This is a genomic window from Oceanobacillus luteolus, assembly GCF_042678205.1.
GTDB lineage: Bacteria > Bacillota > Bacilli > Bacillales > Amphibacillaceae > Oceanobacillus > Oceanobacillus luteolus.
This window is the reverse complement of the sequence record NZ_JBHUDE010000005.1, coordinates 115,344-173,014: the sequence shown is the minus strand read 5'-3', so window position 1 is coordinate 173,014 and position 57,671 is coordinate 115,344. Positions and strand designations below refer to the sequence as shown.

Sequence of the window (57,671 nt, the reverse complement as noted above, 5' to 3'; positions counted from 1 at the left end):
TCATCTTCTGTGCTCAACCCTTGTAAACCGATCACTTCAATGTCATGTGTATTGCCAAAATAGCCAAATGCATCATGAGCCGTGACAAGGATACGTTTACTATCAGGAATATCAGATAACTGATTTGCTTCTTCTCTCAACTTCTCCAATTCACTAAAATACGCAAGCTTATTTTCTTCAAAAAAGTCTGCATCCTCTGGAGAATAAGCTTTTAATTCCTCCACGGCGGCATCCAATGCAGCTTCCCAGAGATCAATATCAAACCAGATGTGCGGGTCAATTGCCCCATCCTCATCATTTAAAATTCTTTCTTGAGATATCGCTTCTCCAATTGCAAGAACAGGCTTAGATTTTCCAATCGAATCAAAAACTGGAACCATATTCACTTCCAAATTTAAGCCATTGTAAAAAATAATCTCCGCATCGTCTACTTTTGCAATATCGCTCTGAGTCGGATTATAAAGATGTGGGTCCACCGACGGTCCCATCAAACTCTCCACTTCTAACCGGTCTCCACCAATCACTGATAACGGCTCACCGATCTGAGCGATTGTCGTCAATACTTTGATTTTTTCATCCGATTCCTCTGATGCCGAAGATTCCAATTCCCCACCATCACAACCAGCGAACAAAAGGCCAAACGCAAAAACTGTGACTAGCCATAACTTTTGCCTGAACACTCTCATCTTAGCTCCCTCCTCTTTTGTTTACCTTACGCAACTTTTATAGTTACATACAGAATATTCGCGTTCATGGTTTTTGTCAAGAGGATTTTTAAAAGATATTTCGAATAGTTGAACGTAGAGTTAACAGCAAGTGAATCAGCAATAAGATGTGCCGATCATATTAAAGAAAAAAATCCAATCTTAAGGTTGGATTTCTTAGCTACTACAACATGTAATTATATAAATATAGAAAAAAGAGCCTTTCCACATAGAAAGGCTCTTTTTATTTAATGACTAAACGCTTAAACTTATTGGATATGTTATAAATAAATGATTGCTTTGGTGTTGTCTGATCGCCTAAAACAAGACGTGTCGACTCAGGTTTAGTCATTTCGACTTGATATTCTTTCAGTTTTCCCTTATATATTAAACGGTTATCCGGGAGATTTCGAATATCGTGTGGCGTGATGAAACATGTCGGTTTATCAAATGTGAACCGATCCGATTCTTGAATGACGGTCGCAACGAATTGGGAACAAAATAATGCAGCACGTCGCTCGATTTTAATACGGAGCAGTACACCAAATAGACCGATGAAATTGTAGCGATAATCATCCTGTTTCGCTTCAAACTCATGTATTTTTTTCATCATTTTATTATAATCACACTCACTGATCGCTTGAGAATATATAGCACAGTCAGCATTTGCCATAAAGTCACTCGTAATATCTTCATGGACAAATCCACCGATAAACGGATTTTTCGGACGCTTTCTTCCAAAGCTGTATAAGGTTTGAAAATCCTTCGTAAAGGATATGGATACGTGATTCAATTCCTGCTTGGTGAAAAAGTTAATGAGCTTGGCGAGACTTGTACCCGTATCTGTAAACAGGAAATAAATCTCTCTTTCTTCCATAATGATTCCCCCTTTCCCCCGCCACTCAAAATTATTGAGCTTCATCTACTATTACACAAAAATCGCATTTCGCCAAGTACTTTTTAATTCAGTCAGGAAATTTACATAAAGTCTTGTATCATCTATGTTTATATGCGATTTTTGATTGACGAATCCACTTAAATAACGTAAGCTTACTGTGATAGTTAGATTACAAATGTAAAGGTTACTCGCGCCATTTGCGGGCGGCCTAGATTTTTTATTTGGAGGATATAATATAATGATTACCGTTACAAATGTAGGCTTACGATATGGCGATAAAAAATTGTTTGAAGATGTCAACCTAAAGTTTACTCCTGGTAACTGTTATGGAGTAATTGGTGCAAATGGTGCAGGAAAGTCAACTTTCCTAAAAATATTATCTGGTGAAATCGAGCCCCAAACAGGTAACGTTTCTTTGACGCCGGGTGAGCGGATTGCGGTACTTAAGCAGGACCACTTCGCCTATGAAGAATACCCTGTCATTGAAGTTGTACTGATGGGTCATAGTAAATTATACGAAGTTATGAAGGAAAAGGATTCAATTTATTTGAAAGAAGATTTTACTGAAGAAGATGGAATCCGTGCTGCCGAGCTGGAAGGCGAGTTCGCTGAGATGAATGGCTGGGAAGCAGAATCTGATGCCGCCATCCTTCTTAAAGGCTTAGGAATCGGTGAAGAGCTTCATAGTAAATTGATGTCTGAGCTTGCAGAAGACGAAAAGGTTAAAGTGTTATTGGCACAAAGTTTATTTGGTAATCCCGATATCCTTTTACTGGATGAGCCGACAAACGGACTTGATATTCAAGCAATACATTGGCTTGAGGAATTCCTGATCAACTTTGAAAATACAGTAATTGTCGTATCCCACGACCGTCACTTCTTGAATAAAGTTTGTACCCATATTGCTGATGTGGACTTTGGTAAAATCCAAATTACAGTAGGAAACTACGATTTCTGGTATGAATCAAGCCAATTAGCTGCAAAAATGGCTCAAGAATCCAACAAGAAAAAAGAAGAAAAAATTAAAGAGTTGCAAGCCTTTATTGCGCGTTTCAGTGCTAACGCATCGAAATCCAAGCAAGCAACATCAAGGAAAAAAATGCTTGATAATATCACACTTGATGATATTCAGCCTTCTTCGAGAAAATATCCTTATATCTCTTTCACACCGGAACGCGAGATCGGGAATGATTTGCTTCGTGTCGAAGGATTGACGAAAAAAATCGGTGATACGGTTGTACTGGATAATGTGAGCTTTACGATGAACAAGGATGATAAAATCGCTCTTGTCGGCCGTGATGATATCGCAAAAACAACACTGTTCAAAATCCTTATGGGTGAAATGGAACCAGATGCCGGTACATTCAAATGGGGAGTAACTACTTCCCAATCATATTTCCCTAAGGATAACTCGGAATTCTTCGAGGGGAATGAGATGACTTTAGTAGACTGGTTACGTCAATTCTCTCCGGAAGATCAAACGGAAACTTTCCTCAGAGGCTTCCTTGGAAGAATGCTGTTTTCCGGTGAGCAAGCTCTAAAGAAAGCAAATGTATTGTCCGGTGGAGAAAAAGTTCGTTGTATGCTATCTAAAATGATGCTATCCAATGCGAACGTACTTCTTTTGGATGAGCCGACAAACCATTTGGACTTAGAGTCGATCACTGCACTGAATAATGGTTTGATTAAATTCAAAGGTTCGATCCTATTCGCGTCCCATGACCATCAATTTGTCAACAGTATCGCGAATCGCTTAATCGAGATTACACCACAAGGAATCATCGATAAAGAAATGAGCTATGATGAATATGTGCGCGATCAAGCACTTCAAAAAGAAATCAACAAAATGTATGCATAAGAAGATGCCTCTCTCAGGAGAGGCATCTTTTTGTTTATATCTTTTACCTAACTCGATATGTGACTATTTTCATGCAAGCAAACTAATCAACTAACGCATTCCTATTCTGTAACTTCACCACGAGCTTATTCAGCATATCTTTTGTCATTTTATCTAAATTATATTCATACTTATAATCCCATTCTTCCCTAGCCGCACTGGCATCCAATCGATTGGGCCAACTGTCGGCGATACGCTGACGAACAGGATCCACATCATATGTCATTGTAAATTCCGGTATATGTTTTTGAATCGCTGCCGCGAAATCTTCTGGAGCTGCTGAAATGGCAGTGATGTTAAATGCATTACGATGAATAAGTTTATTTGAATCCGCTTCCATTAAATCGATGATTGCATGAAGGGCATCCGGGAGATACATCATATCCAAGTATGTCCCTTGTTCGAGGTAACAGGTGTAGCATTTATTTTTTAATGCCTCATAGTAAATTTCTACCGCATAATCTGTCGTTCCTCCACCTGGCAACGTTTTGGAGGAAATGAGGCCTGGATAACGAACTCCCCTTGTATCCACCCCGTACCGCTCGTAATAATAATCACAAAGCAATTCTCCCGCTACTTTATTAATTCCATACATCGTTGTCGGACGCTGCAATGTGTCTTGAGGTGTGTCATCCTTAGGCGTTTCCGGACCAAAGGCCCCAATGGAACTTGGGGTGAAGAATTGCAAATCCAACTCTCGAGCAACTTCCAATGCATTCAGTAGTCCACCCATATTTAACTTCCAAGCAAATATCGGCTCCATTTCAGCTTTATAAGAAAGCACTGCAGCTAAATGCATGATGGTATCCACATTATGATATTTCGCAGTTTCATAGAGTTTATTTGCATCCATGACATCGACTATTTCAAATAAGGAATCGCCGCGTTCTCCTTGTGGCTCCTTAATATCTGTAGCAATAACATTGGTTTCTCCATAAATATCTCGTAGTTTCATGACCAGCTCGGAACCGATTTGTCCACTCGCTCCAGTTACGAGAATTTTTTTCATAGCAAAAATCCTTTCCTTCTATTGTCTCTAAATTCAGTTCAACGAATACTTAGAGAAGAAAAAGAAAGCTCCCCCCACTCTAATACTCCTATGTCATTGTATTCAAATCATGCCCATTTCCTTACCAATTTTCTCATAAGTTGCAATGGCTTGATCAAGCATCTCTTTCGTATGTGCTGCTGTCGGCATATTACGAACACGTCCTGTACCTCTTGGGACTGTCGGAAATACAATCGATTTCGCATATACACCAGATTCAAACAAACGTTTACTGAATTTCTGTGTCAGTTGTTCATCACCAATGATTACTGGAGTAATCGGCGTTTCACTATTTCCAATATCAAAACCTTTATCTTTCAAACCTGCTTTCAGATAATCTGCATTCTCCCAAAGCAATTGGACGAGCTCGTTACTTTCCATCAGCATATCGATCGCTTTCGCACTAGCTGCTGCATCGGCTGGAGTTACTGCGGTTGAGAATAGGAATGGACGGGAAGCAACTTTCAGCCAATCAATGAGATTCTTCTTCCCTGCCACATATCCTCCAACAACACCAATCGCCTTTGATAGGGTACCGATTTGGAAATCCACTTTATCCTGCAAACCAAAATGTTTCACTGTTCCTGCACCATTACCAAGCACACCCGAACCATGAGCGTCATCCACATAGGTGATTAAATCAAACTCCTCAGCAATTTCTACAATCTCCGGTAATTTAGCGATATCCCCATCCATCGAAAACACACCATCTGTAATGACCATCACTTTATTATACTGACCTGATTCCACCGCTTCTTTCGCTTTCTTACGAAGATCATCCATATCCGAATGATTGACACGAATAATTTTCGCCTTGGAAAGCCGGCAACCATCAATAATCGATGCATGATTCAATTCATCTGATAAAATTGCATCGTTCCTATCCATGACAGCAGAAATGGCTGCCATGTTACAATTAAAACCAGATTGATAGGATATCGCTGCTTCCGTACCTTTAAATGCAGCAATCTTTCTCTCCAGTTCCTTGTGTAAATCCAACGTACCATTTATAGTACGCACAGCACCTGCTCCAACTCCATGTGATGCGACAGCTTCATTTGCCACTTGCTTCAACGTATTATTTGTGGCAAGGCCCAGATAGTTATTGGAAGAAAGATTAATAAGTTCCCTACCTCCAATCTGGATCGTTGGCCCGTTAGCTCCCTCAACTATATCTATCTCATTGTATAATCCTCTACTCTTCAAATCTTCTATATTCTCATCTAAAAACTGCTCCAACGCCTTACTCGACATAAAAAAACCTCCTTCACCCGTAATGATTGCGCTTACATTACTTTTATAGTTTAACATATGTATGCCCCTTTGTTAAAATCAGGACGATAATCCGAACAATATTTGAACTCCCTGTTTTTACCTATCGCATTATCTCTAAAAGTCTATTATACTAGTGAAGGAAATTATTTTGGAGGCATGAAGATGCGAATCATTCTGTTGGCTGTCTTTGTTACATTTATTGTTGTTATTGGCTTATTCGGTTTATTTCAAGACGACCGTCCCGTGGTTGAGATAGAACAACCCGGAGAAATGCATATTATAGAAAATTAAAAGGAAAGCAATCCATTATTAATGGATGCTTTCCTTTTGGTTTTTTACCTGTGATTCTGTTGTTATTCAACAATCGTTACATCAACTGTGCGAACGCCCCAATTGACGGCCTCACTCTTTGATGGAACATGAAGATCAATTTTATTGCCTTTAATTGCACTGCCAATGTCAGCTGCAATTGCGTAGCCATAACCCTCTACATAAACTTCAGAACCTAATGGGATTACATTTGGATCTACTGCAATAACTTTTGCATTAGGGTTTTTATTTAAGTCAACTCCAGTATACGTGACACCTGAACAACCTTCACAGTCTGCTGTATAAGCTGTTGCAGATACTGAGATAGTATTACCTTGTGGTTTTTCCTCTGCCGCTGCCGTTTTAGAAGCTGGTTTTGCTTCTTGCTTAGCAAGTGTCTCGGCTTTTTCTTTCTTAGCAGGTGCTTCTGTTGTTTGTGCTTGAGGTATCACACGATCCTCTTTATCTACTTTTTTACCTTTGATTTGGAGTTCTTGTCCAATAACGATAAGTGAAGTTTTCAAGTCATTCCATTTCTTCAAATCGTTTACGGATACATCGTACTCCTTACCTATACTAATTAATGTATCTCCACGTTGTACAACGTAAGTATCATGTATATTCAAAATTTGTTTTGGCTGAATTACTGTCGTCTTTAAATCATTGATGTGCACTAACTCGTCAATAGAAGTATCATACTCCTTTGCGATATCCCATAGGTTCTCCCCTGGTTGAACTTCATGTTCTTGTGCTGAAGCGGTAGTTACAGCTGCACCTGATAGGATTATTCCTGTCATTAATGCTGCTACTATTTTCTTCAAGTCAATTCCTCCTTTTTGCTGACTGTGATTATACTAACACAGGAAAAAGGAGAAAACAGTTACAGGGGAATTAAGAGTGGATGACATCAATTACAGTTCATCTACATTTACCGCCTTCTGTAATGAAAATGCAATAAATGACGCTAAACCGCAATTTAGTATGACAATATTACGGCGATACTACATCTTCCGCCATGTCTATGCAAGCTCTTTTCCATAAAAATAGAGCCTTTTCCATTGGAAAAGACTCCATCAATCTAAGAACTAATTGAACAATCCTCTAAATAAATTTCCTATACCTTCAAATAAATCTGCGAAAAAGTTAGCGACCTTTTCCCAAAATCCTTGATCAAGGCCAAGTTCTTCTGCCTTTTGCGTTACACTATCCGCAATATTCTTCAATTGATCACGAACACCACTGAAATCGATATCGAGTTCTCGCATCCGGTCGAATAAATCAATAAGCATTTGGCGATCCTGCTCGCTAAGATTGATTTCCAGCTTGTTTAATTGTTCACTGACGATTTGTTCCACTTCTTCACGTGTTACCGGATTTTGTTCAGCAATCATTTGTTTTATCTCCGTAAGCAATTGGGAAACATTTTCCTCACTGACGCCTTCCCTTTCAGCTAAATCGGTAGCAACGACAAGTTCATCATTCGCAAGTTCCATCCGTTCCTTGTCGAGCTCAACACCTTCCACATCATATGCCTTATAAATACCCGTTAGTGCAGAATGACCAGTTACAGCAATTGGAGAAACGACATCGACCGTCACGTTTTCCGCTCCTGCAGTAAGTAAAGCATTCTCATACATCTCACTTGTTACCTTGGTGATGTTTTCAGGCGTCAATATATTAACAACAAGACCTTCACCATTATTTTCTAATTTGATTAACGCTGAAGAGTACATATTCGCATTAGGATTTCCATTAATATAGTTCGCATAGTCCTGACCAGTGACATCATGTTCCTCAACCGCTTCATTCTCACCAAGGCCTAGCGCTTCACGGACGTCCTGCCTTTGCGATTCCGAAAGTTGTTCTCCGTAAATGAGGATACTTTCTGAAACAGCAGCTACAGGTGCAGCTAATCCAATAGAGAAAATTGCTACAAACAATAATGTCAGCATCGTTTTGGTCATCTTTTTCATGATTCAACACCCCTTTAAAGAAGTCAAGAACATCTAACTTCAATTATCCCTTTTATATAATTTGAGAGGGACTTGCAATTATTATACCTTTTTCATTAAAAAAAGAACACTTTAAGTTCGAATTTGACCCGTCTGTACACATGAGCAGATTCCTTTAAAAATACTTCGGGATACGTTATATTTAGAGTAACGAAATATTCGTGGGAAAGAAGGGTATTACAAATTAGTTATCAAGAAACCATCAATCGAAACTTAGTCATCATGTGGTTTGCCAACTTTTTTGTCAGCGGAAGTATGACAATGGTAATTCCATTCATTTCTTTGTATATCGATTCTATGGGTAACTTTTCTGACGCATATGTGCAAACATGGTCTGGTATTATATTCGCAGTAACTTTTATCTCTGCCTTTATATTCTCACCGATCTGGGGGAAAATTGGTGATCGATATGGCAGGAAAAATATTTTAATTATGTCCGCATTTGGAATAGGAATATCTGTTTTATTAATGGGGTTTGCCACAACCGTTTGGCAACTTTTTTTATTGAGATTCCTGATGGGGATTGTGACAGGTTTCATCCCCATGTCTCAAGCATTAATCTCTGTGCAGACACCGGAGAAATCAGCGGGCAAAGTGCTTGGAACGCTTCAAACCGGAAGTATTACAGGCGCATTAATGGGGCCAATGCTTGGTGGAGCTCTAGCAGACTCCTTTGGTTATGCAAGCACATTTAAATGGGTATCCGTAACACTTTTCTTATCAGCGATACTCGTATTCTTCATTAAAGAAGTACAGTTAAAGGTCTCAAAAGATGACCGTGACTCTAAATCTTATACAAGTAAAGAAGTCATTCAGCATATCGTAGGTAATCCAGTCCTATTTGTCGTCATTCTTCTATCGATGTTGATTCAAATTGCACACTTCAGTATCCAGCCAATCTTGTCCTTGTTCGTGGAGGAGATTCATGGTCCAGTAAACATCGCATTTTTCGCAGGAATGGCATTTTCAGCGGCGGGTCTCGGAACATTATTATTCTCACGAAGACTCGGGAAACTTGGTGACAAAATAGGATATATCAAAATTTTGATCGTCTTGCTATTCGCAGCAGGACTCATCTACTTGCCAGGAGCATTTGTAACAAACATCTGGCAGCTTGTTGTATTACGTTTCTTGCTTGGTGTAGCGATTGGAGGAATTGTACCATTAAGGGTTGCATATATCCGGAAAGCCGCTCCCCTATCGATGCAAGGTGAAGTGCTCGGCTATAATACGAGCCTACGCTTTCTAGGGAACGTAATTGGACCGGCACTTGGCGGATTGATTGCTGCGTCATTCGGATTTTCCGCAGTTTTCTATATCACTAGTGCATTACTTCTGATAAGTGGAGTCATTATGCTCTATACTTGGTATACAAGTGAATATGAAGGTAAAGAGTCAAAGCTCTTTTCGATATTAAAGCAATAAAATAAAGCTTGGGAAGCCACTACTTCTCAAGCTTTTCCTATGCTGAAAAATTGCTTTTTCCTCATATATAGGATTATACTAACAACATCATGATCATATAGCGAATACAGTAGTTTCACAGCCTGTGAACAGAAGATAAACATTTCAACATAGAAAGTGTGATAGATATGGGCATTGTCGTCGTCGAAATTTGTGACGGAAATACGATAACGATGGTTGATGTGGAAGAGATTTTAGAATCGGAATTCCCTGAAGTAGCCGTCATCATGAATACATGCCTAAACTTTTGTGGACTCTGTGCGGTCCGTCCCTATGCACTAGTAAACAATAAACGGGTCTTTGGAAAAACACCGGAAGAATGTTTGGATAAGATTCGGGTAGCAATAAAGGAAGAACTTGCTCAATACTCATGAGCGAGTTCTTCCTTTTTTCAACATTTCCCGGGAAATACTTATTATTTTGTCGAAACCTTATATCTATAAGCTGGCTTGTAATATAGCCAAAGAGTCTTCTCTGTCCAACTTCTTGAATACACCATATTGCTCTCGTACTGCTACTGCTTTATCTGCCATCAATTCGAGGCTATCTTCACCAATATCATAATCTGACAATCTGCTTGGAGCGCCTATCCGGTTCCAAAACGCACGCAGCTCTTCAATTCCTGCTAAAGCTACTTCTTTATCAGCTTTACCAGTCGGATCCACATTAAATACTCGAATCGCCAACTGTTTGAAGCGATCAACGTTTTCTTCATCGAGCACATGTTTCATCCAATTTGGGAATAAGATAGCAAGCCCTCCACCATGCGGGATATCATGCACTGCGGAAACGGCATGTTCCAAGTTATGCGTAGCCCAATCGCCTCTTAAACCTACACTAACCATTCCATTTAAAGCATACGTGCCGCTTAGCATCATTACTTCACGATACTCGTAATTCTCCGGCTCCTCCAAAAGTTTAGGTGCTGTTTCTATTACTGTCTGTAAAATCGATTCACAGAAACGGTCCTGCATTGGTGTATTTGAAGTCAAATGGAAATAATGCTCAAATACATGGGACATGATATCAACAATCCCATATATCGTCTGGTCTTTCGGTACTGAGAATGTATACGTCGGATCTAAGATAGAAAACTTCGGATAGACGAGTGGAGAACCCCAACCATGTTTTTCCTTTATTTCCCAATTTGTAATGACAGACCCGGCATTCATTTCTGAACCGGTTGCTGCCAATGTTAAAATGGTACCAAGAGGAAGCGCATCGGAAGCTGATTCTTTTTTCATAATGATATCCCAAACATCTATATCCGTCTTAGCTCCAATAGCTATAGCTTTCGTACAGTCAATAGTACTCCCTCCCCCGACTGCAAGGAGGAAGTCGATACCTTCACGTTTACAAATCTCAATCCCTTTTTGGACCGTAGATAATCTTGGATTTGGTTCTACCCCTGGAAGTTCGAATACATCTGCATCAATTTCAGCTAATTTTTCCATGACTTGGTCATAGATTCCGTTTCGTTTAATACTGCCTCCACCATAAACGAGCAATATTTTCTTGCCATAGCGGGAGACTTCCTTTGGCAATAAATCAATTTGACCTTTTCCGAATAACAGCTTCGTAGGATTACTGAAAATGAAGTTATCCATACATCAACCTCCTCAGATTACTCTACATGTGCAATACAATCGATTTCCACCAATACATCTTTTGGTAAACGGCTTACCTCTATCGTTGCTCTTGCAGGATAAGGTTCAATTAAATAATTTCCATAGATTTCATTTACAGTCGCAAAATCTTCCATGGAATTTAAATAGATTGTAAATTTCACTGCCTGTGAAAAATCAGTCCCGGCTTCTTTAAGGACAGCCTTCAAGTTTTCCATGACTTGTTCTGTTTGTTTTTCTATTCCCTCTACAATTTCCCCTGTTTCAGGATCTACCGGAATTTGTCCAGAAACAAAAAGAAATTCACCTGCTTGAATCGCTTGAGAGTATGGACCAATTGCTGCTGGAGCATTTTCTGTGTTAATTGCTTTAACCATGACTATTCCTCCTTTTTAAATCTAACTTTATTCTACCATTATGCTAATTATCTTTCTATTTGAATAGATCTTTTTCACGAAATTTACCGTAACGGAAATAGAGAAAAGCAATGACACTGCTAATTAAGAAGCTGACGCCCATCCCCATTGCAATTCCTTGCTCGCCGAATAGTTCAGAAAACAACCAAGTTAATGGATAACGCAGGATCCAAAATGAAATGATATTCAGAATAAGGACCTGGTACATCGCACCAGCTGCCCTAACAATCCCATTCAGAATAAAGTTAATTCCTAAAAATGGATAACAGAGTGCAATAATCGCTAAATACGTCCGACCAAACTCTACGGATGCTTCATCACGGATAAATAGCTTGATGGCATATTCTCCAAACAGGATGATGAGGATTCCAATGCCTACCATGATTGCGAAGTTGAATAACACACCATACTTGGCTATCTGATTCACTCGCTTCCAGTTCTTAATCCCAATGTTTTGTCCTGCCATACTCGTCACTGCAGTACTTAGAGCATGGGCAGGAAGCATAATAAGACTATCGAGACGTTGAGCTGCGGTAAATCCAGCAACGACTGCGCCGCCAAATGAAGTGACAACACTCATGATCGCTGCAGATCCGGCTGATATAACAGCCATTTGCAGACCTGAGGGTATTCCAAGGTTGAAAATCAGTCGAACTTCCTGCCAAGAAGGAATGGTAGGTCTAGTAAAAGGGGCAAGCTTATGTCGTTTCAAATGAATAAAACCATAGATGAAAGCCAGACCTTGTGAAACTACCGTTGCATACCCAGCTCCATGAATCCCCCAATTAAACACAGAGATAAATAAAGGATCAAGTACAATATTAGCGACAACGGCAACAGTCACAAATTTTAACGGCGTGTTACTGTCCCCAAGTGCACGCATGACCGTACTCATGAAATTGTATCCGAATAAGAATAGAATCCCAAGGAAATTAATCTGCAAATACACTTTAGCACCCTGAACCATCGAAGCAGGAGTACCTAAAAGATGAAGCAACTGTTCTGCGAAGAAAAAACCAACGGCACCTAACCCAACCGCAATCAATGTCATCAAGACGACGAATGCATTCAAATAGCGAATAAGTCCATCTTCATTTCCTTTTCCCTGTTGTTGAGAAAGAATGGTTAGTGCTGCATTATTCAATCCAATGATAAAAGCAAGCACGGTAAACAAAATGGTGCTGGAAATTCCAATCGAACCTAATGCCGTAGCTCCTAATAAATTCCCAACCCACAAACTGTCAATAAACTGATAGGAAGTTTGCAATAAATTCGCGAGCAGTATCGGCCAAGAAAAGGAGATTAAATGTTTTAATATGTTTCCTTCCGTAAAATCATGTTGCTTTCTCATTATCAAACCAGCCTTTATCATTTTATCTAATCTTTATCATACTCGAAAGAATGAGATAAGCAAAAAGAGAGGTCCTTGTTTTACAGGACCTCTCCTATCATATTAATGCATAGCCTTTACTATTAAGCTCCGGCTGGCTCTTTTTTGTCGTTGCCCTTATTTCTGCTCATAAATTGAGTAGCGAGCATGACAACAAAAATAACCGCTCCAATTAAATCTGTGTTTCCTTCTGGGTACATTAACAGAATACCTGCGGCAAAAGCAACTAATCGTTCCGCCCAGTGCAACTTACGGTACCAGAAACCAATGAGTCCAGCACCAATCGCAATCATTCCTGTAATGGCAGTGATGATGATCCATGTCAAACCAAAGAACGTGACATCGATCATTAATAACTGTGGCTCAAATATGAACATATACGGAATGATAAAGGCTGCTATAGCAAGTTTGGATGCATTAACCCCAGTACGTATCGGCTCTCCCCCGGAGATACCGGTTGCCGCAAATGCTGCCAGCGCAACAGGAGGAGTCACATCCGCCAGAATTCCGTAGAAGAATACGAACATATGAGCAGCGAGCACGTGAATTCCTAGCTCATATTGATCACTTAAAGCCATAATTGCAGGTAATGCAATCGTTGACGTAATAATATAGTTAGCTGTAGTCGGTGAACCCATTCCAATGATAAGGGATGTGATCATAGTAAATACTAGAGTTAACAAGATTAATCCCATCTCATTGGATGTAATGGCAGCCGCTAAACCAACTAGACCGTTACCTAACTTCAGACCTAAACCTGTCTTCGTTACAACACCAACGATAATACCAGCAGAAGCTGTTGCGGCAGCTACACCTAATGCAGTCCGCGCACCATCTGTCAACGCAGAAAAGAACTTACCAAGAGTAAATTTACCATTTTCATCTAAGAACATGTTCGTTTCTTTACTGAACAGACTGACGACAATCGCTGAAAGAATACCATAAATTGCTGTACGTTCTATACTCACTCCAGCAAATAAGAAGTAAACAATAGCTAGAATTGGTAATAGTAAATAAATCTTTTTAAAGACTTTTTTCTTATCTGGCAATTCCTCTTTTGGAAGACCAAGCAACCCAAGACGTTTTGCCTCAAAGTGAGTCATTACCCAAATACCGGTAAAGTACAGAAGCGCTGGGATCACAGCAGCTTTTGCAATGTCCCAATACGGAACTCCTGCAAATTCAATCATTAGAAAAGCAGCTGCCCCCATAATAGGTGGCATAATTTGTCCACCAGTTGATGAAGCCGCTTCAACCGCTCCGGCAAAGTTCGGTTTATATCCCAACCGTTTCATCATCGGGATTGTATAGGAACCAGTAGTTACCGTATTTGCTACAGAGCTTCCGGATATCGTACCGTTTAACGCACTTCCGAAAATAGCCACCTTCGCAGGTCCTCCAACACGGCGACCAGCAATAGCTAATGCTAGATCATTAAAATAGTTACCTACACCTGTTTGAACTAGAAAAGCACCAAATAATAGGAATAGGAAAATATAAGTAGAAGACACTTGTAATGGTGTTCCTAGTATTCCTTCTGTTGTAAAGAACATCGAATTGACCAACTGTTGTAGAGACAAGCCACGGTGCATCAACATACCTGGCATGTATGGACCAAACAACGCATACAAGAGGAATACTACCGCTATAATAACTATTGGTAATCCCACAGCACGTCTAGCAGCTTCTAAAACTAGTAAAACCGCTATTCCACCAATCAGCAGTTGCGTGTTATCAATACCTCCGACTTTCACCACTAACGTATCATAGAATAATGGCCAGTAGGCACACACAACGATGGATAATACTACTAATATCCAATCATACCAAGCCACACTTGTCTTCTTCATTCCTCGTTTCGCTGGAAACAGCATGAAAATAAGTGACAAAGCAAAACCTAAGTGAATCGTACGTTGGATATATGCTGTGTATGCACCAAAGATCCCTGTATAAAGGTGGAATAAAGAAAATGCAACTAACACAATAAAGACAACCCAGCCAAGGATTCCGGTCAGCTTTCTCGTATTCGATTCGATATCATATTTTTCCATTAACTTCTGTTGTTCTTCCAGAGATAATTCTTGCTCGTTCGAATTCGTATTCTCAGTATCTGTTAATTTATTTTTGTTGTTTTTATTTTGATCGCTCATCAATCTTCACTCCTTTCAGATAACTCCATAGGGGCAACTTGTCTACTTTCACCGTATACCAAGCCCCCGGTTCAAAGTAATCGTTGAACCAAACCATTTTTTCTTCCATATGATTCTTCCATCGCAAACGATGCTTAGAAACTGTCTTTCCGTTTCGTATTTTCATGGATTCAAATACATTATTTAAGTTGCCTAAATGATATCTTCCATCTTTGTATTCAAATGTCTGCCCCTCCTCTACAGTAGAAGGCATGCCAATACCAAAGGATTCGAAAATGATCTCATCCTGTATAATCGTTAAGTTTTCTGTAACATGGTATTTCTCAACAACATCTGTCAAATGAATGGAATGAGTAAATATAATGTCAAACTGGTCACCTGCATCTATTGGTAAATAGGCTGCAAGTTCATCAGTATTTTCTTTATAAAAGACCAACGCACTCTTAAAAGGGATAAACAATAGAGTAATGAGCAGAAGTGGGATAGAAACGAAAATAATTGTTTTAAATTTCATGGATAAATCACCGCACATGTGGTATCTGTCAAATGCATCACAGTAGAGCTATGTAAATATAAAACCATAAAACAGCCGGCTCTCAAAACAATCTACCGTCTTGACTGCCGGCTGAATATGGTTATTCTATTTATTACTTATTCCAGTACTCCAGCTTCTTTAAAATACTTTTCTGCTCCTGGGTGGAAATCGATACCGATTCCTTCTACACCTGCTTCAGGAGAAATGAATTCACCTTTAGCGTGTGTGATAGATTCTGCATTATCATAAATAGCTTTTGTAATTTCATATACCGTATCTTCAGATAAACTTTCCGTAACTGCAAGCATCGCTCCAACAGCTACAGTGGCAATGTCTTGTTCTTGCCCAGCATAAGTTCCAGCTGCAATAGTGTCTTGTGCATAGTAAGGATATTCTTCAATTAAAGCATCGATTTTATCTTGCTCGATCGCTACGATTTTAATATCTGCTGTAGCTCCCAATCCTTCTACTGCACCAGTTGGTGTACCAGCAGTAATAAATGCCGCATCGATATTTCCATCTTGGATACCACCTGTAGACTCACCAAAGTCCAAGTGTTGTGCGTCAATATCATCCATTGTCATACCATGGACTTCCAATAGTTGTTCAGCGTTAACATACGTACCTGATCCTGGAGCACCTACTGATACTGTTTTACCAGCTAAATCTTCGACAGATTCAATTCCAGAATCTTGTGTTGTTACAATTTGAATCGTTTCCGGATAGAGGGAACCAATAGCCAAAACATTGTCAACTGGATTTCCATCAAATGCGTTGATCCCTTGCTCTGCAAACGCTACCACATCTGTTTGTACGAATGCAAGCTCTGCTTCTTCATTTTGTAAAGATATGACATTATCAGCAGAAGCATTGGATGATAATGCGTCAGTTTGAATACCTGTTTCATCTGAAATAATCTTTGCCATTTCTCCGCCTAGTGGATAATATGTACCACTTGTTCCACCTGTCAACATACTAATCGCTGATGGTGAGTCCCCACCTTCATTTGAATCCCCATCTGCTCCATCATTTCCACCACATGCTGCTAGGAATAAAGCCATAGCCGTCAAGAGAATGGAAAATAGAAATAATTTACTCTTTTTCATTTGAACTCCCCTTTCGTTTATACGTAAGATTCTAACAAATTGCTTAACTTTGTCAATAACTATAATTTGGCAGTACTCAATTAATTGAAGAATTACAATAGATAGAAATTTAGTGATATTGGATTCCAGTATGTAGGACTTTCCTCTTATTCGGCTGGCTGATAAACAACAATGAAGGTACAGATAGAAGCGCAGATTTTTCTTAAGATACACTTTACCGACTTTTTTGTAAAAAATCAACTAAAATTATTTTCTTTTACGTTTTTTATGCAAATGTATCCGTTTTCAATATATTTCTTGACAATATTACGAAAATTCAGCTACGATGATAGAAATATAATTTGTCGTTTGATTGGAGGGGGAAGATTATGATAAAAATGGCAGTCTTCGGTACGCAAAACACGATCCGTCGTATTCAAGAAATTATATCAGATGTTGAAGAAGTGGAAATGTTACCATTCATCTATTCTGAAGCTGAAGAAACTACCAATCTACTGGACACGGTTTTTAATTGTGACATCTATGTATTTACAGAATACCTATCTTATTTATACGTTAAAGACACGATCGAAAAAAAGCGGCTCCCAGCACTCCGAGTGGAAATGGACCCTTACATGATGGCCGCAAATCTGTATCGGCTGGAAACAAAAATGGATCATCCTCCAAGTCGAGTCGCGCTTGATGCATTTAACGAAACCTTTTTGGACGAGGTCACCCAAGAACTTGGACTAGATGATGATATCCACAGTTTCCTTCACGACGAATGGACCAAGCCTGATATCAATCGATTAGTATCCTACTATATAACTCTATGGACAGAAGATAAAGTGGACTATATCTTACCAAGTTCAGAGGAAATTACTGCTAAGTTAACAGCAAAAGGAATCCCTGCACATACGATGGAAATTCCCGAACTGCAACTAAAACAATTGATTGACCAGGCAATCTCTCTCGTACGATTAAGTGAGTCCGAAAACCGGCAGATGGTCACCGGATATGTTTCTGTTAAGGGAATTGATGCTAATACCGAAATAATCGGGCATAGTTTGGACATCTTAAACAAGGTAAGGCGGATTCTCACTAAATTCACTGCCAAGAATGATGCATCTTTTGTTAAAACCTCGGAAAACCATTTTGTCATCTATGGTTCGGAAAAGCTGCTTAAACATTTAAAGGAGCATTACAGGTCCTTCCCGTTGTTACAGGAAATGAAAAGTAATATTAAATTGCCGATCCACCTTGGATTCGGTTTAGGACTGAGTGCTAATGAATCTGCGAAAAATGCCGAAATTGCTCTGGATAGCTGCAAACGAAGCGACCATAGCATTTGCTACATCGTCAATGAAAGAAAAGAAATGATCGGTCCAATCGGTGTGAAAAAGGAGATTGACACGTCTAGCTTGTATCAGGCACTGATTCATGATGCTAGATTAAATAATGAGCTTTCATATAATTTCATTGATTTCATTACCGACCGTAATAATGAACCCTTTTCCACACATGACGTTGCCTTATTCTATAAAGTCACAAAAAGAAGTGCAGAGCGGACGGTGAATAAATTATTAAGCGGTAATGTGATTAAAATTGCCGGTGAAGAACGTCCATACAAAAAAGGAAGGCCAAGAAAACTATTTACACTGAATCAATAATTCCGTCCAACATGAAAAAGAGTCGAACAGGCATCTCCTGTTCGACTCTTTCCTTACAAGCTCAACAGTTCTCGGATATCATCCTCACTGAGACTGCTCAGCATTTGTTCGCCTGGTTGGATGACTTGGCTGATCAGCTCGCGTTTTTTCTGTTGCAATTCATATATCTTTTCTTCAATCGTTCCTTCCGCAATCAATCGGATAACTTGAACGATATTTTTTTGTCCAAAACGATGCGCACGTCCTGTCGCTTGATCTTCCACTGCCGGATTCCACCACAGATCATATAGAATCACCGTATCTGCTCCGGTCAAATTCAAACCTGTTCCGCCAGCTTTCAATGAGATGAGGAAAATATCTTTTTCTCCCTGATTGAAGCGTTCACTCATCATGACCCGCTCTTCGGACTCTGTTTTTCCACTTAAGTAAAAGAAATCAATTCCCTCTTTTTCAAGTTCCTTCATGATGATTTCATGCATGCTCGTAAATTGTGAAAAGATCAGCATGCGCTTGCCATTTTCCAAAGCAGTCCTTACGGTGTCCATCAATTGTTGCAACTTTCCAGAGTCACCTTGGTAGTTTTCGATAAATAAAGATGGGTGGCAACATATCTGACGTAACCGTGTTAAACCTGCTAAAATCTTCATTCGATTTTTATTGAAGCCACTCTCTTTCAACGACTGGGAAGCGTCCTGCTGTACTTGCTGCAAATAACCGAGATAAAGCTCCTTTTGTTCCGTAGTCAATTCCGACAAGCTTACCGATTCTATTTTCTCCGGTAATTCTTTCAACACATCTTGTTTCAATCTCCGCAAAATAAATGGTCGTGTGAGACTGGAGATTTTTTCATTCGTCAATTGCTTGAATTTGCGTAAAGATGGCATTAATCCAGGCAAGATCACTTGGAAAATCGCCCATAGTTCTTCAATTGAATTTTCAATTGGTGTTCCGCTTAAAGCAAAGCGACGAGATGCATTCACTTGTCTGATTGCTTGAGATGTTTTTGTTGCATAGTTCTTTATATATTGCGCTTCATCCAGAATCATCGTCTGGAATTCAAGATTACGATATAACTCTATATCTTGCCGAAGCGTCGAATAAGAAGTGATCCACACATCCACATCTTGTAGATTCTTTACTTTTTCAAGCCGTTCAGCGGGGGTTCCCGTTAAGATGGCAACCTTCAAATCCGGTGTGAATTTCATAAATTCATTTTTCCAATTGTAAACAACAGAAGACGGTGCAACGACCAGATGTAACTTATCACTTGGCTCAGAAGCGATGTAAGCAATCGTTTGAATCGTCTTTCCAAGCCCCATATCATCTGCTAATATTCCGCCTAAGTGATAACGGCTTAATGATTTGAACCATTGATAACCAGTGACCTGATAATTACGGAGTGTCGCATTCAAGTTTTCCGGCAACTCATCAATCTGTTCATCCGGTGTACGTAAATGATGGATTAAAGACCGGAACGCCGGATCATAACTTTTCTTCGTATCAATAAGCTCATCAATTTGCGTGCTTCTGTATAGCGGCATTTGCACGTTACCGCCCTCTACATCCTGTTTTCGAATGTCCAAACTGTCAAAGAACTGATGGATCGAGGAAAATGCATCGTTTTCCAATGACATTAATGCCCCGCTATCCAAACGATAAAAGCGTTTCTTCTCAATCACCGCCTGAAGTATGGACTCCACTTCTTGCTCATTTACACCATCAATATCAAAACTGATTTCCAATAGATTGGAACTCGTGTCTACATTGACATTCGTTGTTGCAGTCGGCTCATGTTCAACAATCATATATTTTAAATCTGAAGTAAGGAAAAGCTCCACTTTATCCGCTAATAATGGCAAGATATCATATAAAAACTCATACAGCTCTTCTTCCTCAGCTGTTTCCAAATAAAGTTCTTTTCCATTGTACCTAAAATTCGCATGCTCAATCAGCCGCATGATTTCCATTTCTTTTTCAACTTCGCGAATGATGATGAGATCACTCTGATCCCTGCCATTAAAAGGATCAACAACATGCTTACCATAATGGTACTCCAGTTTTCCGGTGATCAATTCATCCTCAAGCTCGAGATAGAGCTTTGCTTGAAGTGGTACTTGGATCACTTCTTCAATAATGTTCTCCGCTACTTTCACATCTCCTACGATTTTCAGTGATGGAATGACTTCAGAAAAGAACCGGTCCGCTTGCTGTTTCGAGATGGCGAGCGACAAATCATTAACATTAAACTGAAATAATTTATCAATAATATTCGTTTCTTCAGGAGTCGCAAAATAAAACACTCCATCACTGAACACCATATTGTACTCTTTTAGAATCGACACATCGTTCCCTTCTGCAAGCCGGAGCAAAACATCTTCTTTGCTCTTCTCCAGCATGAATTCAAAAGGTAGCGACCCTTCTCCAATGGATATGTTGGAGTAAGTTCTGTTGGATATTCGAATGGAGGTCTTCCGTTCCACGAGTTTTTCCAGTAGTTCTCTAGCTGCCAGCGGTGGAATAATGATGTAACGATCATCCGTGCCGCTTGTCATTGCATAAATCGTCGAGTGGTAGATGTTCTCGTTTTTTTGGATTGCATGTAACATCCGGAAAATCTCTTCGTCCTGACCCAATATATAATGCTCTTCAGGTCGATATGTAAAATTCTTTGTAAAATAATATTCGTTTCCGGTAAGCACGGCATCGATTAGTTTAAACAATTCTTTTACAACATAGGGACGTTTAACTCCAAATTTCAATTCCACTGATAGATTGCCGGTATAATGGTGATGTAAATGATACTCCACCTGTACCGGTTCCTGTTCGAAAATATGGCCAGGCTTTTTAGGTTCCAATTGCTGAAGTGCACTCAGTTGCTCGATGAACCTATCTGTTTTTACGTAATCGTAGGCAAGTACAGGTTCTTTATTATTCTCTTTCGTTTGAATGCTTAATAAGGTTGCTACAATGTGCTTGCAAGAACCATAGGTATCAAATGCAGCACAGTCACAATATGTATCAATCGTTCCTTTTTCTGCTTCGCGCATATCGATTTCCACAAAGTAATTTTCGCTACCGTCGACCATCGCAGTCCAAACTTGATGGTTTCGGTCATAGACTAGATCGTGGACTTTGTCTTTCTTGAAATATTCAACTCCCCTTCGGTATATGGCCGATGGAAATAACCTGCTTATGTTAACGTCTTTTAATTGTTTCAAGATTGTAAACCCGCCTTTATGTGCAAATAGCTTATTATTACTATTTTATAGGAATAGTTGATAAAAGTGAAATGAACCATATAAAAGTTAATATTTGCGCTTCTTGGTCGTCCGCAACCTCCAGGAGAAAAGGCATTACTCCATTATGAGTGAACTAATCTACACTTTCGCGGCTCGCTTTTCTTTTATGTAAAAGTAAATATATATCATCATTGAGCAGGCGATGGATAGGGCTGATGCGATGTAGATGGAGGCGTAGTTGATTGTGGCTGCCAGGAAGCCAAAGAAAATGGCTGCGATTCCGATTCCTAAGTCAAAAAAGGAAAAGAAAGTTGCATTTGCCATCCCTTTTCGATTGGCTTTCGCCTTGTCAACTGCCCAAGCTTGCAAAGCCGGCTGTACCGTACCAAACCCAAACCCATAAATTGCACCTGCCGTCCATAAGATCAACGTACTTGGAAGCCAAGCAAGTAAAAGCATGGCAGATAAAATAAGAGCAGTACCTGGAAGAAAGACATAGAGATGCCCTTTCTTATCGTAAACCTTACCAGCAAATGTACGGGAAATCATCAAAAAGATGGCATAGACAAGAAAATAAGTTGCGATGCCATCAACATTCCTCTCCCATGCATGCAATGGAAGAAATGTTGCGATTCCACCAAACGTCGCCGTGATAAAAAACATGAGAATCGACGGTTGTATCGCCGTTTTTTCAATGATGTCAAACCTGGCTACGTGTGTTTGTTCTTTTGAAACTTCTACCTTCTTATACCGGATCCCTAAAGAAAATAGCAAAGCAATGAACCCTAGCCCACTACATATTAAAAAGATTTCATTAAAACTAAGAACTCCCATCAGTCCCAATCCAAGCGAAGGACCGAAAGCGAGCGCAATATTTCCAGATAATCCGAAATAACCCATTCCCTCTCCACGTCGATGCGGGGGAATTAAATCAGTGGCGATCGTTCCTCCTGCAGTTGTTGAAAAGCCCCAGCCAACTCCTTGAATCACTCGGATTATACCGAGAAAGAGGAGACTCGCTAGAAAACCATAAGCTCCCATGGATATAACAAATATAGTAAGCCCAAATATATAGACAAAGCCACGCCCCTTCGTTTCTAGCGCATGACCTGCGAACGGCCTTAAAATAAGAGCAGAAAAGGTGAATATACCTACAATCACACCAACAAGCTGATCATTTCCACCAAGCTCCTTCACATAAAGCGGGAGGGTCGGTAATGTCATTTGAAAGCCTAAAAAAATGAAAAAATTAGCCAGCCAAATAAAAACAAAATCCTTCGACCAGATGATGTCCTGTTTCGTTTTCGTCTGTACCCGAGCCTGAGCCATTAATCAAACTTCCTCTCCTTATACTAATAGTAAATTATACCGAAATATTTCGAGAATGGAAATAATTTAAAATCAATCTTCATACTAAAATAAGAGTAGTAGTTATTTTATAAATATGATAAGTTTTTACTGAAACTTAAATCCTATATAAACGTATAACCTATTACACTTACATATTATTGAAGGGAGTTACTTAGATGCAAACAATGTTAGAGGTAAAAGGATTGAACAAATCCTTTAAAGATAAGCAAGTCCTCAAAAACATCTCCTTTGAAGTGAAAAAAGGAGAAATTATGGCAATCCTCGGTCCAAACGGTGCAGGAAAATCAACGACCATCCGTAATATTATGGGGATTTTGTATCCGGATGAAGGGTCAATCACTTTCCATAATCATAAAGGGAAAGGTATTCCACAAAACAAAATCGGCTACCTTCCTGAAGAACGTGGCTTGTATAAAAATGTAAAGGTGATGGATATTCTACTTTATTTGGCGGACTTGAAGGATTACCCGCTTGATAAGGCAAAGGAGCGTATCCTCGATTATTTGAAAAAGTTTGATTTAGAAGGTAAAGAGAATGTTTCCATCGAAGAATTGTCAAAAGGGATGGGACAAAAAGTGCAATTTATCGGAGCTGTCATCCACGAACCTGAACTGCTGATCCTCGATGAGCCATTTTCCGGACTTGACCCGGTCAGTCAGGATATTTTCAAAGAAGAAATCCGCAGATTACGTGATGCTGGTACATCTATCCTACTATCCTCCCATCAAATGAACTTAGTAGAAGAAATGTGTGACCGTCTATTTATGATTCAACGTGGTGAGAAAGTCATTTACGGAACGCTCGACGAAGTCAAAACAGAATATGCGAACTTCAAATGTACCATCCAAGGACAGAACGATATTCATTTACTGGAAACCATCCCAGAGGTTGAACATATTGAACAAGACGGCGATGTTTCCGTTTTATATTTAACGAAAGATGTTCATCCATCCAGATGGGTGAAACATCTCCCAGAAGATTTGAACATCCAAGAGCTATCTATGAATCGCGTTTCCCTACACGAGATCTTTATTGATATAGCAACGGACAAAAGACTGATGACGAAGGAAGGTGAAGCACATGCGTAATTCAATGAAAGTTGCAAAATGGGAAGTTAAACGAAATATGAAAAATAAATCTTTCATCATCGGACTCTTTCTGACCCCGCTTATCATCATCGGTTTCGGCTTTTTCGGAAGTTGGATTGGCGGTGATTCAGAAGATGAATCTAACGAGATGACTATTTTCATCGACGATCAAATTGGGATTATGGAAGAATTAGAGAGTCTAGTACATAACAGTGAACTAGGTTGGGAATTACACGCCACAGACGTGTCGGAAGAAGATGCCATGACTGAAATCGAGGATACTGAAGCAACCGCATATATCTATTTAAACGATGCTTCACTATTAGAGGGAATTGTCCCAGTCTATACAAGTGAAGATACAGACGCCTTCTTCACTAATCAATTGGCTGTTTTCCAAGGACCTATCCTCGCCTATCAAATGAATCAACTTGGGCTGACTGAGGAGCAATCAGCAGTTATCAGCCGAGGAGTATATTTTGCTGAGATGGGGGCGGAAACCGAAGCGATTGAAGAAGCTGCAGCACCAGAAGAAGCGTCTGAAGATGATTTCCTCGCTAGAATGATTCCAGCTGCCTTTGGGGGCATCATTTTTATATCAATCGTATTTACAGGAATGGCTATTTTCCAAAGTGCCTCACAAGAGAAAAAGGATAAGATCGCAGAAATCATTTTATCTTCTTTAACTCCAGGAGAGTTGATGCAAGGAAAAATTATTGGGTATTTCATACTTGGTTTGATTCAAGCAGCTGTGTTATTGGTATTTTTAATTCCATTTATTATGATTCAAACGGATATACCAATCTTTGAATATCTTTTCGTACCGGAAACACTTCTTTTTGTTTTTATAGCGGTACTCAATTACTTGATGTTTGCAGCGATTTTCGTTGGAATTGGTGCAACGATTGAAGATGTTACTACATCCGGGAACTTCCAAGGGATTGTCATGATGCTGCCATTTTTACCATTTCTCTTCATCGGTCCAGTCATTGGGGATCCATCTGGGCTATGGGCACAAATTGGCACTTATGTTCCATTTACCGCACCTGGCGTGCTCTTACTAAGACTGACCTTACTGGACGTATGGCCATGGATGGAAATCATCCTCTCACTGGCAATCATTATCGTAAGTACACTCTTATTCATTAAGCTTGCTGGAAAGATATTTAAAGTCGGCATACTCATGTACGGTAAAAATGCAACTCCAGGCGAGATTTGGAAATGGTTAAAAGCGTAATACTTAACGAACTAAAATATACACTTCCCATTAATCAGCAAATTCTTTTTCCATTTCAGAAGTTATATACTATAATAGTAGTATAATAGTATTTACTTGGTGGGAGGTCATAAGATGTTAATGTATGTTGTATCCTTAGCAATCGGCGTTAGTGTCAGTCTAATAATTGCGAGTGAAGTTTGGGATTAAGCCCAAAAGTGAAAGCGACCTTACAGTCTAAGAACGCGATTGTCTAAAAGAGGCCTGTATTAGCACGTCCTTTGTATCGTAGGGACATACGGACTAGGACACGGATGGAGTTCGAAGTTACTTTCGAATGAAGTCGTTCTTAATCAAGCTTTTATTACACACAGGAAAAAATATCTAGGCGTATCTGCTTATGCAGATACGCTTTTTTTTATTTTTTCATTAAATGAGGCTTGTTTACTATCATCTTTCATATTATGATGAAACTACTAATCTAATTTTTTCCAAGTATAAGGAGGCATCTATGAGAAACTTTGGAATCGGCATTATCTTAATATTACTTTTGACCTTGTTCGTCCATGTTGAAACAACAACTGCCGCTAGTGGTCAAACCTATGAAGTTGGAGTAAATATTCTACATGTTCGTGAGGCCGCAGATGGGGACGCCGATATCATCGGCCTGCTGCAACAAGGCGACAAACTGACAGCCTTCCAGGAAAAGTATGGGTGGGTACAAACGTACTATGCTGGGGAGCCGGCGTGGGTTGCCAAACATTACTTAATTCCTACCGGTTCAACAACAACTTCCAGTCAAAAATCGATGAGTTCAGCGACTGCCAGCATTACCGTCACTGAATCAAGTGTAAATATCCGTTCTGGCCCAGGTCTGGATTATCGAGTCGTTGCAGGGACATCCCAAGGAGAAACGTTTAATGCAATCGATCATTCTGGGGAATGGATCCAAATATCCTTATCGAACGGACAAACTGGTTGGATTGCTTCCTGGCTTACAGATTCAATTCAGTCTCCAAAAGAACAAAAAAACCGCACAAACACAGCAGCTCAAAGCTCTTCCATTGGTTCACTTTCAGGATATACCATTGTACTCGATGCTGGCCACGGAGGAAGAGATCCAGGTGCTATCGGGCTCCGTGGATTATATGAAAAAGACTTAGTGTATGATACGACGAGCACCATCGCCCAAACACTCCGTAATTATGGAGCCACAGTTATCGAAACTCGTACCGGAGATTATTATTTATCTTTGGATGAGCGTGCTTCGATAAGCAACACGCATTATACAGATGCATTTATCAGTGTCCACTATAACTCTTTCCCTGTTGTTTCTGTACAAGGGATCAATACGTTTTATTCAAGTGACGCGGGATATGCTTTAGCAAAAGATATACACTCCAGCCTGACTTCTACCGTGCCATTGAATAATCGGGGAATGGGCAAAGAAAATTATAAAGTACTTCGCAACACCATTGCACCGGCAATTTTACTTGAGCTCGGATTTATTACAAACGCTTATGATCTATCCATCATTCAAACCGCCGATTATCAAAATCAAGTTGCTGATGCAATAGCAAAAGGACTTATTCAATACTTTCGTTAAGATTGCAACGGAATAAACTGATGTTTCCTTATCATTATTTTTAGCTCAATCATTCAATAAACACATTTCCCTCTCTTTTAGTTGGAGAGGGTTATTTTCTTGCACATTTAAGGAATGCTATAGTATTAAGAGAGTAATTTGATACGGAGGGAAATATATGCATGAGAAATTACAAGAATTAGTCGACTTCACAAAGAGAAAGTTTAGCTTGGATGAATTCCAATTAAAGCGATATCAACTATTCAAAGAAAAAGATCACAATAATGAACTGTCCTATATTTTCAATATGGAATGGTTTCCAACCAGATCAACAGATGAAACCGATGAATTCAATCCTCCCGGCACCGTCAGTATCGATGTTGATTTCCATACGAAACGGGTGAAGAGCCTAATATTTGTTGATGGTATAAATGATTTGGAGGCTGAACTTCCAACTAGTGATGCACCTGAAATGGCAATTGAGTGGGTAGAGAATGAAACGGGCCTTGAATTCGGCCGGCAATTCAAACTGGAAAATACAGAAGGTCCCGATCTGATTTTTCTAGCGGCGGTGGATAATATCCCAGTTTACCCGTCCGGTTATATTGAGCTCGAATTCAATGATGAAGGGAAATTAAGTCTCTTCACCATGCATGGGAATTTTCCTGATGCAGAAAAAGTCAGTTGGGAACCGTTTGCCCTAACAGAAACAGAGACAAAAGAATTAGTGAAAAATCAATTGACACTATTGGAAATTCCAATCGTTGATGAAGAGAAATGGCAGAAAGTCTATACGATATCAAGCAGTTTTATTACAAATACAACGAAGGAAGTCCTCTCGTACGAAGAAGTGGAAACAGACCCTGCCCATGTCTTATTGAATCAGGCCTTAGAGTGGGAAAATGCGGAACCGAGCGAATTTCCTAAGAAAGAAATCGACCAAAGCACGGATGCATCCGTGGAGGAAGCTTTGAATAATAAAGTTCAAGGGCCAGAGCCTCTAACCGACCAAGAACAGAATCAAGTCATTCGACAGGTGGAAGCATACCTCCAACATATCAAACCTGAGGAGTCAGGAAAATGGATGCTAACTTCAATCCAGCGGGAGGATAAATATATTTATGCAGTTCTGCGTTTGAATAAACCAGAGTTACGAGTGATTACCCGTAAATTAACAGTTGTACTTGAAACAGATACACTTCAACCAATTAACCATATTGATAATCAAGCCCTGCTTGATACTTTTCAAGAATTGTCTAGTGCACCAGAAGCAACTATAACGAAAGATGAAGCTTTTGACAGACTTTACAAGCATATCGAAATTAGCCCGATTTACGTCTATGATAAAATAAACGAAGAATATATCCTTTGCGGTAAAATAGATTCCGCACTAGCAATTGATGCAGTGACCGGTGATCTGGTCGAGATGGAAGCTTTAAATTAAATATCCTGTTCGGCGACTTTTTATGATGAGAAAAGTTGCCGAACCTTACTTCTGAAATTGCTCTAAACGACTAAAGAAATCAACGACAAACTCATAAAATAGCTTTTCCGTTGGCAGCAGCTCCCGATCATCTGGTATCACAATTCCAACTGTACGAGTGACGGCTGGTTCAATCAGTGGAATGCGCACTGCTCTTCTTGGGATATTTTCCACTAACGTACTTTCTGGGACAAGCGAGATTCCAAGTCCTGCTGAAACCAGTCCTTTGATGGCATCAATGTCATCCCCTTCAAATGCAACATTTGGCGTAAAACCTATTTGTTCGCAAGCATCTACAAGGATTTTCCGTAATAAATATGTCTCCGGAAACATAATAAACAATTCATCCCGTAATTCGGAAAGTCGAAGTGTCCTTTGATTTGCTTTTGGATGATTGCTGGGCAGTAATGCAACTATCTTTTCTGTAGAAAGAATCTTTCCCCTCAACCGCCGATCATCGACTGGTACCGGAGCTAGTAACGCCATATTCGTCCTCCCTTTGATCACGGACTCTTTCAGTTCATAATAGTTCCCCTGCACTAATTTAAATTTTACTCGAGGGTATTCCCTTCTGAACGCGGATATCAATGTTGGCAAGATATATAGAGCCAGCGTACTGACAAAACCGATATGAATCGTCCCTGTCTCGGGATCCGTATATTCTTTAATGACCTGCTCCGCATCCTGAATGACATGCATCGCTTGTTCCATATGCTTCAGAAAAACTTCTCCAATCGGAGTCAGCCGTACATTTCTTCCATCCCGAATAAATAAGTCGACTCCAAGTTCTTCCTCCAACTTGGAGATTTGCCGACTAACTGCGGATTGTGCGACATGTAAATGATTGGCCGCATCTGTAACATGCTCCCTCTTTGCCACTTCAATGAAATATGCAATCTGTCTCAACTCCATTTTATCGCCTCCTCCCCTATTATCTCATATTGGCATTAATTTCATCTATATTTTATATTGTTTAGATAAATAATAAAAGTTAAAATAGGATAAGACTATTTCGACTATAAGGAGGGCAAGCAAGATGACAATCATAAGTGAAAATGTAAAGAAACCAAGTCAATATGTAGCGGACTATCTAGACGAAATCTATCACTCTGTTGTCAAACAAGATCCGAATGAACCAGAGTTTCATCAAGCCGTTGCTGTATTCCTCCAATCGATTTACCCCCTGCTAGAGAAAGAACCTCAATATATCGAAAAAGGGATCCTCAAGCAAATCGTTGAACCAGAACGTGTGATAACTTTTCGTGTAACGTGGGTGGATGACAATGGAAAAACTCAAGTCAACCGTGGTTACCGAGTACAATTCAATAGCGCTATCGGGCCATTTAAAGGTGGTCTTCGTTTTCACCCTAGCGTGAACACAAGTATTGTTAAATTTCTAGGGTTTGAACAAACCTTTAAAAACTCATTGACTGGACAGCCAATCGGCGGTGGTAAAGGTGGTTCGAACTTTGATCCTAAAGGAAAATCCGACAATGAAATTATGCGCTTCTGTCAAAGCTTTATGACGGAACTCGCTAGATATATCGGACCAGACATCGATGTTCCTGCAGGAGACCTCGGAGTCGGCGCAAGAGAAATTGGCTACATGTTTGGCCAATATAAACGTTTGCGTGGTGCTTATGAAGCTGGTGTCATCACTGGAAAAGCGCCAGATTTTGGTGGAAGCCTCGGCAGAACGGAAGCTACAGGATATGGTACGATCTACTTTGTTCAAGAAATGTTGAAAGATAACCGAATGAGATTGGAAGGCAGTACAATTGCCGTCTCCGGTTCCGGAAATGTATCCATCTATGCCATGGAAAAAGCGTCCCAGCTAGGTGCAAGAGTTGTTGCCTGCAGTGATACGACGGGATATATTTACAATGAAAAAGGCATTGACGTAGATACAGTGAAAGAGATTAAGCTAAAGCGCAAAGGTAGAATAAAAGAATACCTTGATTTCCATCCAGATACAACATATTCCGAAGATTGTGCTGGAATCTGGAGTGTACCTTGTGGAATTGCACTGCCATGTGCAACCCAAAATGAATTGGATGAAGAACATGCAATCACGCTCGTTAAAAATGGTGTAAAGGTTGTTGCTGAAGGAGCCAATATGCCTTGTACACCAAAAGCGACTGAAGTCTTCTTAAATAACGGCGTCCTATTCGGACCTGCTAAAGCAGCAAATGCTGGTGGAGTTGCTGTATCCCAGTTAGAAATGGCGCAGAACAGCATGCGGTTGAAATGGACCTTTGAAGAAGTGGACGAACGACTGCAAGATATTATGAAAAGCATTTACAGAAACTGCGTGGATGCTACAAAAGAATTCGATAATGCAACGAATCTGATCCAAGGCGCCAATATCGCCGGCTTTAAGAAAGTTGCCGACGCTATGATTGCCCAAGGTGTCATTTAATCATTCATAACCTGTCACTGAAATTGACAGGTTATTTTTTGTGTTAATTTATCAGAAAATATTTTATAATTTTATGATACAATTTAAATAGAGGTGATGGACATAAACAATGAAAAGAAATCCCCAGAGAACATGCGGGAAGAATTAAGACAAAAGGAAGTGAAGCATCCAGCAAGCAGTATGAAAGGCAATAACCTAGCTGATTTGGTCGGTGGAGCAAACTGGAAAATTAGCGGTATAATTATTCTATTATTAATCGGCATCCTGGGATTAGTTTGGTTATTTACAAAATAAAAAGAAATGCCATCTAAAAGTGATAGCATTTCTTTTTTTAGTCAGATTTAACCTAAAACTACCCGATCATCCTCAAACTGCTCTCCACGTATCCGTTGGAATTCCCGGAGAAGATCCTCTACCCTCAGCCTATCCTTCTCTTTTCCGCTTGCTTCAAAGATGATCTGTCCTTTATCCATCATAATCAACCGGTTTCCGAGGTCAAGGGCCTGCTGCATGTTATGGGTTACCATTAATGTTGTAAGTCCAGATTTCGCCACAACCTCTTTCGTAAGGTGGGTAATCAATTCTGCTCGTGATGGGTCAAGAGCAGCAGTATGTTCATCCAACAGAAGAATATCCGGATCCGTAAAGGTTGTCATAAGCAGAGATAACGCCTGCCTTTCCCCTCCGGATAAGAGCCCTACTTTCGCTGTCAAACGGTCTTCGAGGCCAAGATTCAATGTCTCTAAATACTCTTTAAACATTTGGCGACGACTCTTATTGACTCCAAAACTAAGACGCCGCTTTTTATTTCTTGAATAAGCCATCGCCAAGTTTTCTTCAATCGTCATCGATGGTGCAGTTCCAGCCATTGGATCTTGGAAAACACGTCCTACAAAGCGTGAGCGTTTGTATTCAGGCAAGTGGACAACTTGCTTTTTGTTTATTAATACATCCCCCACATCCGGAAATAAATTACCGGCAATCACGTTCATCAACGTTGATTTACCTGCTCCATTACTACCGATTACAGTTACGAAATCTCCTTTTCTCATACTCAGGTTGATATCGTTCAGAGCTTTCTTCTCGTCAACTGTTCCTTCATTGAACACGATGGATATATTTTTTAAATCAAGCATTGATAGAACCTCCTCCGCTTTTTAATGACCGGCGCTTTTCCAAACGACGCTTTTTCTCACGTTGTGCTTGGAGGATCTTCGGTGATATAAGCGCGATAATAACAATCACAGCTGTAATCAATTTCATATCACCTGTTTCAAGCCAGTCTACACGTAGAGCAAGAGTTACAATCATCCGATAAATGATCGCCCCTAAAATGACAGCTAGTGTGGCCCTGGCGATCGTTCTTGTTCCGAATAATGCCTCACCTATAATAACCGAGGCGAGACCGATAACAATCATTCCGATTCCCATTCCAACATCCGCAAATCCGCCCAGCTGTGCAATCAAACCACCAGATAAAGCGACTAGACCATTCGATAAAGCTACACCTAAAATGGTTAAGTTATCCGTATTGGCAGATAAGCTGCGGATCATCCGTTTATTATCTCCGATTGCTCGAATCGCAAGCCCAATTTCTGTCTTCAGGAAATAGTCGGTTACTAACTTGATGACTAATGTCACGATAAACATGACGATTAAAATTCCCCATGTGCTTGGCAAGCGTTCTAATCCAAAGATACCTAATATACCATTAAAAAAGTCATCAATTGGTCCTGCCCACACATTTCCTAATTGATCGAAGATGGTACTTTCCGTATGAAGTGATAAAGTCGGCTGTCCAAGAATTCTCAGATTAATAGAATATAAGGCTGTCATCATGAGAATACCAGCCAGTAGGGCATTTACTTTTCCTTTCGTATGGATTAAACCAGTCAGTGTTCCTGCGAGGAAGCCTGCAATACCAGCAAGAACCGTGGCTAATATTGGGGGAACTCCATTTATGATGGATAACGCAGCAACAGCAGCACCGGTTACAAAACTTCCGTCGACAGTCAGATCAGGGAAATCCAACACACGGAAAGTTAGGTATACACCTAATGCCATAATGGCATATATGACCCCTGACTCCACTGCACCGAACATTGATATGAACATATTTGTACTCCTCCTGCTGTTTTCAAACTAAATGATGATATGGCAAGTCGCTAATTCTAGCAACTTACCATATATAACAGGCTTTTACCCCACATAAGGAGGCAGCCTTTAAAAATTCTTTTTATTGTTATTCGACAAACTCCGCATCTTCATCCCAGTCGGAATGCCATTCTACATTTTGTTCTTCTGCGGCTGTTTTATTGATATAAAGTTGAAGTTGTGGAGGATATTCCACCGGAATGTCATTCGGTGATGTTCCTTCTGTTAAAATTTCAACAGCCATCTCACCTGTGCGGTATCCAATTGTATGATAATCAATACCAAATGTTGCAAATCCACCTTTTGCCAAGGAATCCGGCTCTCCAACAACTAATGGAATATCATGATCGTTTGCAACACCTACAACACTATCCAGTGCAGATACAACCGTGTTATCCGTAATAATATACAATACATCGACATCTTCAACTAAGGAGACAGTTGCTTGTTGTACTTCTGATGTATTGGCTACTGTACGTTCTTCAATTTCAAGACCTGTAGCTTCCGCTGCCTCTTTTACCGTATTCACTTGTGTTACAGAGTTTTGCTCCCCTGCATTATACACCATACCTACTGATGCATCTGGGAAATAATCCGCGATAAACTGTACCGTTGACTGGATCGCTTCCGGATGCAGGTCAACTACCCCAGTCACGTTTCCACCTGGTTCTTCCAGTGAATCAACCAATTTAGCATCGACAGGATCGGTTACGGATGTGAACACAATTGGGATTTCACTTGTTGCTTGTAAAGCCCCAAGTGCACTCGGTGTGGAGTTGGCAAAAATCAGATCCACTCCATCAGCAACAAAACCATCTGAAATTGGTTTCACGTTATTTTGATCATTTTGCGCACTTTGGAAATCATATTCCACATTTAGACCTGCATCTTCTAAAGCTTGTTTAAACCCTTCATATGCAGCATCTAGTGATGGATGTTCAACGATTTGTGTAGCCCCAATTTTATAAACTTCACCATCTCCACTATCATTATTTCCTGATTCTGTATCACTGGATCCACAAGCTGCAAGGAATACTAGCCCGATCGTCAGTAATGTAACGATTATCTTTCTCATTGCACTTCCCCCTCTATTATTCTTTATCACGTTAAAGCGTTTATGTATTGATGTATATCAGTGATTCTATCACATTTTCTTCATTTAGGATAGTTCTTTTTAAAAATTATTTGAAAATGGGCTATCAAACTGGCAAATTTCCAAAAAAGAAGAGTCAAGCAAGGACTTCCCTGCTTGACTCTTGTACCTTACTCTTCCTCTAGTAATTCAAAGCTTTCCAACATGTGATGGAACCTTGCCCCATGCCCTTCCGCTGCCTCCAGAAAATAAACTTGCTTGATGACATACACTTGTTCATTTTGTGCATCTGTTACATAATACCGGTGAATTGGCGTAGTACTTTCCCAACCAAAACTATCTGGATCACCGGAACCATCCAATCCCATCCCTTGAATCATCTCTGCTTCGATAGGTTCACTGACCCGCTCCTCACTGCGGATACCCATTGTTTCACTAGTCTCTATTCCTTCTTTGATTGCTTGGACAACAGCTTCTGTTGTAGTGTTCTCCACTTTACGGATCTCCATATATACTTCAGGGAAGTCCCCACCAACAGGTTCCTTCATTTCAATTCGGTCGTACGCTTCCCCTTTCACCATTTTATAACGCGATTCATCGATATAAATGCTATAGTTCAACTCCTGATTAGGTTCGTAATGGACATCAATCTCTTCTTCTTGACCTTCAATCTCTATGATTTCTTTTTTATCCTCCACAAAAATTTTCCTTACACTTTGCACCATAGCATTCTCTGGAGAGTTGCTTGCTGAAAAAATAATAAAACCAATGAATAAAACTGCAGCTACAGATAAACCGATGGATATTTTTTTCATAACCCTTCCTCTTTTCTTCCGGGGTAACTGATCGTCGAGTGACTTCCATATGTCATCTTCCATTTTAGCTATGTCACGTTCATTTGGTTGTTTTGATAGAATCTCTTTTATTTTGTTATCCAGCTCTTTATTATTCATTTGCCATCCCTCCCAGATATGCCCTAAGCTCATTTCTCGCTTGATATAGCCTTGATTTCACTGTTGACTTTGGTACATCCAACAGCGTCGCGATTTCTTGTTCCGTATAAGAATTCACATACTTTAACACGAGTAACGTGCGCATTTCTGGTTGTAATCGTTCCATTGCAATTTCTAGATCTTCGTACGTACTGGACGAATGCTGCTGCCCTAAATAATCTAACGTATCCTCCGTTAAACCAGTGACAAGCTTTGCTTCCTTCTTCATATATCGCATACTTTCATTAACTAATATTCGATAAAACCATGGCTTAAATGGTTTACTCACATCAAAACGATCAATATGGCGAAACACTTTAATAAACGTCTCTTGGACAATATCAAAGGTATGGTTGTTATTTCGTGTAATTGCATAGACGGTCCGTATCGCGTCACCCGCATACCTGTCATAAAGTATCCGAAATGCCTGCTGGTTGCCTTTTTTGATTTTCTTAAGCAGTTTTCTTTCCAACTCCATCCCCGACCAGCTCCCCCTTTATTCATCTTTCAATTATAATACCTCGCGATGCGCTCAAAAGTTTGTAGAAATTTATTTTTTTTAATCAATAGTTCTGAAATTTTGTCCTTTCATCTACTGTCCGAATATTGAACTTTATGATATGATGAGGAAGAACTAGGGATTTATCCCCACAGGGGCAGCATATTGATACGGGGAATTGGGGGTCTCTTTCATGAAAAGACGTTTGAACGCTTATATTCTATTTATTTTCTTCATGGCGCTTGGGGTGGCATTGCTCTCCGGCCCAATTGAAATCGATATCACACTCTACGCACAACTGCTTATCATTTACTTGCTATTTACCACGTTATATTCACATTTACAAACCATAGTCAAAACAGGAAGGGTCAATATAGACTACAGTATTTCTTACGGCTTGTCATTCGGCCTTGTTGCTGGTCCTTTCGGGCTCTTTCTCTTTGAATTGATCAACCGTTTTTATGTGTTTCTGTATCGGGAAAAAACAGATACAGCAGATAAAGATGAATTTTTGCATACCTTTTATAACGTGGGGGCACCTACGCTTCTTCATTCACTTGGTTTTTATCTCTACTATTGGTTGCTTCCATATTTCGAAGCTATTCCCTTGTTCGGATTTTGGATTCTGATCATTCTGATTGTATTTCTGATCGATACGCTTTCATCTATACTTCTTCTCGGTGTCTTTCATATCGTCGGCGATATAAAAACGTGGCAGGATCGGATAAATTTCATCCAAGCTAGAAGCAAGTCGGAATCGCTGCAAAAGGCAATTTCAAACGGACTATTATTCATTTTTATTATGGAAGGCCGTTGGGGACTGATGTTTGCACTATTTGTTTTAAATTATATTTTCAGCCGTTCAGCTGTATTAAAATCACAAAGTATTCAACACAAAATTGAACGTGACCGTTTTGAACAAATGGCTTATACCGATTTTCTGACCAAAGTCCATAATCGGACATATATGAACAAGGTAATGAGGGAGCTTAATCAATCCGGTGAGCAACTAGGAATTGTTGTGTGTGATATCGATGATTTTAAAAGGATTAACGATACATATAATCATACCGTGGGAGACCATGTCATCCATCACTTTGCTACACGGTTAAAGAGTTTTTTAAGCAAAGAGGACTATCTGTTTCGAAGTGGTGGAGAAGAATTTACGATAATATTAAGGAAGCGAAACTATAATGCCTGTAAAGCTTTAGTAGATAACATTCAGGAGGAAATCCAAAAACTGAAGGTGAAATCGGAGTACCGTTCCAAGGAAATCTCGGTGAGCTGTACCGCTTCTTTTGGAATGTATTACTTTATTGCAGAGGGAGATACAGATATAAAGCAAGGTTATATCCACGCCGACGACTTGTTGAATAAAGCAAAGTCCTTTGGAAAAAACCAGGTAATTTCAAAAAACGGCATGTTCAACAAACCACTTTCAGTAAAATTTGCGAATAAGGAATCATACAACTAAAAAACAGCTAGTGATCAGCTGTTTTTTAGTTGAGTATGTTTCTTTTCTTCGCTTCGAAGGTCAGTTCTTCACGGAACTTAGGATGTGCAATATTAATTAAAGCTTCTGTTCGTTCCCTCACGGTTTTACCCCTTAAATTTGCGATACCGTACTCGGTGACAATATAATTGACATCATTTTTACTCGTCGTCACAATTGCTCCCGGAGAAAGAATCGATTTGATTCTGCTTACCGTTCCGCCCTTTGCGGTAGACGGGAAGGCAAGAAAACTCTTTCCACCAGGAGAAAGTACGGCCCCCCGCACAAAGTCCACTTGACCTCCTGTTCCGGAGAAGTGCATCGCACCGAGAGATTCCGCGCAAACTTGTCCAAAAAAGTCCACTTCCACAGCAGAGTTGATCGACATGAAATTCGGCAGTTGCCTAATGATGCTTGGATCATTTACCTGATCAATCGGTAACATCTTTACAGATTCATTCTCGTGAATATAGTCATAAACCCGTTTCGACCCAAAAGCAAATGAGGCAACTGTTTTGCCTTGGTGTAAAGGTTTCATTGCATTTGTAACCGCACCGGCTTCAATCAGATCTATCATGCTTTCCGTAAACATTTCTGTATGGATCCCTATGTTCCGCTTTTCCTGCAATGCTGCACCTACTGCATCAGGAATGGCACCGATACCAAATTGAATGGTGGATTCATCCGGTATTTCCTCCGCTATATAGGCTGCGATTTTTTTACTGATATCCTCCAACTCAGGTCGTGGATAGTCAGGTAGTTCCACATGATTTTCACATAATGCATCCACTTGTGAAATATGGACGACAGGTCCAGTTACAGACCGCGGCATATTTTTATTCACTTCCAAATAAATTCGTTTTGCCTTTTTAATGAGTGCCTCACTTAAGGAAGCAGAAACCCCCGTACTGAAATTCCCATTCTCATCCATTGGAGACACGCAAAGGAAGATAGCATCCAACCGGTCATACGATCCAATCAACGATGGCATATCCCTGAAATATGCCGGCATCACCTCGGCAGCTCCTCTATTTACAGCTTCCCGTGCAAATCCACCGGAAAACCAGGAAACACCTGTAATTTCAGGATATTCTTCATTATATGCCCCAATTGGCATCCATTCTAATAATGTATGATATTTAATATCTGTCAGCTTTTTTTCCTTTACATGCTTATCAAATGCAGTGATAATTGCTGGAGGGAGCGAAAGTCCAATATCAGAACCACATATCCAACCTGACTCGACATGTTGTACGATATTCTCAGGTGTAGTTCTTCTGGCTTCATACTGTGTCAGGTATTTACTCATCTGCAAAATCCTTTCTTATAAGGACCTCAAACCGCCCGTGTTCTTTTCTTCTTTGCAATTTGTTTACTTCTTAACTGTCCGCATGCAGCATCGATATCTGCGCCATTTTCCCAACGGACACCACTATTAATTCCGCCCGCCTTTAAAGTTTGATGGAATTCATGAATCGTATCTACTTCACTTCGTTCATACTGAATATGCTCATCCACCTTGTTATAAGGGATTAAATTCACATAAGCCAAATGACGGTGATTATAAAGTAATTTTACAAGTTCTTTCGCTTCCTTCTTATGGTCGTTTACACCTTGCAGCATGATATACTCATAAGTGATGCGACGGTTCGTTTTCTCTAAATAGTAGTCGACAGCCTTCATCAGCTTTTCAATTGGGAACGCTTTATTGATCTTCATAATCTGTGTACGCAGTTCGTTGTTAGGCGCATGCAGGGAAATTGCCAAGTTCACTTGAATCCCAGTATCTGCAAATTCATAAATTTTATGAGCGAGGCCACTCGTTGATACCGTAATATGACGTGCACCAATATTCAAGCCTTTCTCATCATTGACGATATATAAGAAATCCATCAGGTTGTTAAAATTATCAAATGGTTCACCAATACCCATCACGACAATATGACTAACCCGTTCATTTTTCCCTTTACTGTCCAAGTTCTTTTGGACTTGCATAATTTGTTCCACAATTTCTGCGCTTGAAAGATCTCTGTTTTTTGACAGAAGGCCGCTTGCACAGAAAGAACAGCCGATGTTACAGCCGACCTGGGTCGTCACACAGACAGAAAGTCCATAATCAAAACGCATCAATACGGTTTCAATGACGTTTCCATCTGCAAGTTTGAATAAATATTTAACTGTCCCATCCTTCGATTCCTGTTTGATTTCCTCTTCCAGGGTGTGGATGACAAAATTTTCTTCGAGCAATTGAATGGTTGACTGATTAACATTCGACATCTCCGTAAAATGCTGAATCCGCTTTTTATAAACCCAATCCCAAACTTGATTGGCACGAAAGCGTTTTTCACCATTATCTATAAGCCATTCTTCCAATTCTTTAAACGTTAATCCATAAATGGATGTTTTAGACATATTAGTTCCCCATTTCTTATAACTTTCCTTCTTTATCTTACTTGAATCTCTGCTCTGTAGCAAATCGCCTTTGTAAGTTCGAATAGTGGACGAAAATAGAGACAAACCTTTATCCTGTATAGTAAAGAAATAAAGAAGGAGTGAGTTGTTTGCTACATGAACGTGCAAATAATTTTAATGGAATTCCCTTATCCGTATTAGATCTCGCGCCAATCCGGGAAGGTTCCAATGCCGAAGAGGCTTTCAAGGAAAGTGTGTCCCTTGCCCAGCATGTGGAAAAATTGGGCTTTAATCGTTATTGGCTTGCAGAGCATCATAATATGCCAGGTATCGGAAGCTCGGCAACATCGGTACTGATTGCACATATCGCGGGTAACACCAATTATATGCGAGTTGGTTCAGGAGGAATTATGCTGCCTAACCACGCTACGATCGTGATCGCTGAACAATTCGGAACGTTGGAATCACTTTTCCCTGGACGCATCGACCTCGGATTAGGCCGAGCACCTGGGACAGACCAAGCGACAGCCTATGCCCTTAGAAGGACTTTAAATTCCGGACCGGAAGAGTTTCCAATGCAAGTGAATGAATTACAAGATTATTTTTCTGATAAGCCCATTTCCCGAGTCCAGGCTGTGCCAGGCAGAGGGCTTGATATTCCAATCTGGCTGCTTGGGTCCAGTGACTTCAGCGCAAGACTTGCTGCCGAAAAAGGTTTGTATTTCTCCTTTGCAAGTCACTTTGCACCTCGTTATACCGTTCCAGCGTTGAAATTGTATCGAGATAACTTCAAGCCTTCTGATACACTAGCCAAACCGTATGCGATGGTGGGTGTAAATGTGATCGCAGCAGATACTGCGGAAGAAGCAGAACGGCTTGCGAGTTCCCAATATATGCAGTTCCTTGATTTGCGACGTGGTGAAGCAAGGAAGCTCCAAGCACCGATTGATAATATGGAAGAAGTATGGACACCAATGGAAAAAGCGGCAGTACTGCAATCCTTAGATCCACGAACAACCATCGTTGGAGATAAAGATACAGTCAGAAAACGACTCCGCGCCTTCCAAGAAGAAACAAATGCAGATGAAATCATCATCGGCTCACAAATCTATGACCTCAACGACCGCTTACGTTCGTATGAGATTGTAGCAGAGTTGTTTGATTAATAGCTTGAATGAAGGAGAAGGTGGGACATAATAATACTTTTAACGGATAAATCCGAACAGCCACTTTACTAGCTCCGGAAATATACGTAGACTCCTGCGGGATGAAAGGCATCGGTGAGACCCCGCAAGACGCTTGCGTCTGAGGCAGACTAAGTGCGCCACGTCCTGTGGCAACGTCTGCATTAGCACGTCCTATGCGTTGAGGCTCACCAGCCGCCCGCGCGGAATGCGCAGTATATTTCCGGAGCTTGTCAGAGGCACTACCATTAAGCTGTTCGTGTTTTAGCTATAACTAAAAGGTTATGTCCTTTTTCCTTTCCAACTATAAAACCAAAAAAATCAAGCAACCTCACAGCTACTTGATTAATTCGTATTATCCTCTTTCAATTCTTCCTTCTTCCCGTGGATAACATCCTCCAAAGCATCCTCAATCGTAATATCCGCCAACTTCACTTTAGCCCGATAAGCAGCCCTTGTTACCAGATGCCCAGAAACTGGTGCAGTCAAGAAAACAAAGATAATACCCAACACCAGACGGACACTAAAATACCCTTGGCTTACTACGATATAAATCAATGCTCCAGTCAACGTCATAAGCACGCCTAGCGTAGAGCTTTTCGTTGCGGCATGAGAACGGGTGTATACATCTGGGAAACGGATAAGTCCAACGGCGCTAACGAGCGCAAACAACGAACCAATAAAAATCAAAAACACGCCAATGTACTCAATTATCACGCTTACGTTCAATAATAACACCCCTCTCTATATACTTCGTGAAGGAAATGGTGCTAATAAACGCAAGGATTGCCAGCACGAGAATAACCTCAAGAAAAGCTTTGGTCTTAAGTAATATGGATATGATCGCTAATGCCGAAACAATCTGTACCCCTATCATATCCAGGGAGAGGACGCGATCAGGTAGACTTGGCCCGATAATAACTCGTATTAAAGTAATAGCAATAGCTATCCCGAATAAAATCAACGATGTAATGAGCAAAGTTTGGATCATCAGCGCGTCACCTCCATAATAGCTTTTTCAAAAGTGTGCAGAGACTTGATCAGCATTTCTTTTGATTCTTCCAGGTCCATACCGTGGATATATAAATAATCCTCTTCTGGTGTAACTTCCATTACAACAGATCCTGGAGTCAACGTCAGGAGTAAAGATATTGCTGTAATTTCCCATTCTCCACGCATTTGTGTCTCATATTTAAAGATTCCCGGTTTATAGTTTACCTTTGGACTTAAAATATGTTTCAACACCCATATACTGGACGAAAAAGTCTCCCGCAGAAAGATAAGGATTAACTTAAACAGGGCCCAAGGCCGGGCGAGATAGAATTTTTCTCCAAATAAACGGTGCATCAAAAACACAATTCCGATCCCGACAATATAGCCGGCAACGAATGTGGTAAATTGCAGCTCATTTTCATCACTAATCAGCGTCCAGAGTATAGCAATAAATACATTAAGAAAAAATTGTGCTGGCATTGTTGTCAGCTCCTCTTTTAGCTACTAATAGCTCATTCTTCTAATCATTCAGTACAGCATCAATATAAACCTGGGGATTCATTAAGGTATTTGCTGCGTCCGCCACATATGGCGCAAAATATTCCGCCCCAAGCCCAAGAACAAACATCAATATGGTGAGTAGGCCAAATGATACCATCCAACCTTTTCGCAATGGAATTTCATCTTCAAAACTAATGATTGTTTCTCCCCAAAAGCTATTCAAGAAGATACGCAGGAGAGAATATAATACAAAAATACTAGAAATAAAAGCTAGGGCCAATAAAATAAAGGAACCCGCTTCAATTGCTCCTTGACCAACAAGGACTTTTCCAATAAATCCACTAAGCGGCGGAACTCCTGCAAGTGACAGCATAACGATAAAGAACATCCAACCGAACGCAGGGTAATTTCGGATCAGTCCACTCATATTATCGAACCGTTTCTCACCGGTAACAGTTATCATCGTACCCGCCAGTAAAAAGAGCAGTGATTTTGCAATCATATCATGCATGAGATAGTAAATGGAGCCTTCAAAAGCTTCCTGTGTCATGACTGCCAGTCCGACTAGGATAAACCCAACGGCGATAATGACATTGTAAGCGACAATTTGGCGAATATCCTTATAAGCAACCGCACCAATACTCCCTGCAATTAACGTTGCACCTGCGAGAATTCCAATTGCCAAGTGGGTAATCTGAGTTTCATGATAAAAAATCAGAGTGAATACACGAATCATCGAGTAAATACCGACCTTTGTCAACAATCCTCCAAACAATGCCGCAACCGCTGTTGGTGGTGCACTATATGATCCAGGAAGCCAAAAGTATAGAAGCAAACCGGATTTAAGGGCAAATACAACGAGGAATACCAAACTCGTAATCGTAAGTAATGGTGTTTGGCCTGATTCACTAATTAACTGAGAAATATGCGCCATGTTCAACGTTCCGAGCTGGGCATATAAATAGGCGATCCCAACAAGGAAGAACCAAGAGGAAATGATATTGATGACGACATATTTGATCGATTCGCGCAGCTGCATCTTCTTACCGCCAAGGACAATCAATACATAGGATGCAAGCAACATAATTTCAAAATTGACATAAAGGTTAAAAATGTCACCTGTTAAAAAGGAACCGTTAACTCCTGCAAGAAGGAAATTAACAAAGGAGTAGAAATACATATTCTCCATTTCCCTGCCAATAGAGGAAAACGCGTAGATTGTACAAATGAGTGTAACAATAGTAGCAACAAGCACGAGTATCGCAGAAAAGGAATCAGCTACAAACAGAATTCCAAATGGCGGTTGCCAACCACCAAAGTCAAGACGCATGATCCCATCCGTATATACGGATTGCAATATATACCCAGAGATTCCTATTGTCGTCAGTAAACCGATAACCGTGATGGCTCGCTGTGTTTTTATATAGGGTCTTAAGAAAATCAAAATAATACCAATAATAATTGGAAGCGCCATTGGCAGTACAATCAAATTAGTCATATTTACTACCTCGCAATTCTTCCAAGTTATCCGTACCGAGTGTCTGGTATGCACGGTATGAAATCGTGAGTATCACTGCAGTAACCGCGAAGCTGATAACAATCGACGTTAAGATCAAAGCCTGTGGCAGCGGATCTACAAATGCACTGACATCCTCATCCCCCAGTATCGGAACGTTCCCTGTTTTCAACCCACCCATGGTAATGATCAATAAATGTGCCGCATGGGAGAAAATAGCCGTCCCTAAGACTACACGGAGTATACTTTTTGATAATAATAAATATGTTCCAACAGTGACTAATACACCGGATAGGATGGTTATTAACGTTTCCATTGACTTACACATCCTCACTAATACTTAAGATAATCGTAACAACTACACCGACCACCGCGAGCGTGACTCCCGCTTCAAAAATTGTCACAGTCGTCAGTTCAATCTCTCCAAAAAAAGGCACTTGGAAATAATCAAATGCTTGAGTAAGGAAAGGTACATCAAACAAGAACGCACCAAACCCTGTCCCTACAGCTAAAAAGGCACCCAGTGCAGCTATTTTTTTAAAATCAAGTGGTATCGCGTTTTTAATCGTCTCCATATCATACACAATGAACAGAAGTACAAATGCAGATGCGAGGACAAGACCAGCGATAAACCCTCCACCCGGACTGTTGTGTCCAGCAAAGAACAGATATACAGCGAGGGTAAGGATAATAAAAACCACTAATTTTGTAACCGTTCGTAATATAACATTATTGATTTTCAATCTTTTTCCCCCGCTTTCCAGCCTTCAGTTTGATGATGGAATAAACTCCAAGCCCAGCAATCAGCAATACGACAACTTCAAGCATCGTATCAAAACCACGGAAGTCACTTAGGATGGTATTAACGATATTTCTTCCACCCGCTAATTCATAAGAATCTTCGAAGTATGTCGAAATCCGTTCAAACAAACGATTATTTTGAGCAGCCAAAGCCACGACAGTAAAGGTTGCCCCTACAGCTATTGAAACGACGAGTTTCGTCAAATTCGCTTTCCTCGTCCCCTGTTCCTTTTGCCACTCCGGTAAGAAGTAATAAGCGACTAGGAAAAGAACCGTTGTTACCGTCTCAACAACCGTTTGTGTGAGAGCAAGATCAGGCGCGCGGAAAATAACAAATAAAAGCGCAACCCCGTAACCGAGCACACTATTCAACAGGATGGCAGTCAGACGTGATTTTGCGAATAATATCGATATTGCGGCAATCATTAATGACATTACAATGATCCATTCAAAAGTAGAAATCATTGCGTTATCAGAAATCGTAAAGTTATATGAACCTGTCAAAACGAATGCCCCTGCAATCAGAAGAATAAAAAATGAAAAGATATACATCAGATAGTTCCGCAAATCGCCTGTCATATAACTATTCGTGAATCGCCTTGACGACTTTTCACCTTGTTCAATAGCAAAATTATACAAGGAATTGAAGGACCACTCGCCTGGAAATAACACATAAATCCAGCGCCATATTTTGGGGAACTTATAAAGAATAATACCAATCAGAACGACTCCGATTGTCATCCATAATGCTAAACTGTTAAACCCATGCCAGCGTAGAATCTCAACACCTAAATCAACTTGGGTTGCAAGACTTGGAAAGACACTCGCCATTGCCGGACGAATGATGTAGTTACCAAGTACGTTTGGAAAGAAGAAAATAATCAAAACGAGTCCCGCTAAAATCAAGGGTGATATCAGCATACCAATGGGACTTTCATTTGCCGAACGTTCCAATCTTTCTTCTTTATATGGTCCAAGAAAGGTTTGAAATACAATAATCATGCTGTATACGAATGTAAATATACTTGCTATCCATGCAACGATTGGTATCAAGTTACCTAATGTATCCACATGAAAGACGCCAAGCGTTGTAATATCAATAGCAGCTTGGAAAAACATTTCCTTACTTAAAAAACCATTGAATGGCGGTAATCCGGCCATCGAGAAACTCCCAATCAGAGAAATCGTAAATGTGATTGGCATAAACGTCGCCAAACCACCGAGCCTTCTTATATCACGTGTACCGACCTCGTGGTCAACAATACCTACCGCCATGAAAAGTGCACCTTTAAAGGTCGAATGGTTAATGAGATGGAATAAAGCTGCAAACGTTGCTTGCGTGTAAAAGACCGATTCCGTTGAGTATCCGAAATTCAGAGCAACTGAACCCATTCCGAACATACTCATAATCATTCCAAGTTGACTTACAGTCGAGTAAGCAAGCAATGCCTTCAGATCAGTTTGTCGAACCGCTTGGAACGAACCCCAGAATAGTGTAAAAATACCTACCCCCGTAACAATCCAGAACCAAACTCCTTCTCCACCAAATACCGGTGTAAAACGGGCAACCAAATAGATTCCCGCCTTAACCATCGTCGCCGAATGCAAATAAGCACTGACTGGTGTCGGAGCTTCCATTGCATCAGGTAACCAGATATGGAATGGGAATTGAGCTGATTTTGTGAATGCTCCAAATAAAAGAAGCAACATCGCAGGTACAAATAACACATGCCCTGTAAGGTCTGGTATAATTTCAATTATTTCACGGACATTCATCGTTCCGGTGATCGCATACAACATAAGGAACCCAACGAGCATACCAAAGCCGCCGCTCATCGTAATAAGCATGGACTTTTGTGCACCTTCCCTTGAACGTTTCCGCTGATACCAGAAAGCGATCAACAGGAAGGAAGAAATACTAGTCAGTTCCCAAAACACATAAAGAACCATCAGATTGTCAGACAGAACAACCCCTAGCATTGCCCCCATAAACATCATCAAATACGTATAAAAATGACCTAATTGTTCATTTTCAGACAAATAATAAATGGAATAAAGTATGACAAGCGTTCCGATACCTGTAATCAGTAATGCAAATATTAGACTAAGTCCGTCTAAATAGGTGGTAAAATTTATTCCATAGGAAGGGATCCAGGATATGGTATGGAGAAAGGTCTTACCGTTTGCGATATCAGGTATATATGTCAGCAGATAGATAAATAATGATACGGCAACGAGTATTGGCAATAAACCGATATGCAGCCGTGAACCTTTTTTATAAAATAGCGGAATGAGCAATGCGGTTAAAAAAGGTATGAGTACAATAAAATTCAATGTTCCCAAAATCAGACCTCCAATTAAAATCACCTGCAACTAAGCAAACATACAGGCAGAATAAATAGACTTTTCATATAATAAAAGCACTGTTTCATATTTTATTAACATTTCTTGACTTAAGAAGTTGCGCGTATGATAATAAGAGGCAACAAAATATTTCGTATTACGTAGGAATTGTACGGTTTATTATATAAAACGACATATATAATAAAATTTTCATTAAGAGTAGTATGTACAAGTGGGATTGATTTTACATTAATTTAGTATACATTAAAATATTTCGGCATGCATCTAAGAAGCCCCGATGATTTTAAGACCTAATACCAAATTCCCTTTTTCCACATACTTATAACATAAAATATCCGTCAACTTTTCTGTATTCACACAGTCTTCACTAAGATAATACAGTTTTTCCCAATAAGGGCTTCACCTTCTAGTGAATACATGTTAAAATGATACAGTTTCAACATATAGAATATAAAATTGCAGAGTAAACAAGAGGTGAATTTTTCCGCCATGAAAAACGTTAAAGGTCGTATGGATGAAAGAATATTAGTCTGTGTATACTATGGCCCGAATGGTGAGCGTTTAATCAAAAGAGGACATAAGCTATCTCAAATCATGAATTGTCCTCTGTATGTTATGACTGTAGATCCTCTCCCATATGATGACTTCGATGCAGAGAGATCGAATTATGTGGATCGTTGGAGAGAGCTTTGCGATGAATTGAATGTCGATGAATTCATCCTTCGTGATAATGAAAGACGTCCAGTCTCAAAAGCAATCGCAGAGGTTGCCCACACTCGTAACATTACCCAGATTATTATTGGCCAAACACCACAAAGCCGCTGGGAAGAAATTACGAAAGGCTCTTTAGTAAATTCAATACTTAAAGAAATAACCTTTGTCGATATCCACATTGTATCAGTCGACCGCACGTTAAAAAGTGATAGTTTAGATATGGACTTTGAAAAAGGGGTACGTGCATTTTTGAGGAAAGATGAAGATACCTACCGTATCACCTTTACAAGAGCAAGAGATAATCTCTATGAAGGAATCTTCTATAAAGAGATTGGCACAGACTTTAATAACGGCATTTTTAAGTTTGTCAGCAAACATGGAAAAACTCGCCAAGTTCATATCACCGACGATCTTGTGGTTGGAGAGATTAAAGAAGAACCAAACGTTAAACTTGAAAAACATTAAATAAAAAAAGCCTGGTAACATATATATGCTGCCAGGCTTACTTTTTTATCTCATTTTTGTACTGAGTATTTGTGATTTCCATTATTCAGCATGCTAAATCAGCCTAAGAGGTATACTCGCCTCATTCAGCTGTAAGTATTTTTTCAAGTTCAAGCGGCTCAATATACTCGCCTTTTCGATAAGCGCGCATATTTCCACCAGAAATCTCATCGATGAGCAGGATGTCCCCTGCTTTATCCCGACCAAATTCAAGCTTAATATCATAGAGTTCGATGTCTTTCTTTGCAAGCTCTTCTTTGACAACCTCTGAAATATCAATCGTCAGTTTTTTCAACGTCTCATATTCCTCACTTGTGAGAATCCCAAGCATTTCTAAAGCATCCTTGCTGATTGGCGGATCTCCGCGCTCATCATCTTTTAATGTAACTTCCACAAATGAATCGAGAGCTTGTCCTTCTTCGGCGTATTTACCATAACGACGGAGGAAACTACCAACTGCACGGTAGCGACAAATAACCTCAAGCCCTTCCCCAAAAACCGTCGCTGGAACAACGGTCATTGTCGTGTTCTCCAAGTCACTTGCGATATAATGCGTCGGAATATTTCTCTCCTTCAACTTTTCAAAAAATAGCGTCGTCACTTTTAGCCCCGCGCGACCCGCACCTTCGATAGTCAGTCCGACCGTATTCGCGCCAGGATCAAATACACCATCTTCACCGGTCACATCATCTTTAAATTTCAATAAAAAGTTGCCATCTTCCAGTTCATAAACGTCCTTCGTTTTACCTTCATATCGCTTTTTCATAACATCCCTCTATTTCTTGGTTGTTTTTTTAATTTTACCATAATAAAACTAAGCTTGGAAATGAAGCGTGAATCGAAGAAAGGATAAATAATTCAAATCATGTATAATAGTAAGTAGATAGAAAGTTTTGGAGGTGACAGCTTGAACGCATCCAATATCCTTGCAAAATTGGAAAATAGAACCCCCTCGATTATGGGTCAGCTCTCTTATAAACAATCTGCCGTACTTCTTCCACTTATATCCATCCAAGATGAAACTCATATTTTATTTGAAGTGAGATCCATGAGCATGAGGAGTCAACCTGGTGATATCTGCTTCCCAGGAGGAAGAATCGACCCAGAGGATCCTAGCCCAAAACATACAGCAATCCGTGAAACAACCGAAGAGTTGAGAGTAAATGAAAACGCAATTGAAAATATCGTCCCACTAGATTATATTGTGAACGACAATCGCAGAATTATTTATCCCTTTGCTGGAACCTTGCTACACCCCGAAAAAATAGTTCCAAACGAGGCAGAGGTGGCGGAAGTATTCACCGTACCACTTAACTACCTCCTAGAAACCGAGCCAGAGATTTATAAAGTACACTTCCAAGTGCAGCCAGAAGAAGACTTCCCTTTCGACCGGATAGTGGGGGGGAGAAAATTATAAATGGAACGCAGGACATATCGATGAATTGTTCTATCAATACGATGGGAAAGTCATCTGGGGATTAACAGCCAAAATATTGACCCATTTCCTGCAGCTTATTAAACAATGAGGAGCATTTGCTTCCTCTTTTTTTGTGCGCAGGGTTGAGGCGGCTTTAACTGACTGTCTTTTCAAGCCTGAGCGCTTTTTTAACTCTTGAATTGCAAATTTGATTCTCCGTTTGGGCGATTAGAACGGTGAGAACGGGGATGAGCGACCGAGTACAGAAGGCGACTCTGTGCTCGGGCGGTGAGAACGGCGATGAACGACCGAATACAGAAGTAGACTCAGCATTCGGGCGGTGAGAACGGCGATGAGCGACCGAATACAGAAAGCGACTCTGCATTCGGGCAATGAGTACGGCGATGAGCGACCGAATACGGAAGGCGACTCTGCATTCGGGCAATGAGAGCGGCGATGAGCGACCGAATACAGAAAGCGACTCTGCATTCGGGCAATGAGTACGGCGATGAGCGACCGAATACAGAAAGCGACTCTGCATTCGGGCAATGAGTACGGCGATGAGCGACCGAATACAGAAAGCGACTCTGCATTCGGGCAATGAGAGCGGCGATGAGCGACCGAATACGGAAGGCGACTCTGCATTCGGGCAATGAGAGCGGCGATGAGCGACCGAATACGGAAGGCGACTCTACATTCAGGCAATGAAGACAGCGATGAACGACCGAATAAGGAAGGCAGCTCTGCACTCGGAAAAATTAGAGCAGTAATCAACACTGAAAGTCCCAACACAACGAAAAAGACATATACGCTTCCTGCCCGAAGCATATATGTCTTTCTATATATGAACCCCTAGTTTGATTTTAGCTTTCTACCTCTAGCTTCACTTTTTGTTTCATTGTTCCTGTCTTCATGAAGTTATCATGCCAAGAGAAGGCTTTTTCAAGAACATGGGGAGTTTGTCCACCACGCTCTAATGCTTCCTGGTAATAGGCCCAAAGCTGTTCCCGGTAATCCGGGTGAGCACAGTTTTCAATAATGAGTGGTACTCGCTCTCTTGGTGCAAGCCCTCGAAGATCAACGAATCCTTGTTCCGTCACCAAGACATCTACATCATGCTCTGTGTGGTCTACATGAGAGACAAATGGAACAATACTGGAGATGTCTCCGCCTTTCGCAACAGATTTTGTAACGAAAATCGCAAGTCTTGCATTACGCGCAAAGTCCCCCGATCCTCCAATACCATTCATCATCTTCGTTCCAGTAACATGTGTTGAGTTAACGTTTCCATAAATATCCGTCTCTAAAGCGGTGTTAATGGAAAGCGTACCGAGACGGCGGATGAGTTCCGGCTGGTTTGAAATTTCCAGTGGACGAATCACAAGCTTATCATGATACTTCTCAAAGTTACCGAAGACTTCTTTCATCTTTTCTTCAGATAAAGTCATCGAGCAAGCAGATGCAAAGCTAACCTTTCCTGCGTCCATCAGGTCAAACACCGCATCTTGCAATACCTCCGAATAAACAACGAGATCTTCAAATTCGGAGTCAATCATTCCGTGAAGGACAGCGTTAGCTACCGTTCCAATTCCGACTTGAATTGGTCTTAAGCTTTCTGTTAAACGGCCAGCCTGGATCTCTTCACGTAAAAAGTCGAGTAGATGATCGGCGATTTGCTGTGTTTCCTCATCTGGAGATAAAATTGTAGAAGGAGAGTCTAACTGGTTCGTAAACACAATTCCTTTTACTTTATCTAAATCTAGTGGAATACCAATTTCACCAATGCGATCCTCCACACTAGTCAATGGAATTGGCTCCCGTTCCCCTTGTGGTTTTGGACTGTATAAATCATGGATACCTTCCAATTGCTCTGGCTGTGCCATATTAATTTCAATGATTATGTTTTCCGCCGCTTCAACAAATGCCAAGTTATTTCCGATGGAAGTGCTCGGAATCAAAAGTCCTTCTTCTGTAATTTTAACCCCTTCAATGATAGCGTAATCAATTTCTAATACACCTGCACGCAGAAGTTCAGCTGTATGGGAAAGGTGCTGGTCAATAAACAAATGCTCCCCTGTATTAATCGCTTTCCGCATGACCGGGTCTGCCTGGAATGGCAGTCTTTTATCTACAATTCCTGATTCAGCAAGGATTTTATCAATGTCAGCACCAAGGGAAGCACCTGTATATACATTCACTTTAAATTCTTCACCATTTTTCGCCCTATTCACTAAAGCTGTTGGTACTGCTTTCGCATCGCCTGCCCGCGTAAAACCACTTAAGCCTAGTGACATTCCATCTTCAATCCATGATGCCGCTTCTTCCGCCGATGTTACACGATCATGGAGTTCCGATAAATGTATGCGCTTTAATTTTTCCGTCATGAAAAATTCTCCCTTCTCAAGCGTTCTTTATAATAATTTTACCGTGTATTAAGGGAGAATTTAGATTTTTACGATAGATTCAAGTTTTATTTGCTCGAAACAAGCTGATTTGTGAACAAAACATGAATTTTTTTACATTAAAACCCTAACAACTTTCTAAAATAACTTGAATAGGATTGACTTACAGGAATTTTATCTCCACCTGTCATAGACAATAATAAAGTAGAATGTGTATCAGGGAAGATTTCTTCTATATGGTGCACATTTACAATATAAGATCGGTGGCACCGCACAAACGTATCCCTTGGAAGAAGGTACTCAAATTCTTGAAGGGTATTTTTATGTGTACCGTTTTGCTTGTCTGAGATTACGTGGGTTTTCCTATCTTTCGCTTCCAAATACTTCACGTCATCAAAAGGAATCGGCCTCCAGCCATCTTCCGTCTTCACTGTAACAACCGATTTTCCTTCCGTAAATGCAGGATGAATCGCCATCACACATCCGGCGACTTCTTCATCTTCATAATAAGGGACAGCCATTCCGTGATAAGGTACACCAAATATCGTCCGGTCAATAAATTCAGAGGTTTTTTGTTGTGTGTTGATTGCTTTATATGCAATTGTTCCTTCTTTAATTGGATCTCCTGGATTGATTTTCAAATCAATTCGTTTACTTTTTCGATAATAGATATATTCCGTTTTATCTGTGACAGCGATGGAGATTTCGTCGGAAAATAGTTCACCCATCACGTCTAGTAAAGATTTCAGTGTTAACATATCAATGCATCACCTCGTGTTTGATCAACAATAAGTTTACTTTTCGCACAGGAATGGAATCTATTCATTCCTCACCTTTGCATCTATACCATGATTAGCCAAAGACGCTCGGTTTCCTAGCCTATAAGGGAGATTCCACTTTTTATACTTGAAAAGTCTTTGGCATGACGACTGCAACTACTTCACCTTTTACAACACAGTCTTCGCCAGCATATACTTCCGTGTGAACCTTAAACTTTTTCGGATGGATCTCCTCGACAGTACCAATTGCCTTCAATGGTACATCCTGTGGAGTAGGCTTCATAAAATCAACATGTAAGGATGCCGTTACAAATCGTGGCGGCTCCACTCCTTCGCCGGGTTCATGCCCATTTTTCCGATGCAGGGCCAATGATGCAGATCCTGTCCCGTGGCAATCAACTAGTGACGCCATTAAACCCCCATAAACAAAACCAGGAATTGCTTTATGTTCACTTTTTGGTGTATATTCCGTAACCGTTTTTTCCCCATCCCATTTTGTACGAAAGTGGTGGCCAGAATCATTCAATCTGCCACAACCATAGCACCAAGCAAATTCATCTGCATATTCATCCTGAATTGCTACTGGTTCTTTCTCCATTAAATCGCCCCTTTGTTCCAATATTTTCATATAGGAAATTTATCTTCAGTATAGCACACATGCTGCTTCATTACCTTTATGACAAGTTAGGTTCATGTACGAACTTTCTTTATTTTGAACACGATGTCTAACTTTGAACATGTTAGGTAAAAACAGCTTTTTGCTTGTCAGAAATTGCATTAAAGTATAATCTCACTCCCTTGTTATAGATGCAAAATTATGGATTTTCTTATTCTATGACATTTGATGACAGTTCAATCTAACTTTGGTAATCTATACTATGGGTGTAAAAAGTGATGCGATCATACTACTAGGGGGTTATTGCATGAAAAGGCTAGTGATTTTAGGTGGGGGCTATGGTGGCATAAAAGTGCTCTCCGGATTGCTAGAAAATCATCTTCCAGATGATCTAGAAATTACAGTGATTGACAGAAATCCATTTCGTTCGTTGAAAACGGAATTTTATACTATTGCAGCTGGTACAGTTGCCGATTCTGAGGTTCGGGTGGATTTTCCTGAAGATAATAGAGTGAAGTATGTTTTTAGAGAAGTAACGAAAATTGATACAGAAAATAACCAAATCGTATTTGAAGAGCCGGAAGACACCATTTCCTTTGATTATTTAGTCATCGGACTTGGTTGTGAAGATAATTTTCATGGAGTTAAAGGCGCTGAGGAATTCACGGAAAGTGTACAAACCTTTGCAAAGGCAAGACATACTGGAGTTGCAGTCGGCAACTTGAATGCCTATGGCAGAGTAACTGTTGTAGGCGCAGGTCTGAGCGGAATTGAAGTCGCATCTGAAATCCGTGAAAGCCGTCCAGATCTGAATATCCGTTTACTTGACCGTGGTCCAACTGTTTTAAAAGCATTTGATGAAAAGATCCAAAACCATGTCGAGCAGTGGTTTATTGCTAACGATGTGGATGTGATCCATCACTCCAATGTGGAATACGTCGAAAAGGATGGCGTTTGTAATAATGGAGTTTGCTATTTAAATGATGTAACGATTTGGACAGCTGGTGTACGTCCGGTCTATTTAGTCCGAGAATTGCCTTTCAAAAAGGACCAGCATGAAAAAGTAATAGTAAATGAATTTTTCCAAGTACCCGAAAAGCAAAACATATATGTTCTTGGTGATTGCGCATCTTCTGAGCATTCCCCAAGTGCACAATTGGCGGGAATGCAAGGTGAGCAAATCGCTGAAATATTACTTGCCATCTTCCGCGGCAAAGAACCAAGAAAGCCACGTCCAATAAAACTACGTGGAACCCTTGGATCCTTAGGAAAATCCGATGGATTCGGCAACATGATGACCATGCCTTTCACCGGCCTACTCCCCCGTTTAGCAAAATCAGGAGTACTTTGGTTGAATAAGAGGCATTAATTCAACTAAGGCTGAAGCGGCCGTTTAGGGACGGCCGAACTGCGCCCCACAGGACGTGGGGTGGTTCGATGTTGCCCCAGGATGGGGCGTTCTTAGTCGAACTTCCCCTATTTCAGGAAGATAAAGGAAACACAGCGACGCAAGGAGCCGATGATGACTTATCGACCGGAAGTACATGAAGTTCGGGCAGTCCCTGGCCGCAGAAGCTAGCCGTAACAAAAGCAAAAACACCAAAAATCCCACATGATACCGGTATCAGCCGATAATCATGCGGGATTTTTTATGTACGTGTAAACTTTACATAAACCTTATACTACATTCACCCTCCATTAACACTCCCCTTCTATAATGAAAGTAAGAGAATGTAGTGGAGGTGGAGACATGCGTTTTACCTTTAAACTTACTGTTAGTTTGATTGCTGCATTTCTTTGGTTTTTCTAATTTTTTCCTATTAATATACTTTCTATTAATGCTGCCACGCCGTCTTCTATGTTTGATTTCGTGACTCCATCGGCTAATTGTTTGATTTCATCGGAAGCATTTCCCATTGCGATTCCTTTACCAGCCGCCTGAAGCATACTGACATCATTCCAGTTATCCCCTACAGCTACAATATCTTCCATGGGAATGTTTAAACGATCAGCCAAGTTTTTTAGCGCTACTCCTTTTTGTGCTTGAGGGTGGTTGAACTCCAGGTTAATGTCTCCTGAGGATGTAATGACAAGCTCCTTCTCTTTACCAAGCGAAGCACGTACCCCTGCAAGTTTCTCAGGCTTTAAACTGAAACCTAGTATTTTATAGATAACCACATCATCCATTTCAAAAATCAAATCATAATCATCAATGAATTCAACCGGTTCATTCTGAAAACGGAGGTGTGCATTGGCACGAATTTCTTCTTCGGTAAGATTCGGATTTGCCGACTTCATAATATCAACCAATACTTCAACAAAATATTCCCTGCTCGCGGAGTAAATTCCTTTATTCGTGAAGAACTCAAGATACATCTCCGCTTCCCTGCATACGGATAAAACTTCTTTAGCGACATCACGATTCATCTTTACTTCATGCAATAATTCTCCGTCTTCATCATAGATCGTCGCACCATTCAAGCTAATAACCGGAGAAGTGATCCCTGCCGCCTGCAATGGTTTGGAAGCAGAGTCCCATGACCTGCCAGTCGCTACTACAAAACGGATTCCTTGATCCACTGCTTTTTTTATCGCTGCAGCATTATTTTCGCTTACTTGACCTATTTCATTTAATAATGTTCCATCTAAATCAGAAGCAATTAGTTTCATATTATTCTCCTCAATGATTCATATTAATTTTAATTATACACGTACTATATCATTATTTACAGAATCCTTTACGTTAAGAATATGTAAATACTGCTCCTGTATCAATTGCTTGAATTCTTCCATCCAATTTGAAACAATGATAGAAAATGATTGGGAAGGGAGATTAATTCATGAAGGTATTACTAATAGGTGCGAATGGCCAAATCGGACAGCATATTATTCGATTGGCAAAAGAAGATGAGGAATTTTCCCTAACAGCAATGGTACGTAAACAAGAACAATTGGAAGAATATAAAGCACAAGGAACAAATGCAGTGCTTGCTGACCTAGAAGGTTCAGTGGAAAACTTGCGCAACGTGATGGAAGGGATGGGTGCAGTCGTCTTTACTGCTGGTTCAGGTGGACATACCGGCGCAGATAAAACGATTCTCGTTGACCTGGACGGTGCTGTTAAAGCGATCGAAGCGGCTGAAGCAGCAAACGTGGACCGCTTCATCATGATTAGTGCATTCCAAGCTAACAATCGTGAAGTCTGGGCTGATAGTAAAATCAAGCATTACATGGCAGCAAAGCATTATGCCGATCGTTTTCTTTTAGATAGTAAATTAAACTATACGATTCTGCGCCCAGGTGGTTTACTGAACGAGTCTGGCACAGGAAAAGTCTTGGCTGGAGAGTTGAAAGAGTATGGTTCCATCCCTAGAGAAGATGTAGCAAGAACCGTAATTGCCAGCCTTAAAAATGAAAATACTCACCGTCGATCCTTCGATTTATTAACTGGAGATCAGTCGATCGAAGAGGCACTCAACAGCCTGTAAAAGATATAAACTCGAATGAGCTTAAATGCTTATTCGAGTTTTTTGTTGGAGAGAGTTCCTCTATTGTAAGGTACTGCTTTAATGCAGAGAATAAACTTACATGAGAACAATTCTCTTGTCAGATTCGCCTTCAATGCAGAGAACAAACTTACATGAGAGCCCTTCTCTTGTCAGATTATCCTTCAATCCAGAGAGTAAACTGACATGAGAGCCCTCCTCTTGTCACATTATCCTTCAATACAGAGAGTAAACTGACATGAGAGCCCTCCTCTTGTCACATTATCCTTCAATACAGAGAGTAAACTGACATGAGAGCCCTCCTCTTGTCACATTATCCTTCAATACAGAGAGTAAACTTACATGAGAGCTCTCCTCTTGTCACATTATCCTTCAATACAGAGAGTAAACTGACATGAGAGCCCTCCACTTGTCACATTATCCTTCAATACAGAGAGTAAACTGACATGAAAACGCTATTCTCATCAAATACAATAAAAACCCCCACTCTCATAAAGAGTGCGGGGATGAAAAACTAATTAATTATATTCTTTTTCAAAATTCACCGTACTTCTTACCGTATCAATCGGGCGGACCAGTTTTTCAATTTGTTCACGTTTTGGTTCTAGGAACGGTGGGAGGGATAGTTTTTCTCCAAGTGTTTCATAAGGTTCATCTCCCATAAATCCAGGTCCATCTGTCGCAAATTCGAATAAAATTTGCGGAGCTACACGTGCATATAAAGAACCGAAGAAGAAGCGGTCAACAAATCCTGATGTTTGGAAGCCGAAGCTGTGCATGCGATTCGTCCACTCATCAAGTACAGAACGGTCTTCCACACGAAACGCTGCATGGTGTACTGTACCAAATCCTTGTC

Annotated in this window: 52 protein-coding genes and 1 pseudogene (2 of these 53 cut by a window edge); 18 read left to right on the top strand and 35 right to left on the bottom strand. The window is 40.3% G+C overall.

Features of this window, described 5'->3' with window-relative positions; genetic code table 11:
• Both ACFSBH_RS01340 and ACFSBH_RS01335 read right to left on the bottom strand, forming a co-directional pair.
• Nucleotides 1–686, bottom strand: partial view of a metal ABC transporter solute-binding protein, Zn/Mn family gene (locus ACFSBH_RS01340; RefSeq protein WP_251517147.1) — the 5' portion only. Its footprint begins 259 nt before the window's first position; 686 of the gene's 945 nt are visible here — the first part of the coding sequence; it begins with the start codon at nucleotides 684–686; its stop codon lies beyond the left edge, outside the window.
• 262 nt (nucleotides 687–948) lie between these two features.
• Nucleotides 949–1,581, bottom strand: coding sequence for a hypothetical protein (locus tag ACFSBH_RS01335; protein WP_251517144.1), 633 nt, complete (start codon nucleotides 1,579–1,581; stop codon nucleotides 949–951).
• 259 nt (nucleotides 1,582–1,840) lie between these two features.
• On the opposite strand from ACFSBH_RS01335, the gene ACFSBH_RS01330 reads away from it, so the two are divergent.
• Complete coding sequence (locus ACFSBH_RS01330; protein WP_251517142.1) at nucleotides 1,841–3,460, top strand: ABC-F family ATP-binding cassette domain-containing protein; 1,620 nt, start codon at nucleotides 1,841–1,843, stop codon at nucleotides 3,458–3,460.
• Nucleotides 3,461–3,542: 82 nt separating this feature from the next.
• On the opposite strand, the gene ACFSBH_RS01325 is transcribed toward ACFSBH_RS01330, so the two are convergent.
• Nucleotides 3,543–4,508, bottom strand: coding sequence for an L-threonine 3-dehydrogenase (locus ACFSBH_RS01325; RefSeq protein WP_379595661.1), 966 nt, complete (start codon nucleotides 4,506–4,508; stop codon nucleotides 3,543–3,545).
• Nucleotides 4,509–4,610: 102 nt separating this feature from the next.
• Nucleotides 4,611–5,801 carry a glycine C-acetyltransferase gene (locus ACFSBH_RS01320; protein WP_379595659.1) on the bottom strand — a complete coding sequence of 397 codons (1,191 nt, stop codon included), beginning with the start codon at nucleotides 5,799–5,801 and terminating at the stop codon, nucleotides 4,611–4,613.
• A 183-nt stretch (nucleotides 5,802–5,984) separates the two neighbouring features.
• On the opposite strand from ACFSBH_RS01320, the gene ACFSBH_RS01315 reads away from it, so the two are divergent.
• On the top strand, nucleotides 5,985–6,113 hold the full coding sequence (locus tag ACFSBH_RS01315; protein WP_379595657.1) for a hypothetical protein: 129 nt from the start codon (nucleotides 5,985–5,987) through the stop codon (nucleotides 6,111–6,113).
• Between the two features lie 62 nt (nucleotides 6,114–6,175).
• Here ACFSBH_RS01315 and ACFSBH_RS01310 read toward each other — a convergent pair whose 3' ends face one another.
• Together ACFSBH_RS01310 and ACFSBH_RS01305 are read right to left on the bottom strand one after the other, a co-directional pair.
• The gene (locus ACFSBH_RS01310) at nucleotides 6,176–6,952 is read right to left on the bottom strand and encodes a LysM peptidoglycan-binding domain-containing protein (RefSeq protein ID WP_379595655.1); all 777 of its coding nucleotides are present in this window, start codon (nucleotides 6,950–6,952) and stop codon (nucleotides 6,176–6,178) included.
• Nucleotides 6,953–7,216: 264 nt separating this feature from the next.
• Entirely contained in the window at nucleotides 7,217–8,104 is an 888-nt protein-coding gene (locus ACFSBH_RS01305) for a DUF1002 domain-containing protein (RefSeq protein ID WP_251514148.1), read from the bottom strand.
• 261 nt (nucleotides 8,105–8,365) lie between these two features.
• Here ACFSBH_RS01305 and ACFSBH_RS01300 point away from each other — a divergent pair, with 261 nt between their 5' ends.
• Together ACFSBH_RS01300 and ACFSBH_RS01295 are read left to right on the top strand one after the other, a co-directional pair.
• Nucleotides 8,366–9,568, top strand: a complete 1,203-nt coding sequence (locus ACFSBH_RS01300) for an MFS transporter (RefSeq protein WP_251514150.1) — start codon at nucleotides 8,366–8,368, stop codon at nucleotides 9,566–9,568.
• Nucleotides 9,569–9,735: 167 nt separating this feature from the next.
• Nucleotides 9,736–9,981, top strand: a complete 246-nt coding sequence (locus tag ACFSBH_RS01295; RefSeq protein ID WP_251514153.1) for a YuzB family protein — start codon at nucleotides 9,736–9,738, stop codon at nucleotides 9,979–9,981.
• A gap of 63 nt (nucleotides 9,982–10,044) precedes the next feature.
• Here ACFSBH_RS01295 and ACFSBH_RS01290 read toward each other — a convergent pair whose 3' ends face one another.
• From ACFSBH_RS01290 to ACFSBH_RS01265, 6 genes are all read right to left on the bottom strand, one after another.
• On the bottom strand, nucleotides 10,045–11,214 hold the full coding sequence (locus tag ACFSBH_RS01290) for an iron-containing alcohol dehydrogenase (RefSeq protein WP_251514155.1): 1,170 nt from the start codon (nucleotides 11,212–11,214) through the stop codon (nucleotides 10,045–10,047).
• Nucleotides 11,215–11,231: 17 nt separating this feature from the next.
• Nucleotides 11,232–11,609, bottom strand: a complete 378-nt coding sequence (locus ACFSBH_RS01285; RefSeq protein ID WP_251514157.1) for a RidA family protein — start codon at nucleotides 11,607–11,609, stop codon at nucleotides 11,232–11,234.
• A gap of 55 nt (nucleotides 11,610–11,664) precedes the next feature.
• Nucleotides 11,665–12,999 carry an MATE family efflux transporter gene (locus ACFSBH_RS01280; protein ID WP_251514159.1) on the bottom strand — a complete coding sequence of 445 codons (1,335 nt, stop codon included), beginning with the start codon at nucleotides 12,997–12,999 and terminating at the stop codon, nucleotides 11,665–11,667.
• 122 nt (nucleotides 13,000–13,121) lie between these two features.
• Entirely contained in the window at nucleotides 13,122–15,188 is a 2,067-nt protein-coding gene (locus ACFSBH_RS01275; protein ID WP_251514161.1) for a TRAP transporter permease, read from the bottom strand.
• Nucleotides 15,172–15,702 (bottom strand): DUF1850 domain-containing protein, encoded by a 531-nt coding sequence (locus ACFSBH_RS01270; RefSeq protein ID WP_251514164.1) that lies wholly within the window; start codon nucleotides 15,700–15,702, stop codon nucleotides 15,172–15,174. Before ACFSBH_RS01270 ends, ACFSBH_RS01275 begins: the two co-directional genes overlap by 17 nt.
• Nucleotides 15,703–15,839: 137 nt before the next feature.
• Nucleotides 15,840–16,829, bottom strand: coding sequence for a TAXI family TRAP transporter solute-binding subunit (locus ACFSBH_RS01265; RefSeq protein WP_251514166.1), 990 nt, complete (start codon nucleotides 16,827–16,829; stop codon nucleotides 15,840–15,842).
• 368 nt (nucleotides 16,830–17,197) lie between these two features.
• Here ACFSBH_RS01265 and ACFSBH_RS01260 point away from each other — a divergent pair, with 368 nt between their 5' ends.
• Complete coding sequence (locus ACFSBH_RS01260; RefSeq protein WP_379595651.1) at nucleotides 17,198–18,478, top strand: hypothetical protein; 1,281 nt, start codon at nucleotides 17,198–17,200, stop codon at nucleotides 18,476–18,478.
• 53 nt (nucleotides 18,479–18,531) lie between these two features.
• Here the strand turns inward: ACFSBH_RS01260 and ACFSBH_RS01255 are convergent, their stop codons facing one another.
• Entirely contained in the window at nucleotides 18,532–21,696 is a 3,165-nt protein-coding gene (locus ACFSBH_RS01255) for a DEAD/DEAH box helicase (RefSeq protein WP_251514171.1), read from the bottom strand.
• Nucleotides 21,697–21,855: 159 nt separating this feature from the next.
• Nucleotides 21,856–23,046 (bottom strand): MFS transporter, encoded by a 1,191-nt coding sequence (locus tag ACFSBH_RS01250; protein WP_379595649.1) that lies wholly within the window; start codon nucleotides 23,044–23,046, stop codon nucleotides 21,856–21,858.
• A 197-nt stretch (nucleotides 23,047–23,243) separates the two neighbouring features.
• On the opposite strand from ACFSBH_RS01250, the gene ACFSBH_RS01245 reads away from it, so the two are divergent.
• The 4 genes from ACFSBH_RS01245 to ACFSBH_RS01230 all read left to right on the top strand — a co-directional run bounded on the left by ACFSBH_RS01245 (nucleotide 23,244) and on the right by ACFSBH_RS01230 (nucleotide 28,418).
• A complete protein-coding gene (locus ACFSBH_RS01245; protein WP_251514176.1) occupies nucleotides 23,244–24,176 on the top strand; it encodes an ABC transporter ATP-binding protein in 933 nt (310 codons plus the stop codon).
• Nucleotides 24,169–25,410 carry an ABC transporter permease gene (locus ACFSBH_RS01240; RefSeq protein WP_251514177.1) on the top strand — a complete coding sequence of 414 codons (1,242 nt, stop codon included), beginning with the start codon at nucleotides 24,169–24,171 and terminating at the stop codon, nucleotides 25,408–25,410. The genes ACFSBH_RS01245 and ACFSBH_RS01240 overlap by 8 nt, the downstream gene beginning before the upstream one ends.
• A 490-nt stretch (nucleotides 25,411–25,900) precedes the next feature.
• On the top strand, nucleotides 25,901–26,995 hold the full coding sequence (locus ACFSBH_RS01235) for an N-acetylmuramoyl-L-alanine amidase (protein WP_251514178.1): 1,095 nt from the start codon (nucleotides 25,901–25,903) through the stop codon (nucleotides 26,993–26,995).
• Nucleotides 26,996–27,152: 157 nt separating this feature from the next.
• Nucleotides 27,153–28,418 (top strand): hypothetical protein, encoded by a 1,266-nt coding sequence (locus ACFSBH_RS01230; protein ID WP_251514179.1) that lies wholly within the window; start codon nucleotides 27,153–27,155, stop codon nucleotides 28,416–28,418.
• Nucleotides 28,419–28,463: 45 nt separating this feature from the next.
• Here ACFSBH_RS01230 and ACFSBH_RS01225 read toward each other — a convergent pair whose 3' ends face one another.
• Nucleotides 28,464–29,369, bottom strand: a complete 906-nt coding sequence (locus ACFSBH_RS01225; RefSeq protein ID WP_251514180.1) for a LysR family transcriptional regulator — start codon at nucleotides 29,367–29,369, stop codon at nucleotides 28,464–28,466.
• A 124-nt stretch (nucleotides 29,370–29,493) separates the two neighbouring features.
• Here ACFSBH_RS01225 and gdhA point away from each other — a divergent pair, with 124 nt between their 5' ends.
• Entirely contained in the window at nucleotides 29,494–30,876 is a 1,383-nt protein-coding gene (gdhA, locus tag ACFSBH_RS01220; RefSeq protein ID WP_251514181.1) for an NADP-specific glutamate dehydrogenase, read from the top strand.
• A gap of 96 nt (nucleotides 30,877–30,972) precedes the next feature.
• A complete protein-coding gene (locus ACFSBH_RS01215; protein ID WP_285853711.1) occupies nucleotides 30,973–31,170 on the top strand; it encodes a DUF6366 family protein in 198 nt (65 codons plus the stop codon).
• A gap of 47 nt (nucleotides 31,171–31,217) precedes the next feature.
• Here ACFSBH_RS01215 and ACFSBH_RS01210 read toward each other — a convergent pair whose 3' ends face one another.
• The 5 genes from ACFSBH_RS01210 to ACFSBH_RS01190 all read right to left on the bottom strand — a co-directional run bounded on the left by ACFSBH_RS01210 (nucleotide 31,218) and on the right by ACFSBH_RS01190 (nucleotide 35,593).
• Nucleotides 31,218–32,012, bottom strand: a complete 795-nt coding sequence (locus ACFSBH_RS01210) for an ABC transporter ATP-binding protein (RefSeq protein WP_251514183.1) — start codon at nucleotides 32,010–32,012, stop codon at nucleotides 31,218–31,220.
• A complete protein-coding gene (locus ACFSBH_RS01205; protein ID WP_251514185.1) occupies nucleotides 32,005–32,991 on the bottom strand; it encodes an ABC transporter permease in 987 nt (328 codons plus the stop codon). Before ACFSBH_RS01205 ends, ACFSBH_RS01210 begins: the two co-directional genes overlap by 8 nt.
• Before the next feature lie 127 nt (nucleotides 32,992–33,118).
• Entirely contained in the window at nucleotides 33,119–34,105 is a 987-nt protein-coding gene (locus tag ACFSBH_RS01200) for an ABC transporter substrate-binding protein (RefSeq protein ID WP_251514187.1), read from the bottom strand.
• Nucleotides 34,106–34,293: 188 nt separating this feature from the next.
• Nucleotides 34,294–35,076 (bottom strand): hypothetical protein, encoded by a 783-nt coding sequence (locus ACFSBH_RS01195; RefSeq protein ID WP_251514189.1) that lies wholly within the window; start codon nucleotides 35,074–35,076, stop codon nucleotides 34,294–34,296.
• Nucleotides 35,069–35,593, bottom strand: a complete 525-nt coding sequence (locus ACFSBH_RS01190) for an RNA polymerase sigma factor (RefSeq protein ID WP_251514192.1) — start codon at nucleotides 35,591–35,593, stop codon at nucleotides 35,069–35,071. The genes ACFSBH_RS01195 and ACFSBH_RS01190 overlap by 8 nt, the downstream gene beginning before the upstream one ends.
• 214 nt (nucleotides 35,594–35,807) lie before the next feature.
• Between ACFSBH_RS01190 and ACFSBH_RS01185 the strand changes: the two genes are divergently transcribed.
• On the top strand, nucleotides 35,808–37,088 hold the full coding sequence (locus ACFSBH_RS01185) for a GGDEF domain-containing protein (RefSeq protein ID WP_379595643.1): 1,281 nt from the start codon (nucleotides 35,808–35,810) through the stop codon (nucleotides 37,086–37,088).
• Nucleotides 37,089–37,113: 25 nt separating this feature from the next.
• Here ACFSBH_RS01185 and ACFSBH_RS01180 read toward each other — a convergent pair whose 3' ends face one another.
• The gene (locus ACFSBH_RS01180; protein WP_251514196.1) at nucleotides 37,114–38,415 is read right to left on the bottom strand and encodes an acetyl-CoA hydrolase/transferase family protein; all 1,302 of its coding nucleotides are present in this window, start codon (nucleotides 38,413–38,415) and stop codon (nucleotides 37,114–37,116) included.
• A gap of 26 nt (nucleotides 38,416–38,441) precedes the next feature.
• Entirely contained in the window at nucleotides 38,442–39,518 is a 1,077-nt protein-coding gene (rlmN, locus tag ACFSBH_RS01175) for a dual-specificity RNA methyltransferase RlmN (RefSeq protein ID WP_251514198.1), read from the bottom strand.
• A gap of 149 nt (nucleotides 39,519–39,667) precedes the next feature.
• Between rlmN and ACFSBH_RS01170 the strand changes: the two genes are divergently transcribed.
• Complete coding sequence (locus ACFSBH_RS01170; protein WP_251514199.1) at nucleotides 39,668–40,684, top strand: LLM class flavin-dependent oxidoreductase; 1,017 nt, start codon at nucleotides 39,668–39,670, stop codon at nucleotides 40,682–40,684.
• A gap of 363 nt (nucleotides 40,685–41,047) precedes the next feature.
• Here the strand turns inward: ACFSBH_RS01170 and ACFSBH_RS01165 are convergent, their stop codons facing one another.
• The 7 genes from ACFSBH_RS01165 to ACFSBH_RS01135 are packed head-to-tail and all read right to left on the bottom strand — an operon-like array spanning nucleotide 41,048 to nucleotide 46,856.
• A complete protein-coding gene (locus tag ACFSBH_RS01165; RefSeq protein ID WP_379595640.1) occupies nucleotides 41,048–41,431 on the bottom strand; it encodes a Na+/H+ antiporter subunit G in 384 nt (127 codons plus the stop codon).
• Nucleotides 41,409–41,693, bottom strand: a complete 285-nt coding sequence (locus ACFSBH_RS01160; RefSeq protein WP_251514201.1) for a Na(+)/H(+) antiporter subunit F1 — start codon at nucleotides 41,691–41,693, stop codon at nucleotides 41,409–41,411. The genes ACFSBH_RS01165 and ACFSBH_RS01160 overlap by 23 nt, the downstream gene beginning before the upstream one ends.
• A complete protein-coding gene (locus ACFSBH_RS01155) occupies nucleotides 41,693–42,175 on the bottom strand; it encodes a Na+/H+ antiporter subunit E (protein WP_251514202.1) in 483 nt (160 codons plus the stop codon). The genes ACFSBH_RS01160 and ACFSBH_RS01155 overlap by 1 nt, the downstream gene beginning before the upstream one ends.
• A 40-nt stretch (nucleotides 42,176–42,215) precedes the next feature.
• Entirely contained in the window at nucleotides 42,216–43,694 is a 1,479-nt protein-coding gene (locus tag ACFSBH_RS01150; RefSeq protein ID WP_379595638.1) for a Na+/H+ antiporter subunit D, read from the bottom strand.
• A complete protein-coding gene (locus ACFSBH_RS01145; RefSeq protein WP_251514204.1) occupies nucleotides 43,687–44,028 on the bottom strand; it encodes a Na(+)/H(+) antiporter subunit C in 342 nt (113 codons plus the stop codon). The genes ACFSBH_RS01150 and ACFSBH_RS01145 overlap by 8 nt, the downstream gene beginning before the upstream one ends.
• Before the next feature lie 4 nt (nucleotides 44,029–44,032).
• Entirely contained in the window at nucleotides 44,033–44,455 is a 423-nt protein-coding gene (locus ACFSBH_RS01140; RefSeq protein ID WP_251514205.1) for a Na(+)/H(+) antiporter subunit B, read from the bottom strand.
• Entirely contained in the window at nucleotides 44,442–46,856 is a 2,415-nt protein-coding gene (locus ACFSBH_RS01135) for a Na+/H+ antiporter subunit A (RefSeq protein WP_379595636.1), read from the bottom strand. Before ACFSBH_RS01135 ends, ACFSBH_RS01140 begins: the two co-directional genes overlap by 14 nt.
• Nucleotides 46,857–47,366: 510 nt before the next feature.
• On the opposite strand from ACFSBH_RS01135, the gene ACFSBH_RS01130 reads away from it, so the two are divergent.
• Nucleotides 47,367–48,056, top strand: a complete 690-nt coding sequence (locus tag ACFSBH_RS01130; protein ID WP_251514207.1) for an adenine nucleotide alpha hydrolase family protein — start codon at nucleotides 47,367–47,369, stop codon at nucleotides 48,054–48,056.
• A 121-nt stretch (nucleotides 48,057–48,177) separates the two neighbouring features.
• Here the strand turns inward: ACFSBH_RS01130 and ACFSBH_RS01125 are convergent, their stop codons facing one another.
• Nucleotides 48,178–48,861: a phosphoribosylaminoimidazolesuccinocarboxamide synthase gene (locus tag ACFSBH_RS01125; RefSeq protein WP_379595633.1), complete on the bottom strand. Its 684-nt coding sequence runs from the start codon at nucleotides 48,859–48,861 to the stop codon at nucleotides 48,178–48,180.
• A gap of 141 nt (nucleotides 48,862–49,002) precedes the next feature.
• On the opposite strand from ACFSBH_RS01125, the pseudogene ACFSBH_RS01120 reads away from it, so the two are divergent.
• Nucleotides 49,003–49,621 (top strand): annotated as a pseudogene (locus ACFSBH_RS01120) (NUDIX hydrolase).
• 543 nt (nucleotides 49,622–50,164) lie between these two features.
• Nucleotides 50,165–50,368, top strand: a complete 204-nt coding sequence (locus tag ACFSBH_RS01115) for a hypothetical protein (protein ID WP_379595631.1) — start codon at nucleotides 50,165–50,167, stop codon at nucleotides 50,366–50,368.
• Nucleotides 50,369–50,375: 7 nt separating this feature from the next.
• On the opposite strand, the gene ACFSBH_RS01110 is transcribed toward ACFSBH_RS01115, so the two are convergent.
• From ACFSBH_RS01110 to ACFSBH_RS01100, 3 genes are all read right to left on the bottom strand, one after another.
• A complete protein-coding gene (locus ACFSBH_RS01110) occupies nucleotides 50,376–51,896 on the bottom strand; it encodes an acetyl-CoA hydrolase/transferase family protein (protein WP_251514210.1) in 1,521 nt (506 codons plus the stop codon).
• A 137-nt stretch (nucleotides 51,897–52,033) separates the two neighbouring features.
• Complete coding sequence (locus ACFSBH_RS01105) at nucleotides 52,034–52,672, bottom strand: LytTR family DNA-binding domain-containing protein (RefSeq protein ID WP_285853714.1); 639 nt, start codon at nucleotides 52,670–52,672, stop codon at nucleotides 52,034–52,036.
• Nucleotides 52,673–52,814: 142 nt separating this feature from the next.
• Nucleotides 52,815–53,291: a PaaI family thioesterase gene (locus ACFSBH_RS01100; protein ID WP_251514211.1), complete on the bottom strand. Its 477-nt coding sequence runs from the start codon at nucleotides 53,289–53,291 to the stop codon at nucleotides 52,815–52,817.
• A gap of 325 nt (nucleotides 53,292–53,616) precedes the next feature.
• Here ACFSBH_RS01100 and ACFSBH_RS01095 point away from each other — a divergent pair, with 325 nt between their 5' ends.
• Nucleotides 53,617–54,678, top strand: a complete 1,062-nt coding sequence (locus tag ACFSBH_RS01095) for an NAD(P)/FAD-dependent oxidoreductase (protein ID WP_251514212.1) — start codon at nucleotides 53,617–53,619, stop codon at nucleotides 54,676–54,678.
• A 437-nt stretch (nucleotides 54,679–55,115) separates the two neighbouring features.
• On the opposite strand, the gene ACFSBH_RS01090 is transcribed toward ACFSBH_RS01095, so the two are convergent.
• Nucleotides 55,116–55,979: a Cof-type HAD-IIB family hydrolase gene (locus ACFSBH_RS01090; RefSeq protein WP_379595628.1), complete on the bottom strand. Its 864-nt coding sequence runs from the start codon at nucleotides 55,977–55,979 to the stop codon at nucleotides 55,116–55,118.
• Nucleotides 55,980–56,149: 170 nt separating this feature from the next.
• On the opposite strand from ACFSBH_RS01090, the gene ACFSBH_RS01085 reads away from it, so the two are divergent.
• Nucleotides 56,150–56,797, top strand: coding sequence for an SDR family oxidoreductase (locus tag ACFSBH_RS01085; RefSeq protein ID WP_379595626.1), 648 nt, complete (start codon nucleotides 56,150–56,152; stop codon nucleotides 56,795–56,797).
• Between the two features lie 536 nt (nucleotides 56,798–57,333).
• Here ACFSBH_RS01085 and ACFSBH_RS01080 read toward each other — a convergent pair.
• Nucleotides 57,334–57,671 carry the end of a ring-cleaving dioxygenase gene (locus ACFSBH_RS01080; RefSeq protein ID WP_251514216.1) on the bottom strand. Its footprint extends 646 nt past the window's final position, so 338 of the gene's 984 nt are visible here — the last part of the coding sequence; its start codon lies beyond the right edge, outside the window; the stop codon is at nucleotides 57,334–57,336.

What these genes read in the sequence shown, in the direction of transcription:
- ACFSBH_RS01335 (WP_251517144.1), bottom strand. Translation starts at nt 1,581, where the DNA reads ATGGAAGAAAGAGAGATTTATTTCCTGTTTACAGATACGGGTACAAGT.
- ACFSBH_RS01330 (WP_251517142.1), top strand. Translation starts at nt 1,841, where the DNA reads ATGATTACCGTTACAAATGTAGGCTTACGATATGGCGATAAAAAATTG.
- ACFSBH_RS01325 (WP_379595661.1), bottom strand. Translation starts at nt 4,508, where the DNA reads ATGAAAAAAATTCTCGTAACTGGAGCGAGTGGACAAATCGGTTCCGAG.
- ACFSBH_RS01320 (WP_379595659.1), bottom strand. Translation starts at nt 5,801, where the DNA reads ATGTCGAGTAAGGCGTTGGAGCAGTTTTTAGATGAGAATATAGAAGAT.
- ACFSBH_RS01315 (WP_379595657.1), top strand. Translation starts at nt 5,985, where the DNA reads ATGCGAATCATTCTGTTGGCTGTCTTTGTTACATTTATTGTTGTTATT.
- ACFSBH_RS01305 (WP_251514148.1), bottom strand. Translation starts at nt 8,104, where the DNA reads ATGAAAAAGATGACCAAAACGATGCTGACATTATTGTTTGTAGCAATT.
- ACFSBH_RS01300 (WP_251514150.1), top strand. Translation starts at nt 8,366, where the DNA reads ATGTGGTTTGCCAACTTTTTTGTCAGCGGAAGTATGACAATGGTAATT.
- ACFSBH_RS01295 (WP_251514153.1), top strand. Translation starts at nt 9,736, where the DNA reads ATGGGCATTGTCGTCGTCGAAATTTGTGACGGAAATACGATAACGATG.
- ACFSBH_RS01290 (WP_251514155.1), bottom strand. Translation starts at nt 11,214, where the DNA reads ATGGATAACTTCATTTTCAGTAATCCTACGAAGCTGTTATTCGGAAAA.
- ACFSBH_RS01285 (WP_251514157.1), bottom strand. Translation starts at nt 11,609, where the DNA reads ATGGTTAAAGCAATTAACACAGAAAATGCTCCAGCAGCAATTGGTCCA.
- ACFSBH_RS01280 (WP_251514159.1), bottom strand. Translation starts at nt 12,999, where the DNA reads ATGAGAAAGCAACATGATTTTACGGAAGGAAACATATTAAAACATTTA.
- ACFSBH_RS01275 (WP_251514161.1), bottom strand. Translation starts at nt 15,188, where the DNA reads ATGAGCGATCAAAATAAAAACAACAAAAATAAATTAACAGATACTGAG.
- ACFSBH_RS01270 (WP_251514164.1), bottom strand. Translation starts at nt 15,702, where the DNA reads ATGAAATTTAAAACAATTATTTTCGTTTCTATCCCACTTCTGCTCATT.
- ACFSBH_RS01265 (WP_251514166.1), bottom strand. Translation starts at nt 16,829, where the DNA reads ATGAAAAAGAGTAAATTATTTCTATTTTCCATTCTCTTGACGGCTATG.
- ACFSBH_RS01260 (WP_379595651.1), top strand. Translation starts at nt 17,198, where the DNA reads ATGATAAAAATGGCAGTCTTCGGTACGCAAAACACGATCCGTCGTATT.
- ACFSBH_RS01250 (WP_379595649.1), bottom strand. Translation starts at nt 23,046, where the DNA reads ATGGCTCAGGCTCGGGTACAGACGAAAACGAAACAGGACATCATCTGG.
- ACFSBH_RS01245 (WP_251514176.1), top strand. Translation starts at nt 23,244, where the DNA reads ATGCAAACAATGTTAGAGGTAAAAGGATTGAACAAATCCTTTAAAGAT.
- ACFSBH_RS01240 (WP_251514177.1), top strand. Translation starts at nt 24,169, where the DNA reads ATGCGTAATTCAATGAAAGTTGCAAAATGGGAAGTTAAACGAAATATG.
- ACFSBH_RS01235 (WP_251514178.1), top strand. Translation starts at nt 25,901, where the DNA reads ATGAGAAACTTTGGAATCGGCATTATCTTAATATTACTTTTGACCTTG.
- ACFSBH_RS01230 (WP_251514179.1), top strand. Translation starts at nt 27,153, where the DNA reads ATGCATGAGAAATTACAAGAATTAGTCGACTTCACAAAGAGAAAGTTT.
- ACFSBH_RS01225 (WP_251514180.1), bottom strand. Translation starts at nt 29,369, where the DNA reads ATGGAGTTGAGACAGATTGCATATTTCATTGAAGTGGCAAAGAGGGAG.
- gdhA (WP_251514181.1), top strand. Translation starts at nt 29,494, where the DNA reads ATGACAATCATAAGTGAAAATGTAAAGAAACCAAGTCAATATGTAGCG.
- ACFSBH_RS01215 (WP_285853711.1), top strand. Translation starts at nt 30,973, where the DNA reads ATGGACATAAACAATGAAAAGAAATCCCCAGAGAACATGCGGGAAGAA.
- ACFSBH_RS01210 (WP_251514183.1), bottom strand. Translation starts at nt 32,012, where the DNA reads ATGCTTGATTTAAAAAATATATCCATCGTGTTCAATGAAGGAACAGTT.
- ACFSBH_RS01205 (WP_251514185.1), bottom strand. Translation starts at nt 32,991, where the DNA reads ATGTTCATATCAATGTTCGGTGCAGTGGAGTCAGGGGTCATATATGCC.
- ACFSBH_RS01200 (WP_251514187.1), bottom strand. Translation starts at nt 34,105, where the DNA reads ATGAGAAAGATAATCGTTACATTACTGACGATCGGGCTAGTATTCCTT.
- ACFSBH_RS01195 (WP_251514189.1), bottom strand. Translation starts at nt 35,076, where the DNA reads ATGAATAATAAAGAGCTGGATAACAAAATAAAAGAGATTCTATCAAAA.
- ACFSBH_RS01190 (WP_251514192.1), bottom strand. Translation starts at nt 35,593, where the DNA reads ATGGAGTTGGAAAGAAAACTGCTTAAGAAAATCAAAAAAGGCAACCAG.
- ACFSBH_RS01185 (WP_379595643.1), top strand. Translation starts at nt 35,808, where the DNA reads ATGAAAAGACGTTTGAACGCTTATATTCTATTTATTTTCTTCATGGCG.
- ACFSBH_RS01180 (WP_251514196.1), bottom strand. Translation starts at nt 38,415, where the DNA reads ATGAGTAAATACCTGACACAGTATGAAGCCAGAAGAACTACACCTGAG.
- rlmN (WP_251514198.1), bottom strand. Translation starts at nt 39,518, where the DNA reads ATGTCTAAAACATCCATTTATGGATTAACGTTTAAAGAATTGGAAGAA.
- ACFSBH_RS01160 (WP_251514201.1), bottom strand. Translation starts at nt 41,693, where the DNA reads ATGATCCAAACTTTGCTCATTACATCGTTGATTTTATTCGGGATAGCT.
- ACFSBH_RS01155 (WP_251514202.1), bottom strand. Translation starts at nt 42,175, where the DNA reads ATGCCAGCACAATTTTTTCTTAATGTATTTATTGCTATACTCTGGACG.
- ACFSBH_RS01150 (WP_379595638.1), bottom strand. Translation starts at nt 43,694, where the DNA reads ATGACTAATTTGATTGTACTGCCAATGGCGCTTCCAATTATTATTGGT.
- ACFSBH_RS01145 (WP_251514204.1), bottom strand. Translation starts at nt 44,028, where the DNA reads ATGGAAACGTTAATAACCATCCTATCCGGTGTATTAGTCACTGTTGGA.
- ACFSBH_RS01130 (WP_251514207.1), top strand. Translation starts at nt 47,367, where the DNA reads ATGAAAAACGTTAAAGGTCGTATGGATGAAAGAATATTAGTCTGTGTA.
- ACFSBH_RS01125 (WP_379595633.1), bottom strand. Translation starts at nt 48,861, where the DNA reads ATGAAAAAGCGATATGAAGGTAAAACGAAGGACGTTTATGAACTGGAA.
- ACFSBH_RS01115 (WP_379595631.1), top strand. Translation starts at nt 50,165, where the DNA reads ATGAGAGCGGCGATGAGCGACCGAATACGGAAGGCGACTCTACATTCA.
- ACFSBH_RS01110 (WP_251514210.1), bottom strand. Translation starts at nt 51,896, where the DNA reads ATGACGGAAAAATTAAAGCGCATACATTTATCGGAACTCCATGATCGT.
- ACFSBH_RS01105 (WP_285853714.1), bottom strand. Translation starts at nt 52,672, where the DNA reads ATGTTAACACTGAAATCTTTACTAGACGTGATGGGTGAACTATTTTCC.
- ACFSBH_RS01100 (WP_251514211.1), bottom strand. Translation starts at nt 53,291, where the DNA reads ATGGAGAAAGAACCAGTAGCAATTCAGGATGAATATGCAGATGAATTT.
- ACFSBH_RS01095 (WP_251514212.1), top strand. Translation starts at nt 53,617, where the DNA reads ATGAAAAGGCTAGTGATTTTAGGTGGGGGCTATGGTGGCATAAAAGTG.
- ACFSBH_RS01090 (WP_379595628.1), bottom strand. Translation starts at nt 55,979, where the DNA reads ATGAAACTAATTGCTTCTGATTTAGATGGAACATTATTAAATGAAATA.
- ACFSBH_RS01085 (WP_379595626.1), top strand. Translation starts at nt 56,150, where the DNA reads ATGAAGGTATTACTAATAGGTGCGAATGGCCAAATCGGACAGCATATT.